The organism is Parabacteroides sp. PF5-9 (assembly GCF_029893105.1).
Taxonomy (GTDB): Bacteria; Bacteroidota; Bacteroidia; order Bacteroidales; family Tannerellaceae; genus JARXWG01.
On record NZ_JARXWG010000006.1, the window covers coordinates 1 to 57,671 of the forward strand.

Annotated in this window: 44 protein-coding genes and 1 pseudogene (1 of these 45 running past the window's edge); 37 read left to right on the plus strand and 8 right to left on the minus strand. The window is 42.0% G+C overall.

Annotated features, from left to right (window positions below; genetic code table 11):
* Positions 1-141 precede the first annotated feature (141 nt).
* Both M2135_RS04965 and M2135_RS04970 read right to left on the minus strand, forming a co-directional pair.
* The gene (locus M2135_RS04965) at positions 142-510 is read right to left on the minus strand and encodes an META domain-containing protein (protein WP_280747499.1); all 369 of its coding nucleotides are present in this window, start codon (positions 508-510) and stop codon (positions 142-144) included.
* A gap of 78 nt (positions 511-588) precedes the next feature.
* Positions 589-1,014: an META domain-containing protein gene (locus M2135_RS04970; protein ID WP_280747500.1), complete on the minus strand. Its 426-nt coding sequence runs from the start codon at positions 1,012-1,014 to the stop codon at positions 589-591.
* 357 nt (positions 1,015-1,371) lie between these two features.
* Here M2135_RS04970 and M2135_RS04975 point away from each other — a divergent pair, with 357 nt between their 5' ends.
* Both M2135_RS04975 and M2135_RS04980 read left to right on the plus strand, forming a co-directional pair.
* Positions 1,372-2,679, plus strand: a complete 1,308-nt coding sequence (locus M2135_RS04975; protein ID WP_280747501.1) for a M23 family metallopeptidase — start codon at positions 1,372-1,374, stop codon at positions 2,677-2,679.
* A 10-nt stretch (positions 2,680-2,689) separates the two neighbouring features.
* Positions 2,690-3,058 carry a YccF domain-containing protein gene (locus M2135_RS04980; RefSeq protein WP_280747502.1) on the plus strand — a complete coding sequence of 123 codons (369 nt, stop codon included), beginning with the start codon at positions 2,690-2,692 and terminating at the stop codon, positions 3,056-3,058.
* 7 nt (positions 3,059-3,065) lie between these two features.
* On the opposite strand, the gene M2135_RS04985 is transcribed toward M2135_RS04980, so the two are convergent.
* A complete protein-coding gene (locus tag M2135_RS04985) occupies positions 3,066-4,505 on the minus strand; it encodes an HD domain-containing protein (protein ID WP_280747503.1) in 1,440 nt (479 codons plus the stop codon).
* Between the two features lie 129 nt (positions 4,506-4,634).
* On the opposite strand from M2135_RS04985, the gene M2135_RS04990 reads away from it, so the two are divergent.
* The 4 genes from M2135_RS04990 (at position 4,635) to aroC (ending at position 8,507) form a co-directional block, all read left to right on the plus strand.
* Positions 4,635-5,465, plus strand: coding sequence for a hypothetical protein (locus M2135_RS04990; protein ID WP_280747504.1), 831 nt, complete (start codon positions 4,635-4,637; stop codon positions 5,463-5,465).
* A gap of 61 nt (positions 5,466-5,526) precedes the next feature.
* Positions 5,527-6,702 (plus strand): PatB family C-S lyase, encoded by a 1,176-nt coding sequence (locus M2135_RS04995; RefSeq protein ID WP_280747505.1) that lies wholly within the window; start codon positions 5,527-5,529, stop codon positions 6,700-6,702.
* A gap of 51 nt (positions 6,703-6,753) precedes the next feature.
* Positions 6,754-7,326 (plus strand): peptidylprolyl isomerase, encoded by a 573-nt coding sequence (locus M2135_RS05000; RefSeq protein ID WP_280747506.1) that lies wholly within the window; start codon positions 6,754-6,756, stop codon positions 7,324-7,326.
* Positions 7,327-7,436: 110 nt separating this feature from the next.
* Complete coding sequence (gene aroC / locus M2135_RS05005; RefSeq protein WP_280747507.1) at positions 7,437-8,507, plus strand: chorismate synthase; 1,071 nt, start codon at positions 7,437-7,439, stop codon at positions 8,505-8,507.
* A 5-nt stretch (positions 8,508-8,512) separates the two neighbouring features.
* On the opposite strand, the gene M2135_RS05010 is transcribed toward aroC, so the two are convergent.
* Complete coding sequence (locus M2135_RS05010) at positions 8,513-10,663, minus strand: HRDC domain-containing protein (RefSeq protein WP_280747508.1); 2,151 nt, start codon at positions 10,661-10,663, stop codon at positions 8,513-8,515.
* A gap of 1,096 nt (positions 10,664-11,759) precedes the next feature.
* Here M2135_RS05010 and M2135_RS05015 point away from each other — a divergent pair.
* From M2135_RS05015 to M2135_RS05045, 7 genes are all read left to right on the plus strand, one after another.
* Positions 11,760-12,269, plus strand: a complete 510-nt coding sequence (locus M2135_RS05015) for a DUF3575 domain-containing protein (RefSeq protein WP_280747509.1) — start codon at positions 11,760-11,762, stop codon at positions 12,267-12,269.
* A complete protein-coding gene (locus M2135_RS05020; RefSeq protein ID WP_280747510.1) occupies positions 12,266-13,324 on the plus strand; it encodes a DUF5119 domain-containing protein in 1,059 nt (352 codons plus the stop codon). The genes M2135_RS05015 and M2135_RS05020 overlap by 4 nt, the downstream gene beginning before the upstream one ends.
* Before the next feature lie 37 nt (positions 13,325-13,361).
* Positions 13,362-14,639, plus strand: coding sequence for a fimbrillin family protein (locus M2135_RS05025; protein ID WP_280747511.1), 1,278 nt, complete (start codon positions 13,362-13,364; stop codon positions 14,637-14,639).
* 78 nt (positions 14,640-14,717) lie between these two features.
* Positions 14,718-16,229: a fimbrillin family protein gene (locus M2135_RS05030; protein WP_280747512.1), complete on the plus strand. Its 1,512-nt coding sequence runs from the start codon at positions 14,718-14,720 to the stop codon at positions 16,227-16,229.
* 16 nt (positions 16,230-16,245) lie between these two features.
* A complete protein-coding gene (locus M2135_RS05035) occupies positions 16,246-17,391 on the plus strand; it encodes a fimbrillin family protein (RefSeq protein ID WP_280747513.1) in 1,146 nt (381 codons plus the stop codon).
* A 12-nt stretch (positions 17,392-17,403) separates the two neighbouring features.
* On the plus strand, positions 17,404-18,606 hold the full coding sequence (locus M2135_RS05040; RefSeq protein ID WP_280747514.1) for a fimbrillin family protein: 1,203 nt from the start codon (positions 17,404-17,406) through the stop codon (positions 18,604-18,606).
* Positions 18,607-18,623: 17 nt separating this feature from the next.
* Complete coding sequence (locus tag M2135_RS05045; RefSeq protein WP_280747515.1) at positions 18,624-21,812, plus strand: hypothetical protein; 3,189 nt, start codon at positions 18,624-18,626, stop codon at positions 21,810-21,812.
* 63 nt (positions 21,813-21,875) lie between these two features.
* Here the strand turns inward: M2135_RS05045 and M2135_RS05050 are convergent, their stop codons facing one another.
* The gene (locus M2135_RS05050) at positions 21,876-22,748 is read right to left on the minus strand and encodes a lysophospholipid acyltransferase family protein (RefSeq protein ID WP_280747516.1); all 873 of its coding nucleotides are present in this window, start codon (positions 22,746-22,748) and stop codon (positions 21,876-21,878) included.
* An 804-nt stretch (positions 22,749-23,552) separates the two neighbouring features.
* Between M2135_RS05050 and M2135_RS05055 the strand changes: the two genes are divergently transcribed.
* The 15 genes from M2135_RS05055 (at position 23,553) to M2135_RS05125 (ending at position 42,337) form a co-directional block, all read left to right on the plus strand.
* The gene (locus M2135_RS05055; protein ID WP_280747517.1) at positions 23,553-26,021 is read left to right on the plus strand and encodes a DNA translocase FtsK; all 2,469 of its coding nucleotides are present in this window, start codon (positions 23,553-23,555) and stop codon (positions 26,019-26,021) included.
* Between the two features lie 12 nt (positions 26,022-26,033).
* Positions 26,034-26,678, plus strand: a complete 645-nt coding sequence (locus tag M2135_RS05060) for a LolA-like putative outer membrane lipoprotein chaperone (RefSeq protein ID WP_280747518.1) — start codon at positions 26,034-26,036, stop codon at positions 26,676-26,678.
* A gap of 34 nt (positions 26,679-26,712) precedes the next feature.
* Entirely contained in the window at positions 26,713-27,666 is a 954-nt protein-coding gene (gene trxB, locus M2135_RS05065) for a thioredoxin-disulfide reductase (protein WP_280747519.1), read from the plus strand.
* Positions 27,663-29,192 (plus strand): family 10 glycosylhydrolase, encoded by a 1,530-nt coding sequence (locus M2135_RS05070; protein WP_280747520.1) that lies wholly within the window; start codon positions 27,663-27,665, stop codon positions 29,190-29,192. Before trxB ends, M2135_RS05070 begins: the two co-directional genes overlap by 4 nt.
* Positions 29,193-29,262: 70 nt before the next feature.
* On the plus strand, positions 29,263-29,703 hold the full coding sequence (locus M2135_RS05075; RefSeq protein WP_280747521.1) for a hypothetical protein: 441 nt from the start codon (positions 29,263-29,265) through the stop codon (positions 29,701-29,703).
* A 152-nt stretch (positions 29,704-29,855) separates the two neighbouring features.
* Positions 29,856-32,066 carry a TonB-dependent receptor gene (locus M2135_RS05080; RefSeq protein ID WP_280747522.1) on the plus strand — a complete coding sequence of 737 codons (2,211 nt, stop codon included), beginning with the start codon at positions 29,856-29,858 and terminating at the stop codon, positions 32,064-32,066.
* 24 nt (positions 32,067-32,090) lie between these two features.
* Positions 32,091-32,447: a heavy-metal-associated domain-containing protein gene (locus M2135_RS05085; protein WP_280747523.1), complete on the plus strand. Its 357-nt coding sequence runs from the start codon at positions 32,091-32,093 to the stop codon at positions 32,445-32,447.
* A gap of 171 nt (positions 32,448-32,618) precedes the next feature.
* Positions 32,619-33,146 (plus strand): sigma-70 family RNA polymerase sigma factor, encoded by a 528-nt coding sequence (locus M2135_RS05090; protein ID WP_280747524.1) that lies wholly within the window; start codon positions 32,619-32,621, stop codon positions 33,144-33,146.
* 11 nt (positions 33,147-33,157) lie between these two features.
* A complete protein-coding gene (locus M2135_RS05095; protein ID WP_280747525.1) occupies positions 33,158-34,438 on the plus strand; it encodes a porin family protein in 1,281 nt (426 codons plus the stop codon).
* 49 nt (positions 34,439-34,487) lie between these two features.
* Positions 34,488-35,291 (plus strand): hypothetical protein, encoded by an 804-nt coding sequence (locus M2135_RS05100; protein WP_280747526.1) that lies wholly within the window; start codon positions 34,488-34,490, stop codon positions 35,289-35,291.
* A gap of 296 nt (positions 35,292-35,587) precedes the next feature.
* Positions 35,588-36,421 (plus strand): hypothetical protein, encoded by an 834-nt coding sequence (locus tag M2135_RS05105; RefSeq protein ID WP_280747527.1) that lies wholly within the window; start codon positions 35,588-35,590, stop codon positions 36,419-36,421.
* 82 nt (positions 36,422-36,503) lie between these two features.
* Positions 36,504-37,070, plus strand: a complete 567-nt coding sequence (locus tag M2135_RS05110) for a YIP1 family protein (RefSeq protein WP_280747528.1) — start codon at positions 36,504-36,506, stop codon at positions 37,068-37,070.
* Positions 37,071-37,083: 13 nt separating this feature from the next.
* Complete coding sequence (gene smpB / locus M2135_RS05115) at positions 37,084-37,545, plus strand: SsrA-binding protein SmpB (RefSeq protein ID WP_280747529.1); 462 nt, start codon at positions 37,084-37,086, stop codon at positions 37,543-37,545.
* A 7-nt stretch (positions 37,546-37,552) separates the two neighbouring features.
* Entirely contained in the window at positions 37,553-41,245 is a 3,693-nt protein-coding gene (gene metH / locus M2135_RS05120; protein ID WP_280747530.1) for a methionine synthase, read from the plus strand.
* Positions 41,246-41,356: 111 nt separating this feature from the next.
* Complete coding sequence (locus M2135_RS05125) at positions 41,357-42,337, plus strand: DUF3810 domain-containing protein (RefSeq protein ID WP_280747531.1); 981 nt, start codon at positions 41,357-41,359, stop codon at positions 42,335-42,337.
* Positions 42,338-42,352: 15 nt separating this feature from the next.
* On the opposite strand, the gene M2135_RS05130 is transcribed toward M2135_RS05125, so the two are convergent.
* Positions 42,353-43,798 (minus strand): PKD domain-containing protein, encoded by a 1,446-nt coding sequence (locus M2135_RS05130; protein WP_280747532.1) that lies wholly within the window; start codon positions 43,796-43,798, stop codon positions 42,353-42,355.
* Positions 43,799-43,833: 35 nt separating this feature from the next.
* Complete coding sequence (locus M2135_RS05135; RefSeq protein ID WP_280747533.1) at positions 43,834-45,315, minus strand: PKD domain-containing protein; 1,482 nt, start codon at positions 45,313-45,315, stop codon at positions 43,834-43,836.
* Positions 45,316-46,231: 916 nt separating this feature from the next.
* Here M2135_RS05135 and M2135_RS05140 point away from each other — a divergent pair.
* From M2135_RS05140 to M2135_RS05165, 6 genes and pseudogenes are all read left to right on the plus strand, one after another.
* Positions 46,232-47,107 (plus strand): PepSY-like domain-containing protein, encoded by an 876-nt coding sequence (locus M2135_RS05140; protein ID WP_280747534.1) that lies wholly within the window; start codon positions 46,232-46,234, stop codon positions 47,105-47,107.
* Between the two features lie 94 nt (positions 47,108-47,201).
* A complete protein-coding gene (locus M2135_RS05145) occupies positions 47,202-48,074 on the plus strand; it encodes a PepSY-like domain-containing protein (RefSeq protein WP_280747535.1) in 873 nt (290 codons plus the stop codon).
* Between the two features lie 107 nt (positions 48,075-48,181).
* Positions 48,182-49,687 (plus strand): annotated as a pseudogene (lysS, locus tag M2135_RS05150) (lysine--tRNA ligase); the annotation flags it as partial.
* 48 nt (positions 49,688-49,735) lie between these two features.
* Positions 49,736-50,731, plus strand: coding sequence for an NAD(P)H-dependent glycerol-3-phosphate dehydrogenase (locus M2135_RS05155; protein WP_280747536.1), 996 nt, complete (start codon positions 49,736-49,738; stop codon positions 50,729-50,731).
* Between the two features lie 24 nt (positions 50,732-50,755).
* A complete protein-coding gene (locus M2135_RS05160) occupies positions 50,756-52,099 on the plus strand; it encodes a glucose-6-phosphate isomerase (protein ID WP_280747537.1) in 1,344 nt (447 codons plus the stop codon).
* A 96-nt stretch (positions 52,100-52,195) separates the two neighbouring features.
* Entirely contained in the window at positions 52,196-52,930 is a 735-nt protein-coding gene (locus M2135_RS05165; protein WP_280747538.1) for an HAD-IA family hydrolase, read from the plus strand.
* Positions 52,931-53,002: 72 nt separating this feature from the next.
* Here the strand turns inward: M2135_RS05165 and M2135_RS05170 are convergent, their stop codons facing one another.
* Positions 53,003-53,896 carry a sugar phosphate isomerase/epimerase gene (locus M2135_RS05170; protein WP_280747539.1) on the minus strand — a complete coding sequence of 298 codons (894 nt, stop codon included), beginning with the start codon at positions 53,894-53,896 and terminating at the stop codon, positions 53,003-53,005.
* A 797-nt stretch (positions 53,897-54,693) separates the two neighbouring features.
* On the opposite strand from M2135_RS05170, the gene M2135_RS05175 reads away from it, so the two are divergent.
* The 3 genes in view from M2135_RS05175 to M2135_RS05185 are tightly spaced (at most 57 nt apart) and all read left to right on the plus strand, a layout consistent with a single transcriptional unit that may run on beyond the window.
* Positions 54,694-55,374: a DUF3575 domain-containing protein gene (locus tag M2135_RS05175; protein ID WP_280747540.1), complete on the plus strand. Its 681-nt coding sequence runs from the start codon at positions 54,694-54,696 to the stop codon at positions 55,372-55,374.
* A 9-nt stretch (positions 55,375-55,383) separates the two neighbouring features.
* Positions 55,384-56,817: a DUF3868 domain-containing protein gene (locus M2135_RS05180; RefSeq protein WP_280747541.1), complete on the plus strand. Its 1,434-nt coding sequence runs from the start codon at positions 55,384-55,386 to the stop codon at positions 56,815-56,817.
* A gap of 57 nt (positions 56,818-56,874) precedes the next feature.
* Positions 56,875-57,671: the 5' portion of a FimB/Mfa2 family fimbrial subunit gene (locus M2135_RS05185; protein WP_280747542.1), read on the plus strand. The gene runs 217 nt beyond the window's last position; only the first 797 of its 1,014 coding nucleotides appear in the window; it begins with the start codon at positions 56,875-56,877; the stop codon falls past the right edge of the window.

Below are 57,671 nucleotides of genomic sequence, written 5' to 3' on the forward strand. Positions count from 1 at the left end.
GACAATTGTCAAACGATCGTTACACAATTGTCGAATGATCGTTTGATAATTATAAAAAAATCGTTTGACAACTATCAAACGATTTTTTGTTTATGGTATTTAAGCCCGTGTTATTGGAACAGTCTCTTTATAGTTGAATTGTTATTGCTTCTCTATCACCATCAGAGGCTTATTGTCTGTTCCGAAAAAGACGATGGAATGAATAGGCTTGGCTTCGTCGGTCTTTTGAAAGCGTACCACTTTGGCTAATGTTCCGAGAAATTCATTTTCACTTTTCATATTGGGGCAAGCCATACGTGTTGTAGCAACCTGCGAAAATTTAATAATGTTGGGCATCGCTTCATTGTATTCGATGCTTCCGGTCATTCGGTTACACCCGGCATTTCCGGAAAGATGGCGACGGAGAATGTCAAACTGCAAAACCTGTCGGCTTTGTTCCGGATCCAGTTTTTGCTCATTCAGTTCTGTCACTTTCCAATTCCCATCCAGATCAGCGATTGTTGCAATCATCTCCTTTTTAGATTTACAACCGGACAGAAGTCCAGCTATCAGAACGATTAAACAGATATACCCAAACGATCTCATGCTTTAATTTTTAGATAATACAATTAATGTGTTTCCGCCTTTATCAACCAGCAATATTTCGGAGTCCGTATTACCGGCTTTCACGCTAGCAATCTCTTCCAGTGTTTTCATAACCACACTTTCAAGTGTCATATCCGGACAAGCCATCATGGTTGATATTGGTGCCTGAAAACTTACTTTAGAAACATCTTTATTGTCTAATTTGATGGCCGAATTAAAGATATTACATCCGGCGTTTCCGTGCAATCTGTTTTCCGTCATATTGAACTCCATAAACGGTGTTTTTTCTTTGGCGGTTACCTTATTGCCTTTTACTTCTACGATATTCCACTTTCCGTCCAGTTGTTTAGCATCAATTTTGGCATTTGAACAAGAAATCATCCCGATTAGTGCAGGGATACATAATACATACATTAATACTTTTTTCATCATTTGTACTTTTTAATTAAGTGTTATTTTAATAGACGCATTTTAGCGTTCAATTGTTTTTGAAAGCGGTCTGTTTTAGTGAATATTAACAGAAGGTGCGATTAATCTTCGTTTTTTCCATTGCTGAGAGCACCAGCGAATAGCCAAGATAGTTCCGTGTTTAATCCATGTGGAGGAGTGAAAAACTTATAAAAATCCATCTTTTGCCTTTCTATTCATTCAAAACGAGGTGCAAAAATACAGTTTTAATTGGCAAAGGCAATTATCGGGTATCAATTAATTTTGTATGTTTGTATCCTGTTGAAATCAGGGATGTAATCTGTTTGACATATTCCCGTAAATAATGTGGATTTGATAATGACTAAGAGTGTACCACTTTCCATTCTATTGTTTTTTGTGTTTCTTACTTTTTCCTGTAAGTTTAATAAGCAGCATGCGGACGATGAAGATCTGTCTTCCCAATGGACAGATAATATTCAAAACCATTATCAATATGGAATACCGATCGATTCGTTGGAGGTCACGGAGTATTTGATTAAAAGTGGAGAAAATCTGTCGATCATCTTTTCGCGTCTGGGTTTCTCTCCGCAAATGGCAGACAGTATAAGCCGGATGGCAAAAGATGTGTTGGAACCTACTAAATTGCGTGCAGGCATGTCGTATACCACATTTACGACGATGGATAGTGTACAGGCAATTCGTTATATGGCTTTTGCCAAATCACGCACAGACTATGCAATTATCGATCTGGCTGGAGCGCATGTGACCGCTTATGAATTTAATAAAGAAATCACATTGAAAAGATTGTATACCGAAGGTACTATAAACTCCTCGTTATGGAATGTGATGAAAGCAGCGGGAGTTGATCCGATGTTAGCGCTAAAACTCTCCGATGTATATGCCTGGCAAATCGATTTTTTTGATGTGAAAGAAGGGGATGCTTTTCGTATAGCTTACGATGTGGCTTATATCGATGATACGGTGGCGTTGAATATTGCATCGATCGAAGGGGCGGTTTTTACGCATAAGAAAAAAGATTTTTATGCGTTTCCTTTTACGCAAGATAGCGTGTTCGAATATTTTGATGAAGAAGGAAATAGTTTACGGAAAGCTTTTCTGAAAGCGCCGTTGGATTTTTTTCGTATCACTTCCCGGTTTAGCAACTCTCGTTTTCATCCGGTGTTGAAACGGTATCGGGCGCATCATGGAGTTGATTATGCGGCTCCGACAGGTACCCCCGTGAAAAGTATCGGGGCTGGAACTGTGGTAGCAAAAGGGTTTCAGGCCGGTGGTGGCGGGAATTTTCTGAAAGTAAAACACAACTCTGTTTATACCACGACTTATATGCATTTGCATGGATTTGCCAAAGGAATTCAGGTCGGTAGCCATGTGCAACAAGGAGAGGTGATAGGTTATGTGGGCTCTACGGGATTATCTACCGGGCCGCACTTGGATTTCCGGGTGCATAAAAACGGTCAGCCGATCAACCCGTTGAATATGGAGGCTCCGCCGTCATTACCGGTTAAGCCGGAACTAAAAGATAGTTTTATGCTTGTCAAACAGCAAGTGCTGGCTGAGTTAGACAGTTTACATCTTATAATGGTCAAAGAAAAACAACTTTCTGCGGAGTTCAGTGAGACAGATTCGATACAAACACCTTCATAAATATAATACAATGAAATTATTAGGTAACATTCTTTGGTTGTTGTTAGGTGGGATTATTACCGCAATCGAGTACCTTATTTCCAGTTTAGTGATGATGATCACGATTATCGGAATTCCTTTTGGACTGCAAACGTTGAAAATGGCTCGGGTGGCTTTGTGGCCTTTCGGAACAAAAATAGCCGATCGTGGGAATTCGGGCGGTTGTTTAAATGTATTGATGAATATTGTCTGGATATTCGTCGGAGGAATATGGATTTGCCTGACACATCTGGTGTTTGGCCTTTTGTTGTGTATTACTATTATCGGTATACCTTTTGCACGTCAGCATTTTAAACTGGCCGCGTTGGCTTTGACTCCTTTTGGAAAGAGTATTGATTAAGAACTTCCTATTTATCCTGCTGGATTGCTTGGAGTCCCATCTTTTTGGCTTTTTCAAACATGAACTGACGCGCCGCTTCGTATTCATTCGGAATTTCACCGTCAAGAATCGCATTTTTGATGGCTTCTTTGAGTGTTCCTACCTGTTGAGATGGGGGCAGACCAAATATTTTCATAATCTCTTCGCCGGAGATAGGAGGTTGGAAATTACGAACACGGTCTTTTTCTTCAATCTCAACCAATTTTTTCCGAACCAGCCGGAAATTATTCAGAAAACGACGTACTTTTTCCGGATTTTTACTTGTAATATCTGCTTCACAAAGTAACATCAAGTCCTCAATGTCGTTTCCGGCATCAAATAATAAACGCCGAATCGCTGAATCTGTCACTTCATCATCAGCCAGTGCAATTGGCCGCATATGAAGACCAACCATCTTCTGTACATATTTCATCTTGTCATTCAGTGGAAGTTTCATGCGGCTGAATATTTTAGGAACCATTCGTTCGCCGATGAAATTATGGTTATGAAACGTCCACCCCAAACGATTGTCCCACCGTTTGGTGGCAGGTTTGGCTATATCATGCAACAACGCGCTCCAGCGAAGCCATAAATTGTCTGTATGTTTACTTAGCCGGTCGAGAACCATCAACGTATGTGCAAAATTATCTTTATGACCTATCCCTTCTTTGGTCTCCACGCCTTTCAAAGCTGATAGTTCGGGAAAGATTAACTCCAATAACCCCGAACGGTTCAATAACTCAAATCCAATAGATGGTTTGGGTGAACGTATTATCTTATTCAATTCATCGATAATCCGTTCTTTAGAGATAATCGCAATCCGTTCTTTATTCCGGATAATGGCATCAAAAGTATCCGGATCAATAAAAAAACCTAATTGTGTGGCAAAGCGAATCGCACGCATCATACGCAATGGATCATCGCTAAAGGTAATATCCGGATCAAGAGGAGTTCGGATGATCAAGTTCTCAAGATCATCCAATCCATCGAACGGATCTACCAATTCGCCATACCGTTCAGTATTGAGACTTAAGGCCAGGGCATTAATGGTGAAGTCACGTCGGTTCTGATCATCTTCCAATGTACCGTCTTCCACAATCGGTTTGCGGCTATCCCGTTGATATGATTCTTTTCGTGCGCCGACAAATTCAATTTCCAGATCACCACTTTTAACTTGTGCCGTGCCGAAATTTTTAAAAACAGACAGATGACTCTTTTTTCCTAAACGATTGGCTACAGCTTTTGCCAATGTGATACCACTTCCAACGACCACAATGTCTATATCTTTGGACGGACGGTTTAGGAAAATATCGCGTACATACCCGCCGATAACATATACTTCAAGTTGTAACTCGTCGGCTATTTCGGATACAATACGAAAAGGGCGAGATGATATTTTGTGTAAGATTTCTTCGTGATCGATATACATAATTTATACTTTTGCCAAGGTTTGTTTTCTAAAGAATTCATCTATACATCAGTTAGAATCAAGTCCTAAAGCACTGCAAAGATAATTAAATTCTTCCTATCTTTGCCTCAAACGATTAAGAGTAGGTTTATGAGACATTTAATTCTATATATAGTATTAGCAGCAACTCTGTTTACTGCCTGTGATCAAAATGAAAAAAAAGCGCAGACCCGGCTTGATAATGCTCGCCGGATGTATGAGCAGAATGAATTTATTGGTGCCAAGAATGAAATCGATAGTATTCGTGTATTATATCCCAAAGCATTTAAAGTGCTTAAAGAAGGATTAACCTTAATGCGACAGGTTGAAATAAAGGAGGCTGAACGTAATATCGCTTTTTGTGATAGTCTATTGCCGATCAAACAAGAGGAATTTCAAAAACTAAAAGAAGCGTTTACCCTTGAAAAGGATTCGATCTATGAGGAGATTGGGAATTATATCTGGAAACAACAGACCGTAGAAAGAAACGTCGAACGTTGTTATATCCGTTGCGGAGTAAATGAGAAAGGAGAGATGTATCTGGCAAGTGTCTATTTTGGTCCCAAAGCGATTAATCACACAGGTATTAAAGTGAGTATTCCTGACGGTGAATACGCCGAAACTGTTTCTATCCCGTATGACGGAGGGGTTAATTACCGGTTTGAGGATTTAGGTAATACGACAGAAGTTGTCACATACAAAGGCGAAAATGGCGTTGATGCGATCAAGTTTATTTATGCGCATACAAAAGAACGCATCAAAGTGGATTACACAGGAGGAAAACCTTATATCATCTATATTGCGGAAGGAGATAAAAAAGCCATAGCGGCAACATTCGAACTGGCCAGTGTGCTTAGTGATATTGAGAATATGACTGTTCAGAAAGATAAATCCGAACGAAGGATCATCTATTTACGGGAAAGGCTTCAAACTGAGCAATAAATATTATTTGTATCTTTGGCGCTTGTCATTAACAGTGTGATACTGTATAAACTCTACAGATATGAAACAATACAATTTCGACGAAATGATTGATCGGCATGGTACGAATGCCATAAAGGTCGATATGCTGAAAGAATTATTCGGAAAAGAAGACCTGATCCCATTATGGGTAGCAGATATGGATTTTCGTACACCGGATTTTATTATCAACGCCATTCAAGAGCGGTGTAAACACGAAATATTCGGATATACATCAGCGCCGGATAACTATTTTGAAAGTATCATTAATTGGGTCGATTACAAATATCATTGGAAGGTCGAACAAGAGTGGATCAACTATATTCCCGGTATTGTTAAAGGAATTGGTATGGCGCTCGATTGTTTTACGCAACCGGGAGATAAAGTCATAATCCAGCCACCGGTATATCACCCTTTCCGCCTTATTCCTGAAGGAATGAAAAGAGAGGTGGTCTATAATCCGCTCAGACTGACAGCGGAGGGGTATGAAATGGATTTTGAACAGTTGGAATCGATCATAGACAAAGAATGTAAAGTGTTCATTCTTTGTAATCCTCATAATCCAGGAGGAATAGTCTGGTCGAAAGAGACCTTGGTCCGGTTGGCAGAAATCTGTGCCAAAAACCATATACTTGTGATTTCGGACGAAATCCATTCAGAAATGGCTTATCCGCAACACAAGCATCATCCTTTTGCCACTGTATCTGAAACAGCATCGTCTTGTGCGCTTACTTTTATGGCACCCAGTAAAACATTCAATATTGCGGGGATCGTTACCTCTTATTCCATTATTCCGGATCGGGAGATACGCGAACAGTTTTATACTTATCTTGAAGCGCGGGGGATGGGTGAAGGAACTATTTTTGCCTACACGGCTACAACGGCAGCCTACACCTATGGTGCAGAATGGTTGCAGCAAATGCGGATGTATATTATGGAAAATGTACGATATGTCGAAAAGTTTATACAGACCAATATCCCCCAAATTAAAGTATATCTTCCACAAGCCTCTTTCCTGATCTGGCTGGATTGTCGCGAGTTACAACTCTCTCAGGAGGCACTCGTTCGTTTTTTTGTAGATAAAGCAGGATTGGCATTGAATGACGGGAGTATGTTCGGGTCGGGAGGAGAAGGATATATGCGTTTGAATATCGGTTGCCCTCGTGCTGTATTGGAGCAAGCGATGAACGCATTGCAAAAAGCAATGAAAAAGAAATAATTATCTTATCTTTGTTGTTCGTAGATTATTTACATCAAAACAATAATAAAAATGAAAATTTCAGCAAACAAGTATGTTGCAGTGACTTATGATCTCCATGTGGGTGAAGGGGAAGAACGCGAATTAATGGAAAGAGCTACTCCCGAAAACCCTTTAAAGTTTGTATTCGGTCTTGGGATGATGATCCCGGCTTTTGAAGAGGCCTTGAAAGGGATGGAAGAAGGAGGAGATTTCGACTTCACGATAGATCCAACCAATGCTTATGGCGAATATAATGAGGAGTATGTCACTGAACTGCCTAAAAATATATTTGAAGTCGACGGTAAGTTCGACAGCGAAATGATTCAGGAAGGGAATACTGTTCCGATGATGGATTCCGACGGCAACAGACTGAACGGTTCGATATTGGAGGTTAAAGAAGATGTTATTGTGATGGACTTCAACCATCCTTTGGCTGGAGAGACGCTTCATTTTAACGGTAAAGTCATCGATGTGCATGAGCCTACGGAAGAAGAGATTGCAGCACTAACTGCACCTGCCGGTTGTGGTTGTGGTGATTGCGAAGGCGATTGTGGTGATGGTCATGCGGAAAATGGAGGATGTGGTTGTTCGGGATGCCACTGATCAATTGACAATTGATAATGGATAATTGACAATTCAATAGAGTTAAAAAGGCTGGTGGATCCGGCCTTTTTTATTCGTTTATGTTTGTTCTTTTGTAATGCTATAAGGAGATGAATACTTTTGGACGAATTTTTAGGTTGACATCGTTTGGAGAATCACACGGGCCGGGTGTTGGCGGAGTGATAGATGGTTGTCCTCCGGGAATAACGTTGGATATGGATTTTATTCAGCAGGAACTTGATCGCCGGAAACCGGGACAATCCCAGATGACTACGCCCCGTAAAGAGGCTGATGAGGTGCAGTTTCTATCAGGAATCTATGAAGGAAAGACAACTGGCACTCCAATCGGTTTTGTGGTATGGAATAAAAACCAACATTCTTCCGATTATGAAGAGATGAAACGGGTATACCGCCCGTCTCATGCCGATTATACCTATCAACAGAAATATGGATTACGTGATCCGAATGGTGGTGGGCGTTCGTCCGCCCGTGAAACCATTGCACGATGTGTCGCTGGGGCAGTTGCAAAGATCTGTTTACGTGCTTACGGGATTCAAATCTATGCCTATACGTCACAGATTGGATCGATTAAACTGGAAGGAAACTATAAAGACTACGACTTGAGTTTGATCGAAACAAATCCTATCCGTACCCCTGATCCGCAGAAAGCCGAAGAGATGGCAGCGTTAATTGCTGAGGTCCGATCAAAAGGAGATACGATTGGAGGTGTTGTCTCCTGTGTAGCGATGGGAGTCCCAGTGGGCTTAGGTGAACCTGTTTTTGGAAAATTGCATGCAGCCCTTGGACATGCTATGTTGACGATCAATGCTGCTAAAGGGTTTGAATATGGTGACGGATTTGATGCCGGACTGTATCGCGGTTCAGAACATAACGACCGCTTTTTCAACGACAAGGGTACGATCAGTACACGTACCAATTATTCCGGAGGAATCCAGGGAGGTATTTCAAACGGGCAGGATATTTATTTCCGGGTGGCATTCAAATCAGTCGCAACCATTCTGATGGAACAGGAAACGGTCGATATGGATGGTAAAGAGACTGTATTTAAAGCACGCGGACGTCATGACTCCTGTGTATTGCCACGTGCGGTCCCTGTCGTGGAAGCGATGACGGCGATGACTCTATTGGATTATTTGCTATTTCAGAAGACAAGAAGCTGATTTGATTATTCAACAATCGACGCCTTGTATTTATCCACTAACTCCAATAATTCTTTGCCATAAACCTCCAAAACCTTTTTCCCAATTCCGTTAATCGCCAATAATTCCCGGCTGGAGGAGGGGAGTGTGTTGGTGATCCCGATCAACGCCTTTTGTTGCAGGATCGTATAGACCGGAACTCCTTTTCGGGAAGCCAGTTCATTGCGCCATTCACGGATGGATTGGTATAATTGCGGATGCAGGATATCTGCAGATACGATCGGAGTGGTTTCTTTTTCACTCTTTGCAGCGGAGGTTTTCCTACTTTTTTTCTTTGGAGCGGTCAACGATTGTTCAATCTGTGCTTCAGCCTTGGCTTTAAGATAGGTGGTGATATCAAATCCTGTTCGGCAAGCAAATAGTGTGGCTGTCTTGATTTCTAATAGTTCGAAAAAGCCATCCAACCCCTTTTTGATCTGCTTACGGGTCTCTTTATTATCGATCTCAATCTCTTTCGCTTGTTGTAGAGGAGGGCATAATATGGCCATTTTCTCCTGAAAATACAATACCCCTTTACTGATCCTTTCCTGTATAAGCGCATTGTTCAAAGGATCGGGACTGGTTGTTAACAGTCGATTCAACTGTTGCTGGAAGCGACTGCCCACCTCCGTTATCTCTGTCCGGAAATCATCGCGTGTTGTCGAAAAACGGTGACAAAGTTCCGGATAAAGTCTCTCCAGATGCGAATAGACCATATAGGCTGCATACTGTAAACGTTGCTGGAGCGGTTCGAAGTCGAATAACTCCATTGCCAATTTCCGGAAATAGTCTGATTGTGCTTGTTGCAACTGTCCTTCTGCCGGTTGACGTTGAGGTAATGATTGTGAGTAATTATCCACCCGGCTGTCGGAGATTAAGGCGTGATGACTGATCCGGCTACTCAATACCAATCCCTCCAACGTGCGACAGCGGCTAAGGGCGACGTAGACTTGTCCGTGCGAAAAGGCAGCGGCCGCATCTATAATGGCTCGGTCGAACGTCAGTCCCTGGCTTTTGTGGATCGTGATGGCCCAGGCTGTTTTCAACGGATAATGGCTGAATGATCCGGCAATCGTCTCAGAGATCTCTTTGGTTTCGGGATTGATCGCATATTTGACGTTATGCCATGTCTCTTTGCCGACGGTAATCGTATGTCCGAACTCATCCGAAACGATGATCTTCTCCTGATTGATAAAAACAATTTTACCGATCTTCCCATTGTAATATAACCGTTCAGCTGAAGAATCATTTTTTATAAACATCACCTGCGCACCATTTTTCAGTTCAAGCACCTCATCGGTCGGGTAGGCGTATACCGGGAAATCTTCCTGTATAGTTGCCTTAAAACGATAGGTTTGTCCGGGAAGCGCATTCAGTTTTTGTGTATTAATCTGTTGTGCCTGGTAATTATGGGTGGTCAGGGTGATACACCCCTCTTCCTCTTGGGGTTGAAAGTCGGGCATATACCGGGCGTTTAAGGCATCGAGTGTCGCGTTGTCCAATTGGTTGTCGCGGATGTTATTTAATAACCGTACAAACGTGCTGTCGTTCTGCCTGTACACATGCGTTAATTCGATGCACACATATTCGCTTTGCAACAGAGCTTTGCTATCGAAAAAATAGGTAGACGGATAGTGCGATTTCAACAGGTTCCACTCTTCCTCTTTCGCCACGGGAGCCAACTGTTGTAAATCGCCGATCAATAAGAGTTGTACGCCTCCGAAAGGCTTGTTCGGATCACGATACCGTTTGAGTACGTCGCTTACCGCATCCAGTAAATCGGCACGTACCATACTGATCTCATCAATTACCAACAGATCGATACTTTTGATGATATTGATCTTTTCGCGACTGAATTTATTGGTATAGGAAGTGCGGTCGGTTTGCTTTTGCCCTCCTTCGGAGGGAATATATGGCCCGAATGGCAGTTGAAAAAAGGAGTGAATCGTCACCCCTCCTGCATTAATGGCCGCAACGCCTGTAGGCGCAACCACAATCATCCGTTTGGGAGAGCGATCTTTTAAGTGTCTCAGAAAAGTCGTTTTGCCAGTTCCTGCTTTACCGGTCAGGAATATATGGGTGCCGGTATGTTGGATAAAATCTAAAGCAAGATCTGATTGTCTGTTTGCTCCTGTCACGGTATCTGTTTTTTTATTCAGACAAATATAAGCAATTATTTAGAGCAAAAGGCCTGTTCTTTTGCGAATATTCTGTTCCAACAGCAATGAGGTATATTGGTGATAATTACATTCTATTTGGGGAACAAGGATTCAAAATTATCAAAATTACAAATTGTCAATTTTGACGATTTGTCAATTAACCCCCTTCGAGAATCGTCTATTTGGAATACGCTACAAAACGGTTTGTGAAAAACGTATGTATTTAGAGTTTGTTTTCACAATAGGCGTTGATTATTATATTGTCTTGTCTGTTTTAACGGCCTTAAAAAAATGACCATTCTAGAGAAAAAATGCCGGTTTTAGGACTGTATTTTTACCCGTTTCAGACCCTTTGAAAAAATCATCAGCATTATTTTTTGAAGGCTTTAGATCTGTTCCCAGAATCATCAGCATCATTTTTCTTAATGTTCAGCAGAAAATGGTGGAAGATTCAGTATAAATAGTTAAAAACAGTCCGTCTTTTGCCTGAAATATTAAAATATGACGTCTGTTTTGTAGAAAACGAGTAAAGAGTGAGTTAGTCAAAAGTCTATTATGTTTAAATTATGTTATACATTATCTGTTTTTAGTATTAAATTGATCTCAATGGGTGTAGTTCTTTTTTTAATAAACGAAAAATGGAAGGATGGCCTGATAAATGTTTCGGAGATTCACAGAATATAGAATCATATTGGATGATTTTCATGCGTTTGCTGAACATTATTGCTGTTTTTTTTGTTTATTTTATGCATGTTTGTATATTTGTCGATTAAGTAAAACAAGTCAAGTAAAGCAAGTCAAGTAAAACAAGTTTTCAATAACTTTTTTATTAAGCGAATATTAACACCAGAGTTTTATAGGGAGAGAAGGTTTTTTACCTCCTTCTTTCTAAGAAAAACAAGATGAATTCAGTTTCGCGAATAAGTATTTATATCGTATTGTTATTGATGGCAGTAGAAAGCATTTTGGGGCAATCATCTGCAATGATTGAAAAGGAATGTAGCATACCTCAGGAAAGAAGTAATAGTCTATTTCCGCCCAACAAGTTAACCGTTGTACCACCTATTCACTCGCATTGCGAACAAACCTTCTGTTTGATCTGCTAGGTGGACCTAATCTGGCCATTGAGATACCCATAAGTCGACGCATATCCATCGCCGGAGGATTCGATTTGGCCTATACCCGTCTTAACAATCGATACGCTCTGCAAACCAAACAAGCTACACTGGAAGGACGTTATTGGATTAATCCACAAAGTAACCCGCTCACGGGCTGGAATATCGGTATCTACGGGACATACAACGACCGCTTCGACGTACAATGGAAAGATGGATGGCAGGGCGACGGATACTGGTCGGTTGGATTAAGTGGTGGATATTCTATGCCTTTAACCGATCGTTTTAATATTGATTTCTCAGTAATGGGTGGTTATTTTTATTCACCCGAAATGAGACACTATACGACTCCGAAAGACGGGCACCTGATGTGGCAGGAGACAAGATATAATGTAAGTAGGCTGATGCTGACGCAAGTACGTGTCAGTGTTGTCTGGCTGTTAAAACGAACAAAGGAGGTGGCGAAATGAAACGATTTTTCCTTATGATAGTCCTCTTCGCTCTGTTTGTTGGATGCGACAAGCAGAGAGACCTCTACGTGATGGTAAATCCGATGGTGTATTTGAAGGCGCACTGGGTACCGTCTCTCGGTATCAACGATATGTCGATGAATGCCACAGCCTTGGCGTATAATACAGAGAATTCCACTATTGTCAAAGAATACTTTCACAATTCCGACAATGCGACCATCCTTGTCGATAAGGGAATATATGATATAATGATATTCAACGGACTGATGTATTCGCCCGAAGATACTCATTTGGATAACATCACATTCCGGGGAGTAGACCAGCTCGCCACATTCGAAGCTGTGGTGAATGAAACACAACCTAACAGAAGACTTAACAAGTCGATCGATGAATATATTGCCAGTAACGAAATGGAGTTATTGACCTCGGCTGTAACGCAACAGGAAATAACTGCTTCAAGCGCTTATTCCCTCAAGTATAAAGACGGAGAGAATGGTTTCGACACGCCCTCCAACTATGTGGAGGTCGAAATGGAGATGACTCCCGTTGCCTTAAATTACGAATGTCAGGTGGTACTTCAGATCAATAACATCTCGAGTGCCTACTCAGCGAGTGCCGCTCTTTATGGTTTTGTGGGGTCGGCATGGATGGCTACCCGCCAGCCCACACATTTTTATGTAACCCATCAGTTTAATCTCAATAGTAAAAGAATGACAGACCCAGCCAAAGACAGGGGCACGATAGAATCGCCCGTCTTTGTAACGTTTGGCCCTCCGATAGATGCACCTGACAATACGTATGAACTATACATAAGAATAACACTTGTTGATAACACGATAGTTGAAAAGACCGTAGATATTACAGACCAAGTGCAGCCTGTGATCGAAACAATAAGAGATAATATGGGAGGTACAGAACCGGTACACTACCAGCTGACCATCCCGATACAGATTGACAATATTGATTTGCCACACGTTGATCCTGTACAAGGAGGTGTCGGGGTAGGCGACTGGGATGATGATGAAATTATAAGAGTTCCCATTAGCATTAAATAACATAGACAATATTTTAATCATTTTAAATTATTTCAGTATGAAGAAATATCTATTAGGATTGGCAGCAATTTCCTTATTCCTCGGAACAACAAGCTGCACAGATGAATTGGTAGAAACCGTGAATGATGGTAAAAACGCTATTGAATTTAGAACAGCGCTGGGTAAACAAGTGAAGTCGAGAGCGGCGGAGGTTGGAATTAGTAATTTACAAACAGATGGGTTGACTGTGTTTTCTTTTTATGCAGGATCTACGAGTAGGTTCAATACATTCTCTCTCACGTATTCAAATCCCAATTGGACCTATTCTCCGTCTGTCGACCAACCAGGTACAGGCTTGAGATACTACTCTGTATATCCTCTGGCTATCACTGATGCCGCCACTTCGACTTCTGCTACCACCCATTCTTTTGAATACGTTATTCCAGGTGTAGGAAGTCAGGTAGACTTGATTGCCGCCAGAGCAGCAACAGATGAGTCGGCTGTAACCTTGAACTTCCAACATATTCTCTCGCAGGTTAATTTCGCTGTTCAGGGAATGTCGGGTGTTAAAATTGATATTAGCAATATTTCAGTAAACGGAATAAAAGACAAGAGTACCTATACCTTTGAAACAGGCTGGGGAACACTCGCTCAAAATTCCGGAGCGCCTACCTATGTATATCCTCTTAATGCAACAGCTTTGAGTACTCTTGCAGCTGGTACATCTACCAATGTAGAATCACTAAAACAGACTAATGGCGGTCTGATGTTGATGCCGCAAACCTTTGGAGTTGCAGGCGATGGTACATTTGGCTTTACGTTCTCGCTGACGGTTGATACAGATGGTGATGGCGATTTCTCAGACGAAACAGCAAAGATAGCGAATAAGCAAATGACAGTTAATCTCTGCGATTTCGATACCAAGACATGGGCTCCCGGCAAACGTTACCTTTACGTGATAGATTTCACAAGCTTCCTTGTGGGAGGTCCGATTACGTTTACAGTTACAGTTGCTGATTGGGCAGATGATAACCATAACACAGTTGCTGAAACACTGCATGTAGCAGATGCAACTAAAGTTTCTATCGAAGATGCGATTGCCCGTCATAGTACGGCTAATGGTACAACATCGACTCTTACAACATTCCCGATAGCTGTTGCGAATGCTCTTGGAGCAGGAATAACTATTAGCACTATTGATGGTTTTGATTCTGGCGATGAGATCAGAATTGAGTTCTTGGACAATGCTTCGGCTATTAACTTTGGAAGCTCTGTTTCAGGTTGGACATTAACGCCTCCAAGTGGTGGCCGTGTAGTAACGCTTAAAAAAGATTAAGTAACACTTAGGTCTCTTTTTAACTATAGGCCGGGCGGGTTTGATCGCCTTCCCGGTCACAAATGAAATTTACTTTATATGAATCTACGGCTATTACTACTGTCACTTATCAGTTTTGTTGTTTTCTCGTGTGGGAGCGATTCACACACGGAGAAAAGTTCCTTTGTGCCGATCAGTTTTGCTACGCAATTCTCCACCCGGGGAAGTAGCCTTGTCGATGCATCCGGGTTAGCTGCTAAAGGAGGCTTTAAAGTATGGGCCTACAGCCACGATACCCAATGGAATACCGACCCTGCCAAAACTGCGCTGATGGACAATGTGACCGTAACCGGTACTGCCAATGGAACCGTATGGAACTACGGTGAACCGATGAACTGGCCTAATGATGATCATGTCTCTTTCTTTGCTTACGGCCCTACGGCAGCCGCCTCCTTGAATAGTACTCTCACAGCCACACAAGGGAAACCTGTGATCGATTACACGGTAGCAGCTGCCGTCGCCAACCAGACAGACCTACTGATCGCCAGCCCTGTATATGATCAATTAGGCGGGATGTATACATCGGGAAATTCCGTTGGCCTCTTTTTCAACCATGCGCTGTCGCGTATCGTTTTCTCTGGGGTACTCATGGACGAAACAGACAACCGAACGATAAAAGTAAAAGAAATACGTCTCAACGGACTCTATTATAAGGGGACAACCCCCTTGGTAAACCCCGTTGTATGGGATATAGACGATACTGTCACCGCTGATTATACGCTCAACATCTCAACAGGAACCCTAAGCAACACCACTCCCCTGACCACTACGGCGCAAAATATATCTACTTCTACCGGTATGCTTTTCCTTATGCCGCAGAACATCGCCAGGGAGGTAGGCAAAGATCCGGTGATGGACGTAACTCTTGAAATAGACGGGAGCGAATTTAAATACAGTTCATTGGTGTTTTCGCCAGGAGAGTGGCAACCCGACAAATCCTATAACTACCAGATCGCGGTAGACGGTAACGAGTTGCAAATTATTATGATCGACGCTGATCTGACACTGGCACAATGGGGATCCAATATCATGGTGCAGCCTATATCGCTTGATAATCCGAAGTTGAACGATCAAATGAGTAATGAAGAAAAGAACAACGAAATAACCAGAGTGAAAAATAAAGACGAAGCAAGAATACACTCCGCCCTGAATGCCTTCGTACTTTTAAATAAGAAAAATCTTGCTGATAATGTGCCGAATAATGTGAAATACTATGCAATCTACCTGCGGAACGATGTAAGTCACGATGTGGAGATTGATATGACCGCTTATAGCGGTGATGATGATTTCACTGAAGGGGAACAGATTATATTCGATATAGAAAAGCTCATCACAGGTTGGGGTGACAATGGTACCCGCTATTATGAATTCAAAGTAATATATGATGCGGCAAAATGGAAACCTGTAGATGCGCGTCAACCACCGGGCAATCCGATTCCTCTTATGAATGATAACGAAGTCGATGCCTATACGTCCGCTACTACTGTTGCCCCTGTTACTCCTGCAAGTGCTATAAACTACATAGGCTCAATCATATTAGAAAGACTATAATCACCAGAATAAAGTCATGAACCTAATAAGAACAACTCTACAAATAGTCCTTTACAGCTATCTGATAATATGGCTGACAGGCTGCGACCGGCAAGAGCCTGTTGCACCTACGGATAGGAAAGAAATAGGTTTCGATATTGCCTCCTTGGCATCAACGCGCAGTCCCCTCCCGAAGTCGCAACGAGGCAATACCCTTATCCATAAAGACTCTATCTTTTCAATGGGTATTTTTGGCTACTCTACAAGTTACGATGTGACCGCCCCTGTAGAAACAAGTCTGCTGAGCGTTACGCCTAACCTGATTTATAATCAGAAAGCGACTAGAGAATTGGAGCGAATAGAAAATCCACCGGAACCAGATAAATATATTTTGACCTCATGGGGATACAATCCTGTGGCTTATTGGCCTGTGGACTTATCGGTAAGAAATTCATTCTTTGCCTATTCACCCCATTCAAGTGATATCCCGAGTGCGATAATGTCGTTAAATACATCTGCCGGTACTCCTAAGCTTACTTACACCCTTCCCGAAGAACCCACAGACATGATAGATGTGCTCTATTCTGATCCTGTACTCAACAAAAACCGAAACTCGACAGAGAAGGTGAATGACGGGCGAGTCGTTTACGACATGAAACATGCACTGTGTTGGCTTTCGTTTGTGATCGCTCCCGTAGTCTATGGTAATGATGATCCGGAAGACCCCGATGCAGCCTACAGTGTAGACTGGCTTTCCTTCATGGCCGATAATCTGCCTACAACTGCCACGATAGACCTCGGTACAGGAAAATGGACTAATATGATTACGGATTTCAGGCAATACAACATTGAACTGACTGATGCTGCTCAAAGTATCAAACCTGGTGATGTCGCTTTAGTTATCGATGAAAACAGCCGTTTGACACTTTTGCCGTTCGAAATTAACGATGCGGCAGGTGCGACCATCGACATTACTTTTTGGTATAGAGGCACACAATATTATTATTTCGCACCATTCCCTACACAACGAATGACAGCAGGTAATATCGTGGTATTTGTTATCAACATTTCACCCGATGGGGCGACCCTTACCTTCCAAAGTGAAGATCGGATAGAGAATTGGCTGAAAGAATGGGAGGCAGATAGTGACTTCCCAGACGGACTGGGTTTAGATATCTATTAAATCAGGAGAGAGATGAGAAAAATATACATAAAACTTGCAACAACCGGCCTGATAACAATCTTGTTACTGACGGGATGTTCCAAAGAGGGGGTTGATTCTCCACCCCCCAAAGAGAAGGTTGCTGTAATGATGAGAGGAGGTTTGGCTGGACTTGCACGCAATACACGCGGCATTATCAATCCGCAGAATAGTCCAGGGGTAGAAGGACTCCCTCCCCAACAACTGGATATAAATATTATTACCGTAAACTATACAACCTCCGAACCGTCTAAAATCAGTGGACAGCCCGACCTGGAGGCTTGGAGCGGACAAACAGCCGACTTTACCCGGGGCTTCTTTGGCGAGAATACAGACTTTACAACAGGTAATAATGGCAATCCGATTATTCCTATAGCTGATAGAGAGGATCAAATCCCTAATAGTGGTCGTATAGAATATACGGATGAGTCCGGCACCTCCGTCCAAAAAGTATTCTACGACGAAAACGGCGAGTACTACTTTGTACGATTGTTCTATCCTTACGATGAAGAGGATACAGAATTCACCTCCTCTACCGCCGGGTTAGGCGCATCGATTATTTTCCGCAATGTAGACGGTAGCCAGGATATTCTATGCTCAAATCTCGGTTGGGGAAATACATTGAATCCTTTGATTACGACTGCTATTGACCTTGATGAGGATGGTGATACAGACGACGGTGAAGATCTTGAAGGTGAAATCGTATTTTCGCATATGCTCTCCCTTTTTCGGATATGGATTAAGCCGGATAATAAAGCCGTGGTAGGGGACGATGGTAGTACGACTGCTCAATATGGGAAAATTAAAAATGTGCAGGTCGCACGACAACCAAGTACCTTGATTGCAGATGCAATGCGTGGAGTGATACAGCCGTTGAACGACCCGTTTGAAACCAACTATAAAGCCAATGATTTTCCAGCCAATGGTCTTTACTTATCATGGGATATAAACGAAGAACCCGAAGGACAAGCTATTACAAACAGCGCAGGTTATGTCATCGTATATCCCGGATTGAATGAATACAGAATCGAAGTTGAAACCGAAAGACACATGTGGGTACATGGCGAATTGTCTTTTACCTCTCCGCCGAAGCCGGGAAAGATATACGACATCACGATAACAATGAAAGAAGCCTATGAGATAGAAGTCATTGAAACGAAAGTCGCAGACTGGTGGATGGATCATGTATTTAACTAACACATACCTGATAAGTTATGATAACTATTATATATAAAAGGATCTTGTTTGTCGGCATACTGGCCGCTTTATTGCTGGTAGGCTGTGTCGATTATGAAGAGACAGACAACTCGCGCAAGGGGTATGCGCCCGAAGGATATTTCAGTTTTGAACCCCGATTTGAAGCCAGCAAGGCACAGGTCGTCATTTCACGTACCGCCAATAATGATGAACTGCTGGATAAGATTGATAATGTGTTTATGTTTATATTCACAGCTACTAACGAGGAAGCCGGTATCCAGGACAGCGACCTGCTCAAATACCGTGAGTATTACCAATATGGCGTGATGCAGAATGTGTTCCTTGAAAAAAATCAAACCTATTATGTGTACGCAGTAGCCAACCTCGACGAAAGCAATATCCCCGAGGGTGAAGGTAATGTGCATACCTTCTTTGACAATGTCCAGACTTACGGCGACCTAAAGAATAAATTTGTACAGTTTCGCGTGCTTTCTCCTGCCGATCTTGGCAAGGTGATTATGACCTCTGACGATCCCCAAACGCCGAATAGTGGTATTGTAAAAATAGAATATGACGGAGTCAATGAGATATTCGCTCCCAAAGTAGAACTGTATAGGCTGCAAGCAAAATTTGTTGTTAATATCTACAATAAAGTCAATGCCGATAGAACCAATGCATCAGGCGTTACTCCCACCTCAATAAACGGTGCAAACTTCCCACGCAAATCCTATCTGGTTCGCCGTGCATATGATTACGCCGACGGAAATGGCGACGGAAATATTGAAGAAGCAGATTTCGGTGATTTTTATTCTTCGCCCCCATTGCTACTTCCTGCACCGACGGGAGATCTAGTGCAATATACCTATGATTCGAACGCCGGTAATACGACCAGCTATTACACGAAACAAACGATCGAATACTTCTGTTTCGAGAACCGGCGCGGTTCAAGGGATCTTACTGGTTATGAGCCTAAGAACAGTGAGGGAAACCCCATTACCGAATATGAAGATGGAACCCTTATTGGTCACGTACCGCTCGTATATGGTCGCAACGAACTAGCCCCAGACTGCTCCTCCCACCTTATGCTCCTTTCTATGACAGATAATGATGTGTTGCGCACATTCATTCATGCAGGACAGGGACGCAAGGAAGAGCGACTCGATCCATACGCAGAGGATGATATCACCAACTTCGACGTTGACCGTAACTGCGTTTATCACTTCAATGTCATTATCAATAGTACCAAAGATGTCATAATCGATAGTCGCAGGGAATTCCTTACCCAGCGGGTATTATTTTACTTACCCGAAGATGCCCGCGTAGATGCTCACTATGTAGATATGCCTTCATATATCAAGAGCCAAAAAGCCGGTATCGCGAAATTACAGGCCGGAACGGTTCCGGAATCATCCTGCATACGCGATGCGAATGGAGAAGTGGTTGATTTTGTCTATGAGAATGGGGTTCCAATAGGTTGGACTCCACTGCCGGATGGTGATACAGACGAAAACTGGTTACGCTTTTCATGGAAAAATCCTTATCTTCCAACACGAAGTTCGACAGGAGGAATAAACGAGCCCACCACATCAAAACTCTATATTACTACGAGAAGACCCGAAGATACCAATGTTGATGGAGTTTCGAGCGCTACGCCCATACTTCATTTTAACGAATTTGTAAAAAAAGAATATCCTAATGATCTGGAAAATCAGGCGGAAGGAGATGGTGTTGCTGCCTATCCGGGTACTCTTCCTGCCAAAAATCCTCCGAGCCGCACGGCGGCCATTCGCGTAGGGTTTGTTGAGGGTGAAGGTTTGACGGTCTCAGACTATGAAAATGCCACAGACGATTATCCATTCTTCCGACCTGTGACCCAATATGGGCTTAAAACCATTGGGCAGTTGGGTGGATGGAATGGCGAATTGTACACTTCAATGCTGGGAATCGAAAGTATTGAAGAGCATACGGTGAGGCATTATGCAATAGCAGACAAGAATCAAGACTATAACAATCTCGGTGGACCATGGTGGTATATTGGAAGTACAAACACTGGATTGAACCATCCGTATGATGGTAAACAGGTCACCCGGGAACGATATAATCAATATCGAAGTCCATATGGTGGAGGGAAACCACCCGTCAGAGGCGAAACAGTTTCTCCCATAAGCGGGGTTCAGAACGCGTCGAATATATATAACCCTTTTTCCCAAACCAATGCCATTGACTACTGTATGCGCAAGAACCGCGACGAGAATGGCGACGGCATTATCTCGGGCGATGAAGTGAAATGGTATCTGCCATCTCCGGCACAGGCAATGCAGATGTATGCCTGGCGAGATATGTTCAGGGGGGGGCAATATACCTTAAATGATGGCTTAGGAACTAATCAGGTTACCTATATTCCATTCGGCCCGTTAAATGCAGCTACAGGATCTGTGTCGTCTGACTATTACTGGACAACGAGCGAGGTTGACAATAGTAACGCGCTTGCTGTCGATTTCTCCAGCGACATTGTTACAAATGTCACAAATAGATCTAAAACCCAGCGAACAGCCGTGCGTTGTGTGCGTGATATAGCGGGTGTTGTCGGATCAATGTTTTATGGTTCCGAAATAGAAATAGACGGTGAGACCTATTCCTATGCAGTGATCGACCTGGAAAATCATTTCCCAGCCGGATTTCTGGATGATATGGATCATAAACGACCTACCACCGATAGGAAAGAATTACAAAAGAGCGAATATAACACCATTGCGCCTGTATTCCTTGTCTCCAGGTGGTATGTGTCTAATAATAATAATACCGGCCCCAGCCATGGCAACCCGGTCGCTGATGGTGCAGACACAGGCAATGAAGCTTGTAACGGTTATTCCGAGCCGGGACTTGAGTCGGGATGGGTTCGTCCTTCGCAACGCGAATTATCATTTATTTATGGCAATACCGGGATGATTGAAAATATGTTTGAGCAGCAATACGCTACGCCCAGCTCAACCACTTACCATCAATTTATCACAACAGTTATAGGTAATCAGCAACCGTATCATTGGGCAATGAGTGATATAGGTAATGGTAGTTCGTATTGGTGGATTAACTTTGCCAACGGCACAGCATCCCTTGCCGGACACAAAAATAATAAAGCTTACCGCCGGTGTATACGCTATTTGACCGATGAAGAACTGGCCAAGATGCGGGCAGGTGCAAAATAGTATGAAACCATAGGTAGGGATAATAAATCATCCATTTAGAATAAAAGGCCTGTTCTTTTTCGATTACCTTTTCCACCGTTTATGCGTCCATAACCAGTCACTCGGTTTTTCGCGGATATTCTGCTCCAACAGCGACGAGTAGTGTTGGATGATCTCCGTCTCCTGACTCATCTTCGATTCCAGGCAGATTGGTTTATAGGACACGTGATATTGTCCCCGTCCACTACGTGTGATATGCATATACATGACCGGAGCGTCTACCGAGCGAGCGAGTTTTTCGACACCCGTAAACATACTGGTTGTCTGGTTTAACATATGGACACGGTATTTTTCTTCGACCAGCTTGGGGCATTGATCGGCAATAAAGAAATAGACCGACGGATTGTTTTTATTCGATAGAATATGCCGAACGACCGACTTGGCCGGAACAAGCTGCATGCCAAAACGCGAACGCATGGTGAGGAACAGTTTATCCATCGCTTTATTTTTCAGCGGTTTGTATACGGCGTACATATTATTGGACGCATGTAGGGATAAAATACTAAGCAGTTCCCAGTTGCCGCAATGTCCCATACTGACAATCACATGTTTGTTGTTCAGTAGCTGTTCTTCGATCAGATCCATCCCGGTAATGGAGATCACCTTGTCCATTTGATTCTCCGATGAGATGGAGAGCGATTTGAGGATCTCTGCCGCATTATCAGCGAATGAGCGATAAAATTCACGCATGATACGATCGATCTCTTCGTAATTTTTCTCCGGGAAAGAGCGGGAAAGATTCTGTATGACAGTCCCTTTGCGATAAGAAAAAACATGAAGCATCATGAAAGAAGAAAAAGCAGAAATCCGGTATAAAACGATCATTGGAAGTAAACTTACCAGATAAATACCAGCATAAAAACAACTAAAATAAAAGGCAAAAAAAAGTCTATTCATCCTGTAGTGTGTTAGTTGGGCCTACCTATTAACGTCTTTTTTTTCTATATATTACAAAATCCCGACAATATTAGTCATATTTATGCGAAATCAAGTCTTAAACAGGATATTATTATCGGTTAGAGATGATTTATGCACTTTTCGAATCGGGGCAAATGCCTCGGAATTGATGAAATGACAAATTGTCAATTTTGACGATTTGTCAATGAATCCCCTTCGACAATCGTCTATTTGGGATACACTACAAAATGGTTTGTAAAAAACGCATGGATTTGGAGTTTATTTTTGCAATAGCGGTTGATTATTATGCCATCTTGCCTGTTTTAAGATCTTAAAAAAATGATCATTCTGGAGAAAAAAGACCGGTTTTGAGCCTGTTTTTTCACCCGTTTCAGACTCTCGAAAAAATCATCTGCATAGTTTGTTGCAACTATTTAGATGCTTCTCCAAGGTTATCTGCACCATTTTAAAAATCATCTAGATAAAATTGTCGGAAGATCCAGTTCAAATTATTAAAAACAGTCCATCTTTTGCCTGAAATGTTAAAATATGGCGTCTATTTTGTTGAAAATGGATAAAGTGTGAGTTAGCTAAAAGTATATTGTTTTTTAATTATGTTACATATAGTCCGCTTTTGGTGTTAAAATGATGTATTTGTATGTTGGGCGAATCAGTTGTTAAAATAGTTTGTCTGATAGAACGATAAGGTTTATTTCACTCCTCTCAGTCTTGCTGATCGATAATTTCTCATTAACTTTGCAAGTTGAAAAGGAAAAAACGTTTCAGAAAATCGACAACGCTCGAATGGCAAAGAAAAACAAGTCTCAAGCAAAACAGAGTGATACTGAAGGGGGTAAGGTGAATGCACTGAAGCTCTTTTTCACCAACGAACGTACTCTTTTTATTACCGGATTGATTATCGCAATTATTGCGATCTATCTGATTCTGGCGATGGTCTCATTCTTTTTTACGGGCGCGGCTGATCAAAGTAAGATCGAGAATATACCGTTGAGCGATCTGGTGGCCAACCGGGGTTCGGTGACCAACTGGACCGGTGTACGGGGGGCATACCTGTCTGATCTGATGATGAACCGTTGGTTTGGGATCTCTTCGTTCTTTTTATTGTATTTTCTGGGTTTGACCGGAATGAAACTGATGCGGTTACGGCGTGTTGCATGGATGCGCAGTTTTCTGTTCTGTGCTTCGATGACGGTCTGGGGATCGTTGTTTTTCGCTTTTTTCTTTTTAAAAGGGTATGAAGATACTTTTCTTTACCTCGGAGGGGAGCATGGTTATTTTCTCTCTGAAGTATTGACCAGTAATATCGGAATATCCGGAACCATTCTGCTTCTGATAGGTACTTTTTTGATTATAGCGATCTTTACTCATAAAGGGACGATACCGTTTTTACAGCGGGTACTCTCTTTCGGATGGCTGAAACGTCCTAAAAAAGCGAAAACCGAAAGTCCGGAACAAACGGATGATACGTCTACGGATGAAACAACAGAGCCCCCTTTTATTGTTACAGCTGATGAATCGGGAGAAGAGAGTCCTGTTGAGGGAATAATAACCAGGCCGGAAGAAAACTATACAACCTCCGGCGATGAGATGTTTGAAATTACCGTTGCCGGAGAAGAAGAGATGTACGCGGGACCGTTGCCTACGAGCAGCGATACTCCTTCCGTGGAAAAAACAGATACCACCGAATACAGTATAGAAGTGCCGGTAGGTGATGATGAGGAGGCCGATGAGAATGAACTGGGAGAGTACGATCCCAAGGCCGATCTGTCGTCTTACCGTAATCCGACGGTCGACCTGCTTAAAAAATATGAGACAGGGGATCATCAGGTGGACATGGAGGAACAGACCGAAAACCAGCGTAAAATCAAACAGACGTTGGAGAATTTCGGTATCAGTATCGCTTCGATTAAAGCGACTGTCGGTCCGACAATCACCTTGTATGAAGTGGTGCCTGAAGCAGGTGTGCGTATCTCTAAGATCCGTAATCTGGAAGATGATATCGCTTTAAGTCTGTCGGCTTTAGGTATTCGTATCATAGCGCCGATGCCCGGAAAAGGGACGATCGGTATCGAAGTACCGAATAAAGATCCGCAGATTGTATCGATGCAATCGATCATCGCCTCCCGGAAATTCCAGGAGTGCCAGTATGATCTCCCTGTAGCATTGGGAAAGACAATCACCAATGAGATCTTTATGTTTGACCTGTGTAAGATGCCTCACCTATTGGTGGCAGGGGCTACCGGGCAAGGGAAGTCGGTCGGGTTGAATGCGATTATTACTTCGATGTTGTATAAAAAACATCCCTCGGAACTGAAGTTTGTACTGGTCGATCCGAAAATGGTTGAATTCAGTATCTATTCCGAGATTGAAAAACATTATCTGGCTAAACTGCCGGATATGGATAAGGCTATTATCACGGATTTTACCAAGGTGATCCATACCTTGAATTCACTGTGTAAAGAGATGGACGACCGGTATGACCTGTTGATGAAAGCACATACCCGGAACATCAAAGAGTATAATGCGAAATTCATCAACCGACGCTTGAACCCGATGAAAGGACACCGGTTTATGCCGTATATCGTGGTTATTATTGATGAGTTTGGCGACTTGATTATGACGGCCGGAAAAGAGATCGAACTGCCGATTGCCCGTATTGCCCAGAAAGCGCGTGCGGTAGGGATTCATATGGTGATTGCGACCCAGCGTCCGACCACGAATATCATCACAGGAACGATCAAGGCGAACTTCCCGGCGCGTATCGCGTTCCGTGTATCTTCGATGATCGACTCGCGTACAATTCTGGATGCTCCCGGAGCCAACCAGTTGATCGGCCGTGGGGATTTACTGTTCTCACAAGGCAGCGATATGGTACGTGTGCAATGTGCGTTTGTCGATACGCCGGAAGTCGAGCAGATCTCTTCGTATATCGGAAAACAGGTCGGATACCCGACAGCGATGTTATTGCCGGAATATACCGGAGATAGCGACGGAGAAAAAGAACCCGGGGCGGTGGATTTGTCGGATCGTGATCCGTTGTTTGACGAGGCGGCACGTCTGATCGTGATTCAACAGCAAGGTTCGACCTCTTTGATTCAGCGTAAGTTTGCCATCGGTTATAACCGGGCGGGACGGTTGATGGATCAACTGGAAGCAGCCGGGGTTGTCGGACCCTTTGAAGGTAGTAAGGCACGACAAGTGATGATTCAGGATGAATATAGTTTGGAACGAATTATAAGTTCGTTGAAATAAAAAAGAATAGGTATGAGTCGTAGGATTAGACAATTATTGACAGTGGCATTGCTTTTTCTGCCATTAGGTGCGGTTGCACAGCGTGCAACGGATATACTGGATAAGGCGGCTACGGTTTATGAGCAGTCTGGCGGGATCTCTGTTCGGTTTGCACTGCATACCCGTTCGGAAATGCAACAGTTTGCCGAAAGTTTTGAAGGCATTATGCAAATGCGAGGTGATAAGTTTACGTTGGAAACTCCGGACGCCTCTATCTGGTACGATGGCAAGACGCAGTGGGTCTATATGGAGCGTAATGAAGAGGTCAATGTAAGCGAGCCGACCGGAGAGGAACTTGAAACCACGAATCCGGCTATTCTGCTGAACGCATATAAGAAAGGATATAATGCCTCTTTGAAAGGAGAAAGTACGGCAGTAAGCGGAAAAGCGGCTTATGATATAGAGTTGACCCCCAAAAAGAAAGGGGATATATTGAAAGTCACTTTGCAGATAGAGAAAACAACTCATCTGCCGGCTCGTATAACGATGGAATCTAAAAATAAACTGTTTACGACAATACAGATTAATGAACTGAAAACCGGGATCAATCAGCCTGATGCTGCTTTCAGTTTCGATCAGACGAAATATCCTGATGCGGAGGTAATCGATTTGCGATAAACGGAATAAATGAATAATTATAAAAATAGTAGCTATGAATCATATAACACATGAAGATGTACGTTGCCTGATTATCGGATCAGGACCGGCAGGGTATACCGCCGCGATCTATGCGGCAAGAGCCAATTTAAATCCTGTTTTGTATGAAGGGATTCAACCGGGTGGGCAGTTGACGACAACCACTGAGGTGGAAAACTTTCCCGGATATCCGGAAGGAGTAACGGGGGTTGAACTGATGGAAGACTTAAAAAAACAGGCACTTCGTTTTGGTGCGGATATACGCATGGGTATTGCCACGGCATCCGACTTTTCGGCCTCTCCTTATAAAGTGACTATTGATGGGGAGAAAGTGATATCAGCTGAAACCGTCATCATCTGTACGGGTGCTACGGCGAAGTATCTGGGATTACCCGACGAACATAAATATGCTGGAATGGGTGTGTCGGCCTGTGCGACTTGTGACGGTTTTTTCTATCGTAAGAAAAGAGTCGCAGTAGTCGGCGGTGGAGATACAGCTTGTGAGGAAGCGTTGTATTTGGCCTCATTGGCAACGCAGGTTTATCTGATTGTTCGTAAATCTTTTTTGAGGGCATCCAAGGTCATGCAGGAACGTGTGTTTGCTACGCCGAATATCACCGTACTGTTTGAACATAATACATTGGGACTTTTCGGAGAACATGGCGTCGAAGGCGCTCGTTTGGTAAAACGTAAAGGTGAGCCGGATGAAGAAGAGGTGGAAATCGCTATTGACGGTTTCTTTTTAGCGATCGGTCATACGCCTAATTCGGATATTTTTAAAGAGTGGCTTGAAACGGATGAGGTTGGGTATATTCAAACGATACCGGGATCGCCACGTACAAATATACCGGGGGTATTTGCTGCCGGAGATGTGGCTGATCCGGTTTATCGACAGGCTATAACAGCTGCTGCAACAGGTTGTCAGGCAGCAATAGAAGTAGATCGGTATTTACTGGAACATGGAAAATGACAGGAAAACAAAAAAATCGTAAGTATATTCTTTATTGGGGAGTTGTACTCTGTTGTTGCTTTTTTATCAACACTCCGCTCTATTCGGAAGATTCTCTGCCTGTAGCGGTTTCTCCTAAACAGGAGATACGGGCGGTGTGGCTGACTACAATCTATGGATTGGACTGGCCGCATAAACCGGCAGCGACCGAAGCAGAGGCAGAAAAACAACAAAATGAACTGATCGCTATATTGGATCGTTTGCGTGAAGCCAATTTTAATATGGTCTTTTTGCAGGTACGTCAGCGGGGAGATGTGATTTATAATTCAAAAATTGAACCGATATCCCGGGTGATTTCCGGAAAATATGGGGTGGAATCGTCTTATGACCCGTTGGCTTTTGCTGTAGAGGAGTGTCATAAACGGGGAATGGAATGTCATGCCTGGTTTGTGACTTTTCCTGTCGGCACTCCGGCTCGTGTACGTGCGCAAGGAAGTAAATCGGTCGTAAAGCGTCATCCCGAACTTTGTAAACTCCATAAAGAGGAGTGGTATCTGGATCCGGGTGTCTCGGGAACGGGAGATTATATCCTCTCTTTGGTTCAGGAGGTGGTCGACGGTTACGATATCGACGGGGTTCATTTTGATTATATCCGTTATCCGGAAGGGGCTGAGACTTTTCCGGATAAAAAGGAGTATGAAGCATCCGGGAAAAATATGAAACTGGCCGACTGGCGAAGAGAGAATATCAATAAAATCGTCGCTCGGGTATACGATTGGGTCAAAGAGGTTAAACCGTGGGTACAGGTGAGCAGTTCTCCTTTAGGGAAATATAGCCGGATCGAAAAAGTGCCGAATGCCGGATGGACAGCTTTTGAAACTGTTTTTCAGGATCCGATCAGCTGGATCGGAGAGGGGAAGCAGGATATGATTGTGCCAATGATGTATTATAAAAACAATAATTTTTTCCCGTTTGTAGAACATTGGGCAGAGAATACAAAAGATCGTTTGTTTGTTCCCGGATTGGGAGTATACCGGATGGAGGCAAAAGATTCCAACTGGGCTGTAGATGATATTATAGAACAATTGGATTATGTCAGAAATTTCGGATCATCGGGCTGCGCTTTTTTCCGTTGTTCAAATGTGTTTGATAATACCAAAGGGTTATATGACCGGTTGAAGGATACCTATTTTAAGTATCCGGCACAATTACCACCATTGACCTGGTTGAGTGACTCGATACCTTCGGCTCCGCAGGAAATTGTCGTTGAACGTTTGGATGATAAATTAAAACTGACCTGGCAGGAACCTGATTCGCTGAGTGAATCGTTGACCTATACAATTTATTATACCCAATCGGATTCGATCGATTTAGGTTCTTCACAAGCCATGATTGCAACAGGGGTAAGAGATACTGTGGCTTTTATTCCGATTGACCCGGAGACGGAAAAATTATATACATTTTGTGTGACGGCCTCTAACCGTTATCGACTGGAAAGTGTGCCTTCACGGGAGACTTTTTACTATTTATCGGAGTTTGTGAAATAGTAAACACTCTCTTTGTTAAATAAATATAAAAACAGTTAGCGCATTTTTTATAATTGTACCTTTGTAAGGCATGAAACGCGCATTAACATCCATATTTGCTATTGTATTGACGTTGCTCGTCTTTTACGGAGGGGCAGGGGTGAATGTCGTTTCGTTTTGTTGTGGTGAATGTCGTGCTGCCGGTTTCGAGGTTTTAGTAGGCGATAAATGCTGTGATATCCATGGGCATAGTCATGACGAATATCCGATGCTTGAATCGGCCGAAGGAAATATCAGCCATTCCCATGAGATGTGTTGCAGTATGGAGCGTCTTCATTTTGACTGGGATAATGAAACTGTTTCCACACAATCGTTAGAACCTTTTGTTATTGATCTATTGGCATTGGGGACACCTGGTGCATCTATCATACCTCTTCCTTCTGTCAGTGAGATAACTTCTATTATGCCGACGGGTCCACCATTGACTCCGCCTCGTGCCTATCTCTCTCGACTAACTGTTCTTTTGATTTAAATACAGGTTTGGTTAATGATCGGTGAGAAGTGAATGATTTTCGCTTTTTACTATACGTCTATAATTACGATTGATCATTAACCCAATACGTTTTAAAAGGGGAATACCCCGTTAAGACGTTTTTCTGTATGTATAATCAAAAGAATAAATCGATGTTGAAACAAATTATAGTATTACTAATCGCTTTGGCTCCATTTTCGCTTTGGGCGGAAAATGTGGTAAAAGGACATGTATATGATGAAAATAGCCAACCTGTCATTGGTGCAAATGTCTACTGGGAAGGAACTCAGGACGGCACGACTTCGGATGTGGATGGTTATTTTGAATTGAAGCAGAAAGCTGGAGAAAAAAATCTGGTAGTCAGTTATATCGGATATACTTCAACTGTTATTGCAGTAAAACAGGCAGATGAACTGTTGCGTGTGGTCTTGAAAGGAGAAGTAGCCCTGGATGAAGTAGTCGTCAGTGAACGGCGTATGGGAACAATTGCTTCCCGCACCAGTGTATTACAGACTCAGAGAATTACGTATGACGAGATTTGTCGTGCCGCCTGCTGTAACCTGGCAGAGAGTTTTGAGACAAATCCTTCGGTCGATGTTTCATATGCGGATGCGGCTACCGGTGCGCGACAAATCAAATTATTGGGTTTGTCGGGAACATATGTACAGATGTTGACGGAAAATTATCCCAACTTTCGGGGGGCTGCATCGCTTTACGGATTGGATTATGTGCCGGGTGCATGGATGGAAAGTATTCAGGTCTCTAAAGGAACATCTTCTGTAAAGAATGGATATGAAGCATTGGCGGGGCAGATCAATGTGGAATTTAAAAAACCTCCGACAGCGGATATCGTTTCGGCAAACTTGTTTGCCAGCGATGCCGGACGCTACGAGGGGAATGCGGATGCTTCATGGCATATCAACGAGGATCTCTCTACCGGATTACTGATCCATTATTCAAATGATAAAACACAGCACGACGGCAATGATGACGGTTTTCTGGATATGCCGCTGAAAGAGCAGGTGAATGTGATGAACCGTTGGTATCATAAAACAGATAAGTATGTGGCGCAATATGGAGTACGTTACCTGCATGAAAACCGTATCGGCGGGCAGGTTACCAAACATCATAATTTTGCAGATCCTTATAAAGTGGATCTGAATACCAATCGCGTTGAAGGTTTTACCAAGCAGGCGTATATCATTGATATGGAAAAGGTGGAAAGTGTGGCATTGATCCTGTCGGGATCTTATCATGAGCAGAAATCCAAATATGATCATACACCATATAATATCTATCAAAATAATGTATATGCCAGCTTGTTGTATGAAAAAGAATTCACGCCAGCTCATAGTTTGAGTACTGGATTAAGTCTGAATTATGACGGTTTTAATGAAAACCTGGGGCAGGGTGGTGAACGACAGACCTTTGATCGCAACGAGGTCACGCCGGGAGCCTATGTGCAGTATACGTATAACCTGAACGATAAGTTTATCCTCTTGGCCGGTATTCGTGGTGATTACAGTTCGATTTATGACTTTTTTGTAACACCACGTGTGCATTTGAAGTATAATCCGTTCGATTGGTTTCATCTGCGGGCTTCTGCCGGAAAAGGATTCCGCACGGCCAATATATTGGCTGAGAATAATTTCTTGCTTTCCAGTAGCCGTAAGATGGTTATAGCAGACAATCTTGATCAGGAAGAGGCTTGGAATACAGGGGTGAATCTGTCGTTTTATGTACCCCTGTTTGGAAAAGAGTTGACATTAAATGGGGAGTGGTATTATACCAATTTTGAAAAACAAGTTGTTGTAGATATGGATAGTGATCCGCATGCAGTACGTTTTTATAACCTGGATGGCAAATCATATTCGAATAGTTACCAGATAGAGGCTTCCTATCCGTTTTTCCGTGGATTCACACTGACAGCAGCTTACCGGTATACAGATGCTAAAACAGATTACCGAAATGCAGAGGGGATCACCCGTCGGCTGAAAAAACCGTTGGTGAGTGATTATAAAGGGTTGATAACCGCTTCTTACCAGACACCTCTGAAGAAATGGCAATTCGACCTGACAGGGCAATTCAATGGAGGCGGACGTATGCCTGAGGCAGATAAGGAGAACCCATTGTGGGAACCAAATTTCAAATCGTATACGGTTTGGAATGCGCAAATAACAAAATATTTCCGTCAGTGGTCGGTTTACATCGGGTCGGAGAATCTCTTCGATTTTACGCAGGATCATCCGATCATCGATGCCTCAAACCCACGTGGCGAGAACTTCGACGGATCGATGGTGTGGGGGCCTGTTCATGGACGAAAAATTTATGCCGGAATCCGGTTTAATATAAGTAGAGATTAGTAGTAACCTTATAAATTTGATAGTATGAAACGAATTGTATTATTAGCAGTATGTGCCTTGTTTACAATAACATCAGTATCGGCACAAGATGCCAAAAAGAAAAAAGGCAAAGAAACGGTCACTTTCTTCATTGAAGCAATGGATTGTGATCATTGTGTGAAAAAAATCGAAAAGAATATCTCTTTTGAAAAAGGAGTGACCGATTTAAAATGTGACCTCTCTACCCGTACCGCGATGGTCACTTACCGTTCGGATAAAACTACGGAAGAAAATCTGACCGGGGCATTCAAGAAAATAGGGATGGAAGCAATTTCAGTAGAAGAAGGTGCAGAAATAGCTGTTCCCAAGGCAGAGAAAAGTGGACATCAGCATCAACATTAACATTTAATCCATTGGAACATCTTATCTTTGTAGGAATGTTCCGTAAAAGCGGACTAAACGGTCCGCTTTTTTTGTCTGCATAATTTTTGTTACTCTATGCAGCGTTTGAAACAGGAATAACATCATAATAATGTAACCTCTCGCAAACGAGAAAGTGCATGCGAAAACCGAATGAGTGAGCAACAACTGATAGAAGGTTGTAGGAAGGGAAACAGGAATGCTCAGAAAGAGCTCTACGATACATATTCCCGCAAGATGATGGGTGTTTGCCTGCGTTATGTGAATGACAGGGAGACTGCCCGTGATTTGCTCCAAGACGGTTTTGTAAAAGTGTTCACAAGTATTCATTCCTATTCGGGGAATGGCTCGTTTGAAGGGTGGATGCGAAAGATCTTTGTTAATTGTGCGTTGGAATATTTGCGGAAGTCAGATGTGTTGCGCGATGCGACCGATCTGGAGTATTCGACGGAATTAGTACAACCGGCAAGTTCTGCGATCTCCGATATATCGGCTAAAGAGTTATTGAAATTAGTACAGGAGTTGCCCGATGGTTTCCGGATGGTATTCAACCTGTTTGCAATCGAAGGCTATTCGCATAAAGAGATCGGAGAGATGTTACATATCACAGAGAGTACTTCCCGTTCGCAATTTACCCGGGCGAAACAGTTGTTACAACGTAAGATTAACGCATTGTATTGAGAAAGTGATAAATGAAAAGAAAAGAGAGAGATATACTGGATGAATTGTTCCGTTCTAAATTGTATGATTTGGAAGCGGAGACTGGGGCGGACGACTGGGAAGCGATTGCCGGTCGATTGCCGAAACAGACGGTTGTTCCCCTCAGAAGAAAGATCATCTACTGGTCGGCAGCGGCTGTTATTGCCTTGTTGATGATAACAGGCGGACTTTATTTCTCTGAGAAGGAGACTGTCACGCCTCCTATTGCCCAACAATTAGAAAAAGAGAAAGAGGAACTGAAATCCCGTATTATAGAAGAAGAGAATACAACACCTGTGATTATCAATTCAGCACCTTCTGAACATCTTCAGCAACCTGTAGCGAGAATAATACCGGCAAAAACAGCTAAACAGAAGCTTGCTAAGCGTAATGAGAACACTTTGCCGGATCATGTTGTAATCGCTGAGACAGAGAAGGAAAACGTTATCGAACAAGCATATACAGAAGATGAAGTATCCCCAAAGAGTGATGCCCCGGTAAAGACGGAACAAGAAGCGGTATTCGTCCAATCGACACCCTATATCGCAGAAGTAACGCCTATAAAAAAAGAGAAAAAATCCCGTAAATGGGGCTTCGGAATGGGAGCCGGGGGATTGTCTATGGGAGCGAATAATATCGTACCTCAGTATGTGACAAATACCTCTTATCTACGGGCTGAGGATTTATCGATGTTAAATTCGGTCGATTTTGGTGTGACCGAATTGAAATTAATGGAACTGCCAAAAACGGATATAAAACATAAAACACCGGTTTCTTTCGGCTTTTCCGTAAGCAGATATCTGAATGATCGTTTCTCTTTACAGACCGGATTAACCTACACCTTTCTTTCGTCCGAATGGCGTACAAATGGTTCTTATAATATGAAAACGAACCAGTATCTACATTTCCTGGGAATACCTTTATCGGTAACCTATAAGGTGGCAGAGTGGAATCGCTTCAATGTCTATATCTCATCAGGAGTAATGACGGAAGTGAATGTCGCCGGGAAGCTGAAAAACAAATTGATGAATGAGAACCAGTCGGGTGCCGAGCAAAAAGAGATCAGCCGTTATACAGAAAACACCCGAATGAAAGAGTGGATGTGGTCGGTCAATGCACGTGCCGGTGTGAGTTATCCGATTATCCGTTTTGTCAATGCTTTTGCCGAAGTAGGAGCAGCCTATTATTTTGATAACGGGAGTACTATAGAGACTGTCCGTTCGGAGAAACCATTCAATGTAAGTTTTCAGCTGGGCGTTCGCTTAGGCTTTTAAATCGAATAAATACAAAATTATATAACAATTTATCAAAAGAAAAGAATGTATGAAAACAATCAAACTTTGTAGTCTCGCGCTTATTACTGTTATTTTGGTGTCGTTGACCTCCTGTCTGGGGGATAGTGAAAACACACAGGATGTTCAGTTTGTCTCAGGCATTGTAGTCTCGGAAAAAGGGAAAAAACTTATTCAGACGCAGGTGTTAGGTAATATCTATGATCCACGCATTTCAACGATGTACTTTGGCACGGGTGACGAGTATGTTGTTTGTAGTTTTCAGGTTGAAACAACAAGTGCGGAAAATGCAAATGCCGAAGAGAACGGATATTGGCATGTGACTTTGTATGATGATCCTGCGACTGTGAACGAAGGAGGTGTAGATTATTATAATAAACCAGATACCACCGTTTTATTGGCAAACGAAATCGAACTGTCGGAAGGTGTTATTGCGACTTATCCCTATTCAAATATTATAGCGTATATCAATGGTATGTTTTTCCTTCCGACCGGTAATACCGGATTAACAGGACAGGAGGCTCAGTTCGTTATGTATATCGATCCGGCACAGGAACCGATAAAAAATGGTTCAATCAATGAATATACAGCTATTTTAAGAGCAGTGGAAACCGCAGCGGGCAAAACGCCTCAGTTGAATCATTTACGGGCAAATGCGTATAACCTGAAATACCCGATTGAAACAATCCAACAAAAAGAGAAACAGTTAGGAAACGAACGATTTAATTTACGTTTTACTTTTTTAAGCAAGATCGAAGAGAAAGAAGGCGAAGAGGTTGAATTAACATGGACAAAGGATGCCACAGCTATTCCTTTTGGTGTGCCTAAAGATTGATAGACTTAAGTTCTAAGCAGTAAATATAATGACCCCGAGAGGGGTAAAATATGCGTAACTCCGGGTTTCACTCGGGGTTATGCATATTAAAGCCCTTTGGGCTTTTTTTGTAAGTACTATTCCACGTGACTTTAAGGGCTGATGGTATTCCTAATTATTTTTTTTGAAGAAGAGAAATTCGTTTGACAATTGTCAAACGATCGTTCTATAATTATCAAATGATCATTCCACAATTGTGAAACGATCATTCGACATTTGTCAAACGAATCTCGGTTCAACAAAAAAGTGCAAAGTGTATGGCATCTGTATCTGAATCGTCTTCATTGAAAGAGCGCATATTTCAGGTTAATTTACTACTTTTGCAACATCTCAACCAGATCAACATGAAAAAGAAAAAACAACTGGGAGCATTCATCGTTCTTGTTTTGATACTCTCTTCCTGTATCGGCGATATAGGAAATACAATTGTGTATAGCCGTATCGGAGTTGTACGGGGAGAGCCGGAGAAACATCTGTTAACCAGTGACGGTTATTCGGTGGTCTGGCCGGAACTGGGACAGGATGCCCTGTTGGAGACCGGAACCTCTCTTCGTGTAAATTTCAAAACGAATTTTTTTGAAAAAGGAGAAGGCAGGTATGAGGCGGAGTTGATCGACTATGAGATCCTACCTCATTCAACTCTTCAGGTAGCCCAAACGGATACCACCACTATTCTAACTAAAGATGAACGACGGATAAGTGCTGTTGCCAAGATAAATAATCTGTTTATCGACGGGTATTATTTTTTTAAGACGGATGTAGCGTATCCCCGATTGGGAGAGAAGGTTGATTTTCAGCTTTTTTATGATCCGCATCAGGCAGACAGTATGACCATCGATGGTCGGCATCGCATCTATGAACTTTTTCTGCGGGTGTCGAAATCTGAAGGGACAGATACCCTAAAGGCGCAAGAGACATATACCTGTTCGTATCATATTCAGGAACTGATAGAGGATGTAAAACAAACGATTCTTGATGAAGGAAAAGATTCGTTGATCTTTCGTGTGAATTACGGTTCCCGGTTCAATGCAGATACGACCGCTTTTGTCTGGACAGCCAGTGACACGATGGCCGTCAGATTGGCCAGATAAGGCAGTCGGCATATAATAAGTTGTAATCTTCCTGCAATCCTTTATTTTTTTGTACTTTTGCCTTTCAAAAGGAAGCACAGCGATGTTTAAAGAGATATTTAAGTGGGTTATCATGTTGATTTCTCAACCCGCAAAAGCATGGAATGAATTAGCTCAGAAAGAAGAAAAAGGAGATGAGTTCCTCTCTCATTTTATCTATCCATTGATCGGAATAATTACTGTTGCCGCTTTTTTAGGCATACTGTTTACCCGAAAAGAGTTTGATGTCGAATTGGCGCTCAAATCATCTATTCGCACGTTAGTTGCGGCATTTGGTGGTTTTTATCTTGCTGCATATATCTTGAATGAGATGTGGCAGGGCATTTTCAAGCGAGAGAAAAATATGATAGTGTGGCAACGATTCGTTGGGTATTCGTCTTCATTGATGATTACACTGAATGCTATATTAATGTTGCTTCCCGAATTTTTCTTCCTGCGTATATTTGTGTTGTATACCTTTTATATTGTGTGGGAAGGTGCAGGACCTTATATGCAGATAGCGGAGAATGAGCGCTTGAAATTTGTAGGAATTGCTACGACAGTTATTTTAGTCCTGCCGGTATTGATAGAAACGGTTCTGTTTATGTTGATGCCGGGATTACGTGTTTGATACGACTGAACCGATGAAAGAAAAAATCAATAATAATATACAAATTAAGAATAAGCGGGCAACCTTTGATTATGAATTGCTCGAGACGTTCACATGCGGCATAGTATTGACCGGTACGGAGATCAAATCGATCCGGTTGGGAAAGGCCAGTCTGGTGGATACCTATTGTGTTATAGAGAGTAAAGGGGTATGGGTGAAGAATATGTATATTGCCGAATACTTTTACGGTACCTATAATAATCATATCGCACGTCGCGACAGAAAATTATTATTGAATAAAAAGGAGATCAAAAAGCTGGAAAATGCGGCTCGAAATAATGGGTTTACGATTATTCCTACCCGCCTTTTTATCACAGATAAAGGATTGGCGAAAGTTGTGATTGCCATTGCCAAAGGGAAAAAAGAATACGACAAACGCAACTCGTTAAAAGAAAAGGACGACCGTCGGGAGATGGATCGTGCTTTTAAACGATAAAAAAAGAATGAATAAGGAACAACTGACACAGCTCCTCAAAGAGCGTATCTTGATATTGGACGGTGGATTGGGAACAATGATTCAAGGGTATAAATTGACGGAGTCTGACTACCGGGGTAGTCGGTTCGGTCATGTTCCCGGAGAACAGAAAGGGAATAATGATCTGTTGAATATCACTCGTCCGGATATTATTCAATCCATTCACCGGCAGTATCTCGAAGCGGGAGTGGATATTTTTACGACCAATACCTTTAATGCCAATGCGATATCGATGGAAGATTATGGTATGCAGACGTATGTCGGTGAGATGAATCTTGCTGCCGGGAAGTTGGCGCGTGAGGTGGCGGATAGGTTTATGCGTGACTATCCGGAGCGTAAAGTTTATGTTGCCGGCTCTATCGGACCGACCAACAAGACTGCCTCCATGAGTCCGGAGGTGAACGACCCGGCTTACCGTGCAGTCTCTTACCTGGATCTTTATAAGGCCTACAAAGAACAAATAGAGGCTTTGATCGAGGGTGGGGTCGATCTGTTTATCTTTGAAACGACTTTCGATACATTAAATGTAAAAGCCGGCTTGGAAGCGGTTGATTCGGTGTTGACCGACAGCGGAATTGATCTTCCGGTGATGCTTTCGCTGACCTTGTCGGCACAAGGGGGACGTACTTTCTCGGGTCAAACATTAGGCGCATTTTTAGCCTCTATCGAACATACGCGGATTGTGAGTGTCGGGTTGAATTGCTCTTTCGGAGCTTCCGATATGAAACCTTATCTGCAGGAACTGGCACAAAGTGCACCTTATTTTATCAGTGCTTATCCCAATGCCGGACTGCCGAATAGCTTTGGTACGTATGATGAGACACCTGAACTGATGGCTTCTCATGTGAAATCGTTTGTAGAGGAAGGTCTGGTGAATATCTTGGGCGGATGTTGTGGGACGACTCCGGCTCATATTGCGTTGTATCCGGAGATCGTTCGTGATGCCCAGCCACATGTTCCTGTTGTTCCGACAAAGAATCTTTGGTTATCCGGACTTGAACTGCTCGAAATTAAACCTGAAAATAATTTTGTCAATATAGGTGAACGGTGCAATGTCGCAGGTTCACGTAAATTCCTTCGTCTGATCAAAGAAGGTCAGTATGAAGAGGCGTTAACCATTGCTCGCAAACAGGTGGAAGATGGTGCCCAGATTATCGATATGAATATGGACGATGGTCTGCTTGATGGTGTAAAGGAAATGACGACATTCCTCAATCTGATTGCCTCCGAACCGGATATCGCCCGTGTGCCGGTGATGATCGATTCTTCTAAATGGGAAGTGATTGAACAGGGATTGATGTGTGTGCAAGGGAAAAGTATTGTGAACTCGATCTCTCTAAAAGAGGGAGAGGGTGAATTCCTGCGTCGTGCACGACGTATTCGACAGCTTGGTGCTGCTACGGTGGTGATGGCTTTTGATGAAAAAGGACAAGCCGATACGTTTGAACGTAAAATAGCGATCTGTGAACGAGCCTATCGGTTATTAACTGAACAGGTCGGGTTCCCTCCACAGGATATTATTTTTGATCCGAATGTTCTGGCAATAGCGACCGGGATGGATGAGCACAATAGTTACGGATTGGCTTTTATCCGTTCGGTAGAATGGATCAAACAACATCTGCCCGGTGCAAAAGTGAGCGGAGGAATCAGCAATCTCTCTTTTTCTTTCCGTGGGAACAACTATTTACGTGAGGCGATGCATTCCGTTTTCCTTTATCATGCAATCGGCAAAGGGATGGATATGGGAATCGTCAATCCGTCTACTGCGGTATTCTATGAAGATATAGAACCGACTCTTCGTCTCTTACTCGAAGATGTCATCCTTTACCGTCGGCCGGAGGCCGCAGAAGAGTTAATCAGTTATGCGCAACAAATGCAGATTCAAACATCGGAAATATCTGATGTTAAGCAGGCACTTTGGCGTGATTACTCTTTGCAGGAACGTTTGGAGTATGCCTTAATTAAAGGGGTAGGGGATTATCTGGAAACCGACTTACAGGAGGCCCTGAAGATATATGACCGGGCAGTAGAAATCATTGACGGACCGTTGATGAGCGGAATGAATAAGGTCGGCCAGCTTTTCGGAGAAGGGAAAATGTTTTTACCGCAGGTGGTCAAAACCGCCCGTACAATGAAAAAAGCGGTCTCGATCCTGCAACCGACAATCGAATCGGAAAAGAATGTAGCCGGATCGACGAAGGCCGGAAAAGTCCTGTTTGCCACCGTCAAAGGGGATGTGCATGATATCGGAAAGAATATTGTTTCGATTGTTCTCTCATGCAATAATTATGAAGTCATCGACTTAGGGGTGATGGTTCCGGCCGATGTTATTGTCAAGAAAGCGATCGAAGAACAACCCGATTTGCTCTGTCTTTCAGGATTGATCACCCCTTCGTTGGAAGAGATGGTTCATGTGGCTGATGAGATGCAGAAAGCCGGATTAAAGATTCCAATTATGGTCGGTGGGGCAACAACATCCAAATTGCATACTGCGATAAAAATTGCTCCTCATTACGATTATCCGGTTATACATGTCCTGGATGCATCACAAAATCCGATTATCGCATCTCGCTTATTGAATCCTCAGACGCGTGATCTTTTTATTCGCGAACTGGATGCCGAATACGATCAGTTAAGAGAGACTATGGGGCAGAAAAAGGTAGATCTTGTGACCCTGGAAGAGGCTCGTGTTCATCAGGTGTCGATCGATTGGACGAATTATACACCGGTCAGACCTGCCAATGAGGGAGTATATGTCTTGTCGTATATCCCTTTGGAAGAGATCACTCCATATATCAACTGGACTTACTTTTTTAATGCCTGGAAATTGAATGGTCGTTTTGCAGAAATTGCTCATTTGCATGGCTGTGATAGTTGCCGCGCTTCCTGGTTGGCCGATATGCCTGAGGTGGATCGCATGAAAGCTACTGAGGCGATGCAACTGTTTAAAGATGCGACCCGTATGATTGATCACCTTATTGAACTTAAGGCAGAATATTGCAAAGCTATTTATGGACTGTTCCCGGCAAATAGCAAAGGAGATACCTTGTATATCGGAGAGACGGAAATCCCTTTTTTACGACAACAAGTACGTAAAGAAGAAGAGGTCTATAAATCATTGGCTGATTACGTTATGCCTTTCAGTGAAGGACGAACCGATTATGTAGGCGCATTTGTCGTTACCGGAGGCTCCGGAGCCGATTATCTGAAACAAAAGTATGACTCGGAAGGTGATACGTATAACAGTATGTTATTGCAAACGTTGACCGATCGTTTTGCTGAGGCAACGGCGGAATATTTACATGAGGAAGTACGAAAAACATATTGGGGATATGCTGCCGATGAAACGCTGCCGATGGAGGATCTTTTTAAAGTAAAATACGATGGGATACGTCCGGCTATCGGTTATCCATCTATTCCGGATCAGTTACTCAACCGGACGATCGATCATTTACTGGATCTGTCGGCCATAGATGTTGAGTTGACAGAAAATGGTGCGATGATTCCTACGGCCTCTGTCAGTGGATTGTATATCGCCCATCCGGAAGCGCAATATTTTATGATCGGACAAATTGATGGAGAGCAATTGACAGATTATGCCCGGAGAAGAAAACTCACAGAAGCGGAAGCTAAAGCTATACTGAATAAGAATATCTCTTGATTGATTTTTGTGTCAATGAAGTTTGCCGACAAGATAATGACCCTTTATCATCAATACTTTCGCAGACGTTGGTGGTTGTTGCTCGTGTGGTTGATTTTTATATGGATAATCATGGCCTCGCCAACGCATGGCGAATGGTATTCCCGTCGTATATATCCTTTCTTGTCCGGAGTATTATCCCGGTTTTCATCTGTTTTCCCGTTTTCGATAGGTGATTGTTTTATTTATGGGAGTATCTTTGGACTTCTTTTTTATCTGGGTGCATCGTTGATCAGACGTTATCGTGTCAAACGTACTTTACGACATATAGTTGAATATCTTTTATGGGTCTATGTCTGGTTTTATATGGCCTGGGGACTGAACTATTTTCGGCAAGATTTTTTTGTGCGTGCTCAGATTCATCCCGTGACCTATTCTGCAGAAGAGTTCCAAACCTTCCTTTCTGCTTATACTGATTCATTAAATAGTGCTTACTTACCGATACACCGGGTTGATACTCCGCAGGTGAAGACAGAGGTGTTAAAGGGGTTTAGTTCCATTCATGAACGTTTCGGAATTACCAGACCTGCCGGGTATATGAAGGCCAAACCGATATTGATTTCGCCCTTGATGAGTAGTGGTGGGATAAAAGGATATATGGGGCCTTTTTTTACGGAATACAATCTTAACCGTGAACTGCAACCGGTCGAATATGCCTCCACGTATGCACATGAACTGGCTCATGCCTTGAGCATTACCGGAGAAGCGGAAGCCAACTTCTATAGCTTTTTAGTTTGTTCGCAATCGAAGGTGGCTGAAATCCGTTTTTCCGGATATTTCTCATTATTACCTTATGTATTGGGAAACACCTATCGTTTGCTTTCTGAAGATGAATTCAAAATGTGGCGAGAGTCTCTACGTCCTGAAGTACGTACCCTTTACAATGAAAAGGTCGCTTACTGGCAGACACGATACAATCCGCTGATTGGCGAGATGCAGAACCGTCTGTATAATTTTTACCTGAAGGGAAATAAGATCCCTTCAGGAACAGCTAACTATTCGGAAGTGATCGCGCTGTTGATAGCGTATAATCACGACTTTTCCGGGTTTTAATTCAGATTTAAGTCTTTACTTAAACAAGTGCACATTCGGATTCACCGGCAATACACAAGGATTGACCTTGACTGTAATCGTTTCCGAAGCCACCTCTTTCCCATCAGCCAGATACGAACGTACAGTAATATTATACATTCCCGGCTTCTCATAGGTGTATGAATGTGTCTGTGTGCCTGAACTCACATTGGTGTCTTTTAAGAATGATCCTCCTTCTCCAAAATCCCATTCGGTGTAAGTTATTTGTTGTGAACCGGATTGGTTTATTGTAACTGTAAAATCTTGTGAAGTATTCACACAAAATGATTCATCAGCATCAATAGAAACAGAAAACCAGTTAGCAGCAAAAGTAGGAAGTCCCCAAATTGCTCCGGAGCCATTTAAAAAATTCTCAAATATATGTACCTTAATGTCTTCAATCGGATCATCAGGATTAGGAATAACTCCAAATCTCTTTGTCGCACTACCAGAACTTCTTATGCCATATAATCTTCCGTCAGATCCAGTCTGTACTGTTCCGATTTCTGTTGTAACTAGTGTAGGAGTGCCTAATTCGATATCCTCTACTGGGATAACATATAAAGATTTATTTAATTCAGATAAGAAAAGATTCTTCCCTAACGGAGAAAATTCCAAACTATAAAATGCGATGGTATCAAACTTCCAATATCTCAATATAATATTACTGATCTTTCCTGTTTTATTATCAAAATCTGCAAAAAACACTTCCCCTTCTGGTGCATCCAGATTCGCATGACATATTTTTTTTCCATCGGGTGACATTTTCATATACCCTTCACTCAATCCGCTTATTTGAGACTTACTATCTGGTATGTCCGTTACAATAGGTGTTGTCGAAATACCATCTTTTGTTATTAGCCAAGTAAAAAAATACGGTCCCGCCCTATGTAATAACCAATAATCCTTTCCATTAGCATGAATCTGAGAGGTTACATTTTCATATAGTTGAGAACTCCCTACTGTTGTTTGCTGAACAGGCGTATTAATATTAGTGACCTCTCCTAAGCCACCATTTGCATTTGCATCAAATATACTGTAATGAAGTGCACGACAATTATTTGATATAATAATATATTTTCCCGGATTTTCAGGAAATGGGATAAGTATTCCGGATTGTGCACTTGAGGTATTCCCATACAATCCAGTAGCAATCACGTCTTTATTTTTGTTGTAAACCCTCATCCCATCGGATGCAACAATTAAGTTTCCATCCGAATCCGAGAGGGAAAAACATCCTTCATTAGTACTAATCGGGCCAGTTTCCAAAGTAGGCATACCATCTACCGGAACGCCATTTTTGTCATTTACCGTTTGTGTATCGATGAAATTAAGTCCGACATTATGACCAAAATACCAATGCCCGGCTTCTTTCTGTGCTTGAACAGAAAAAACAGTCATAGCCGACAAGCAGATAAAACATAGAGTTTTCATTGATTTCATATCAGTATCGTTTGCTTATTTATTGTTTTTTATTTTTACTGAAACAGGTGTACATTCGGATTGACAGGGATCACGCAAGGGTTTACTTTGACTGTAATGGTTTCCGAAGCGACTTCTTTGCCATCAACCAGATAGGATCGTACTGTGATATTATACATTCCCGGCTTTTCATAGGTATATGAATGTGTCTGCGTACCCGAACTCACATTGGTGTCTTTTAAGAATGATCCTCCTTCTCCAAAATCCCATTCGGTATAGGCTATTTCATCCGAACCGGATTGGTTGAGGATGACCGTAAAATCTTGCGAAGTATTCACACAAAACGATTGATCAGCCTCAATAGAGACCGAGAACCAGTTGGCTGCGAAAGAAGGGAGTCCCAAGGTCGATGTTCCTGATAAAAAGGCGGCGGGCAACTTATAGATCCTAAGGTTGTCATACTCTTCGGGATTATCAATCACATTTAAAAAATTAGCCTGTGTAGTCATATAGATACGTCCATCAAGCGCTAACTGAATAGCACAATTATACGTGTCTATCATATCTATTTCTTGATAACTGACCACACTTGGGTCTGAGGCTGCTAATAACTCATGAAAATTATACACATATAGCTGTCTGCGCCCTTCTAGCATGATATATACATATTTTCCACTGGCTGAAAATTCAACGCCATAATAATGCTTACTCGAGACAGAAGGATCTACATCTCTCACATTGCTGAAACCCCCTGTTGCCGCATCAAAATCGCCATACATAATACGATTACCCCATCCAGCCCAAGCAAAGTGTTTGCCATCGGGTGTAAATTTCATGTATCCTCCTACACCACTCTGTGTATTTGTTACCGACAGAAGGGTCGAAACCGGAGTCTCTTCTACTCCGTCTTGGGTCAATAACCATGCATTCATATACGTTGGATTCCCTCTACCAGGTGCCACAATCCAATAATCTTTACCATTGGCATGTTTAATTGAAGTGACCGTTTCATTAATATATGAGCCGGAATGATTCAATAAACGGATGTTTTTTGGGGTTTCAACATCTCCCAATCCCCCATCCAACGTCATGTCAATGACGGAATAAGAGAGTGTGTTTTGAGTTACCCCTATTGTAACCGCTATATATTTATCCCGATTTCCCGGATAAGGGATAATGATACCTGATTGGGAAGACGAACCATTTCCGGTCATGCTGGTACCATTAGGCATAGTGGCATGATTTTTATTCCAAATACTTATACCATCCGAATAAAATAAAAGATTACCTTTCGCATCAGAAAGAGAGAAGCAACCCTCGGTTGTACTAATCGAAGAACCGGTCACGTCTGTCGGTAATCCTGTTAATAAAGTATCCGGCGTTCCGTTCAACCCTGTGACAGCAAGGTCACGTGTCGTATTCCAGGTTAAACCGGCTCTATTTCCAAAAAACCAGTTAGTGGCTTCTTTCTGCGCTTGGACAGAAAAAACAGTTGTGGCCATCAGGCCAACAATACATAAAACTCTCATTGATTTCATCTTCATAGCGAATTTACAACTATAAGGACAGACTGTCGGTTTTGTCTGTAACTTATTGTTTTACTTATTCTTTAATATTCTTTTTGTTTAATTCTTACACACACGTTAGTCTATTTCCTATGATGAATAGACTATATACCACGACTAAATTCGACAAAAATAGTAAAAATAGTTATAATTATATACATAATTTCCTTTTTTATATGTGGTATATTGATTATCCTCCAATATTGTTGTTTTCTAAAAGACAAAAAACAGATGTTTAAAAAGTGCAACCTGTCATATGCTGTCCAAGTGATGACCGGTTTTGATCTGTTTGTATTTTGTCATTTTGTTGCTAATAACAGGCGGTTTGTGACATAAATAAGTAAAAGATTGATTTTGTATAACTCGTGTATCGTGTTTTTTTGATAAGAAAAAGGGTGTTTTTAACCGTTTTATGCCCCAAAACGGCTGTTTTAAATTCTTTATTCTGGATCTTCCGCCACTTTCTGCTGAACATTAAGAAAAATGATGCTGATGATTCAGGAAACAGATCTAAACCCTTCAAAAAAATCATGCAGATGATTTTTTCAAAGAGCCTGAAACGGGCAAAAAAACCAGTCTCAAAACCGGTGGTTTTTCTCCAGAATGGTGATTTTTCAAAATTATAAAAATAGGCAAGACGACTTAATAATCAATGCATATTGCAAAAACAAACTCCAAATCCTTGCGTTTTTTTCGAACAGTTTCGTTGTATGCTCCAGATACGCAATTCTCGCGGGGGATAAAATATCAAATTGACAAAATTGACAAATTGTAATTAAAATACATTATTTAACTGAGGGGTAGTTCGGGGTTGTGCATGCTACTAAAAACTATTCCGCTGATCTAACTGTTCTATTAATAGATAATTAACTATGAAAAATGTGTTGCGATGATGAAAAAAAGAACGTTTTTTATGGCCATTTTTATGGCGGGTATATTGTTTTTCAGTTGTGATAAGGGTGTGGATAACGAAATGCCTCCAGGTGAAAATCCGTCTGTGATAACCCCGACGAACGAAGTGCTGCGAAATTTTGAAATCATATTTCCTGATATCGAAGATGTGTTATGGAGCATAAATACAACGTATTATGTGGCTGATTTTGTGAAAAACAAAAAATCCATAAGTGCTTGGTTTAAGATAAGAGGCGACTGGGTTTTGACCAAATCCGACCTGAATAAAGAAGAGTTGAACCAATTTATCCGTAATACATTCTCCAATAGTAAATATTCCCGTTGGCAGGTCAATAAGGTTAGCCTGTTGGAGCGTGAGGGTTTTTCAGACCTGTTTATTATCAATACCAATAAAAATAATAGATATGCCAGTATCTATTATGCGACAAATGGTACTCAGGTTCGGATCAATAATGGGGCAAATTATACGGATACACCGATAGAGGTTCCGTCGGACGTGATGCGTGCTATTAATCATTATTTTCAAGATCCTGATATTCTTGATTTGTGGGGGGATATTACCCAGACAATCAAGGTGGCCGTATTGGAGAATGATCAATTTAAATTATTGATACTTGATGAGGAATTTGACTTTCTGTATATGATCACGAGTATTGAAGCGGAAGATGTTCCGGAGGTAATCATGAAAAAATTTAAGGCTTCCAGATACGGGAAGTACGTTGTGAACGATATCAGAGAGATGAAAAATGACATTGGCGTATCTTACTTGTTTTATTTCGATGATGAAGAAGAGAATAATAATGTTGCTACAGTAAGTGAATCAACAGATTATATTGTCTTGTTGAAATATTAATGCGAATCAGTCAATAAATGAAATACCTCATGTAAAATGCTTAAAAACAAAAAGATTACATGATCTGTTATGTAAAGACAAATACATAATTATCATGAGAGTAAGATTAATCCCTTTTGTATTGTTCTTGGCAAGTAGTGTATTGTTGTCAGGTTGTGTGGATGGAGAAGAGATGGATACGACTCCGCCCGATCCTGTTGTGATCACCCCTAATGCAGAGGTGCAAAGCACTTTTGAGTTGAAATTTCCGGATGCAGTAGAGGTCGAATGGATGGTAAACAATACGTATTATGTTGCCGATTTTATATTGGACGGGCGAATAATAAATGCCTGGTTTAAACAGGCTGGTGATTGGAAGTTGACTAAATCTGAAGTCAGCAGGTTTGTATTGAATGAGTCAATCAAAGCGACTTTTTCCAATAGTCTTTATTCGGATTGGGATATCCATGGCGTTAGCTTGTTAGAGCGTGAAGGTCTCTCTGATCTGGTGATCCTTTATGCCGGTAAGGATGAAGAACGAGTAGGTCTGTACTATTCGCCAAACGGTGTTGTTGTTCGCGTAAACCGGGATGATATTTATGTGGATAAACCGATAGATATTCCGGGAAAAGTGATCGATCAGGTCAATAGCTGTTTTCTGCAACCGGTTATTCTTGATCTACGCGAAGACCTGGGTGAATCGATAGTTGTGGGTGTCTTGGAAGATGATCTGTTTAAGATAGTTGTATTTGATGAAAATCATGACTTCCTTTATCTTATTGAAAGTATAGACGAACAACATGTACCTCTTGTAGTCATGGAAAAATTCAAAGCATCCAGTTTTGGGAAGTATACCGTGAATGAGATTAAAGATATGAAAAATGAGACCGAGATTCATTATTTATTTTACTTTGACGATGAAAACCGAAAACATAATGTGGCTACAGTCAGTGAATGGGATGATTATATTGCCGTTGTGACCTATTAAGCTTCTTGTTCACAAATCTCCGAACTTCTATTCTTAATTCGCTGTCTGTTACATAAAAATGGGAAAAGTTTTGTACTTTTGCGCCATATTTGAAAAATTCGAACATAATGAACCTACAGGAACTGAGTGAACAGGAAGTTATCAGGCGGGGAAGTCTGGAACAGATGCGCCAGTTGGGAATTGATCCTTATCCAGCTGCAGAGTACACAACCAATGCATATGCTACCGAGATAAAAGAAACGTTTAAAGACGATGATCCTCCGCGTCCTGTCCAGATCGCCGGACGTATTATGAGTCGCCGTATCATGGGGAAAGCTTCTTTTATGGAGTTGCAAGACAGTGAAGGACGTATTCAGGTCTATATTTCACGGGATGAGATCTGCCCGGATGAGAATAAGGATCTGTATAACGTCGTTTTCAAGAAACTATTGGATATTGGTGACTATGTGGGTATCAATGGGTTTGTTTTTCGTACACAGATGGGTGAAATATCTGTGCATGCGGAAGGATTGACCGTATTGGCCAAATCTCTTCGCGTACTACCTATCGTTAAGAAGAAAGACGGAGTTGTTTATGACGGATTTACTGATCCGGAACAACGTTATCGTCAACGTTATGTCGATTTAATTGTGAATGAAGGTGTTAAAGATGTTTTTGTCAAGCGTACAAAGGTCTTTAATTCGATGCGTGAGTTTCTGAACAATCACGGCTATATAGAGGTCGATACCCCTGTATTACAGAGTATCCCGGGAGGAGCAACTGCCCGTCCGTTTATTACACATCATAATGCGTTGGATATCCCTTTGTATCTGCGTATTGCCAATGAATTATACTTAAAACGATTGATCGTCGGTGGTTTTGAAGGAGTGTATGAGTTTAGTCGCAACTTCCGTAATGAAGGGATGGATCGTACACACAATCCGGAGTTCACTGTGATGGAGTTTTATGTGGCGTATAAGGACTATAACTGGATGATGAACTTTACCGAACAGATGTTGGAAAAAATCTGTATGGATGTGCATGGTACGACTAAAGTGATGATGGGAGATAAAGAGATTGACTATAAAGCTCCGTATCCACGTGTCACGATGATCGATTCGATCAAACACTTTACCGGAGTCGATATCAGTGGAATGAATGAAGACCAATTGCGTGATGTTTGCCGCCAACTGGGTGTTGAACAGGATGCAACAATGGGAAAAGGAAAACTGATCGATGCGATATTCGGAGATAAGTGTGAAGGAAATTATATTCAACCGACATTTATTATTGATTATCCGATAGAGATGTCGCCATTAACCAAAAAACACCGGAATAATCCGGAACTGACCGAACGTTTCGAATTGATGGTTAACGGAAAAGAGTTGGCCAATGCTTATTCGGAATTAAACGATCCGATCGATCAGCGTATGCGTTTTGAAGATCAGCTACGGCTATCAGAAAAAGGAGATGATGAGGCGATGTTTATCGATCAGGACTTCTTGCGTGCCCTCGAATATGGGATGCCTCCGACAAGTGGAATCGGTATCGGGATGGATCGTCTGGTGATGTTTATGACCGGGCAGGAAAGTATCCAGGAGGTGCTGTTTTTTCCTCAGATGCGTCCGGAGAAGAAGCAGAAGAAAGAGGAAGAAGAAAACGGCGAAGCCTAATCTATTGCTATGAATTTACCGGGAAAAATCGCCATTATGGGAGGGGGAAGCTGGGCGACGGCTTTAGCGAAAATTGTACTCTCCACGCAGGATCATATCAACTGGTATATGCGCAGACCTGATCGTATTGCGGACTTCAAACAGGTCGGGCATAATCCGGTCTATTTATCGTCGGTCAAGTTTGATACGGATAAAATTACTTTTTATGCGGATATCAATCAGGTGATAAATGATTCGGATACATTAATTTTTGCGACTCCGTCACCTTTTCTTAAACAACATCTGGAAAAGATAAAAACACGGTTAAGTGATAAATGTATCATTTCGGCCATCAAAGGTATTGTGCCGGATGAGAATATACTGATCACCGATTATTTTGCGGAATATTATCAGGTACCACATGAAAATATTGCGATCATTGGAGGGCCATGTCATGCGGAAGAGATCGCATTGGAGCGTCTGTCGTATGTCACCTTGGCCTGTTCGGATATTCAGAAATTAGATGTACTGGCCAGCGTTTTCAGTAATCATTATCTGAAAAACTCCCTCTCGGAAGATGTGGCCGGAATCGAATATGCTGCTGTTTTAAAGAATGTCTATTCCATTGTAGCAGGCATCTGCCATGGCATGAAATACGGAGATAATTTTCAGGCTGTATTCCTTTCCAATGCGATCAAAGAAATGCGACGGTTTGTGGATGCTGTTCATCCGATCGAACGAGATATTACCGATTCGGTTTATCTGGGCGATTTATTGGTTACGGCCTATTCGCGTTTTAGCCGGAATCGTACATTCGGCACGATGATCGGGAAAGGCTATTCGGTAAAAACCGCTCAATTGGAGATGGAGATGATTGCAGAAGGGTATTATGGCACCAAATGTATTTACGAGATCAATGAGAAATACAACGTCGATATGCCTATCCTGAATGCACTCTATGAAATATTATACGACAAACGATCACCTATTACGGTCATTCGTGAATTAACGGAAACATTTATATAAAGCAATAAAATAATAGATACGAAAATGAAAAATATCAGTTTAAACATTGACAAAGCATTAGGTCTTATCACGAAAGAACAAGTGTATGCACAGGAAGGGAAAGTAAAAGAGTGTAATCAGCTGTTGGAGACCGGGAAAGGTGCCGGTAACGACTTTTTAGGTTGGATGCATTTACCTTCTTCGATCACAGAAGCAGAACTGGCTGATATTGAAAATACGGCTAACGTATTGCGTTCGAAATGCGATATCGTTGTAGCGATCGGAATCGGAGGAAGTTATCTGGGGACTAAAGCTGTAGTAGAAGCCCTGAATAACAGCTTTGATATGTTATTGAGTGATCGTAAGAATCCAATTCTTTTGTATGCCGGACAGAATATCGGAGAAGATTATTTATATGAACTGACTGAAGTATTGAAAGGCAAACAATTTGGTTTGATCAATATTTCTAAATCGGGTACAACAACAGAACCGGCTTTGGCTTTCCGTATGTTGAAAAAACAGTTGGAAGACGCTGTCGGAAAAGAGGAAGCCAAGCACCGTATTGTCGCCATTACAGATGCTAAAAGAGGCGCTTTGCGTACATTAGCCGATCAGGAAGGATATAAGACGTTTGTTATTCCGGATAATGTAGGCGGACGTTTCTCTGTGTTGACTCCGGTAGGTTTATTGCCGATTGCTGTTGCAGGTATTAATATCCGTGATTTGGTGGCAGGTGCTGTTTCTATGGAGAAAGTAACCGGTTCAGATGTTCCTTTGACAGAAAATATTGCCGGGTTGTATGCCGCAGCAAGAAATGAACTATATAAAGGAGGAAAGAAAATTGAGATTTTGGCAAACTTTCATCCGAAATTACATTATATCGCTGAGTGGTGGAAACAGTTGTATGGCGAAAGTGAAGGTAAGGATGGAAAAGGTATTTTCCCCGCTTCAGTAGATTTAACAACCGACTTACATTCTATGGGGCAATGGATACAGGATGGTGAACGCACGATCTTTGAAACGGTCATCTCTGTGGAGAAACCGGATCATAAAGTGGTTGTTCCTACTGACGAAGCAAATCTGGATGGATTGAACTTCCTGGCCGGAAAACGTGTGGATGAAGTCAATAAAATGGCGGAACTGGGTACGCAATTAGCCCATGTGGACGGAGGTGTTCCTAACCTGAAGATCACGATGCCGGAAGTCAATGCCTATTATATCGGACAGTTATTCTATTTCTTTGAAAGAGGTTGCGGTATCAGTGGATATATGCTGGGTGTGAATCCGTTTGATCAACCGGGAGTGGAAGACTACAAACGCAATATGTTTGCTTTGTTGAACAAACCGGGATATGAAAAAGAAACAGAAGCGATAAAAGCCAGATTATAATAAAACCAGAATAGAGACGAAAGGGTGGGGTGCATATCTCACCCTTTTTTATAGATTTAGAGCAACTTTGTGGCTCTCAAAAATAAGTGAATAGTTATGATCCGAACAGCAATAGAACATTATTTACAAAAACAGCAACAAGAACGTATCTCTCCTAAAGCGGTTCTTTTTGATATGGATGGAGTGCTCTTTGACTCTATGGTGTTTCATGCCCGTGCCTGGCAGGAGATCGCTGAAAAACATCATTTGCGGTCTGTTCCGGAGGATTTTTTCCTGTTTGAAGGCATGACTGGTGGAAATACAATCAATGAATTGTTTCTGCGCACCCGGCAGCGGGAGGCTACTGCGGAGGAGAAAGAATCCATCTATAATGAAAAGGCTGCCTTGTTTAATCAATACAATGACGGAGAACCAATGCCCGGAGCCCTGGAGGTATTGGAAAAGGTAAAAGCTTTTGAGTTGAAACGGGTGCTTGTTACAGGCTCAGGACAACGTAGTCTGCTTGAAAAATTGGAGCATACTTATCCGGGTTTCTTTGAAAAAGAGCGGATGGTGACAAGTTATGATGTCAGATTTGGTAAACCGCATCCGGAACCGTATCTGATCGGATTGGAAAAGGGTGGAGTCCAACCGCATGAAGCCATTGTTGTAGAGAATGCACCGATGGGGGTGCAGTCGGCTGTTGCTGCACATATCTTTACGATAGCAGTCAATACAGGCCCATTAGCTGATCAGGTCTTGTTGGATGCCGGAGCCAATCTGCTTTATCCCGATATGAATGCCTTAGCCAAAGATTGGGAAGCGATCATGACTGCTTTCTCTGAGATTTGAAGAGAAGGAAGAGGATAGAAACAAAAAAAGCCGGTTCGCAACCGGCTTTTTTTGTTTTATGAGCATGTTTAATTAATAAACATAAGCTGCTTTATCCAGGAAGTCGAAACTTTGTTTCACACTTTCCTGAGGATTGTTGTTGGTGTATTGTTCAACTTCCACATACCAGTCTTTTACATTGTTGGCTTTCATCTGTTCGAAGATCGGTTGGAAATCCATGAAGCCACTTGCTCCGATTTCTTTTTCATCTTTAATGTGGATATTCTTGAACTGAGCAGGACGTTCTTTCAAGTATCTAACAGGATCTTGTCCACCCATTTTTACCCAATATACGTCCATCTGGAAGAATACGTGATTTTTACTTACTGTATCCAACATGATGTCATAAACCATTTTACCATCGATGACTGTTTCGAATTCGAAGGCGTGATTATGATAACCGAAAGCGATACTTGCAGCAGCAGTTTTCAAACCGATAGCTGTCAGGTAATCACAATAGTTTTTCATATCGTCCATGGTGGTATTATTGTTGATCGTAAGCATTGGCATGACCATGTATTTACAGCCCAACTCATTGTGAGCTTCAACACATTTGTCCCACCACATCATTACTTCAGCTTCGTTTTCTTTAGAATACGACTGGTTTACGTGCGCACTGGTACATTTCAATCCATTGTCATTCACCAATTTCTTGAATTCTGACGGCTGCATACCGTAAATCTTACCATTATCATAACTGGCTGTTTCTACATGAGTATATCCCATTTTAGCGACAGCTTCAATTACTTTCTGAATTCCGTCGTCTTTTACCATTTCACGAAGTGAATAAAGTTGAAGACCAATGTGTTTGCCACTTCCTGCTGCTGCAGCACTTCCACCGCCACAAGAAGATAATAACTGAGGGGCAACCATACCACCGGCAAGCAAGAGAGATGCCTGCTTTAAAAAGTCACGTCTGTTTTGCATAGCACTAATTTTATTGAGTTTATTTGAGAATTTTCACAAAAGTATAACTATATTTTTACGTTGGTAAGTTTAAATTGTTAAAATCTTTAAAAATGACAATGCCTTTGACTTTTGGCGATCCACAACCATTGAGACAAACGTATAAAGTTTTTTTCAACCTCCAGCATGTTATACGGCAAAACCTCCCGGCTTACTATCCGGAATGGAAACCAATTTAGACCACTTCTCCGTTTTATTTAAACGGGTTTCCAGTTCTATGCAGACTGTTTTCCTGTAGCATACGGATCACTTTTCTGTTAGAGGTACCTCTAAAATGTTTTACACGTACCTCTAAAAGAATTTAGACGTACCTCTAAATTTGTTTAGACGTACCTCTAACAGAAAATGGATGTAGGTGTAACAGAAAACAGGTTGGGATGTCCCTGATTTTTCATCTGCAGAATCGAAAAAAAGCATCTGCATTTTCTGATAAATACTTAGATCTTCTGAAAAAAAGTATTAGCTTTGCCAATTTTTGTTCATGAAATGTCTGATGATGACATTTTTCACAACAAAACAAAAAAATATTTTTCACAACAAAACAAAGAGAAAAGTTGTTATTTAGTTAAGCATATAAAGAACTATTTTGAATGGTACATTTTAGATTAAACAAATAACAAAGCAAACCGTTCTATTAGTGCGACTAGCGATATCGCAGTTTATTGCTTGATATCAATATCTGTTTTTTATGAATGGGACATGGTTTGATACAAAAGAAGATGAATTATACTGTTTTAATCCACTTATTTAGAGGAAAAATGAAAACTGAAAAAAGACCAGTGCGTTTTCGCGTTGGGATGATAAGTTTGGCTTTACTTATGACTACCGGCATCTTGAAAGCCCAGGAGAGATATACCGTACAATCTACACAAAATAGTCATTTGTTGATAGAGCATCGTACAACACAAACACCTCATATTATTTATCCGCCTTCATCAATAGCCTTGAAAACGAATTTACTTTACCTGGCGACATTGACTCCCAATCTTGCCCTTGAAATCGGTATTGGAAAGAAGATGACATTGGAGATAGGAGGGGGGTATAATTTTTATGATCCCGATAATCAGAAGCACTGGAAGCATTGGCTTGTTCAACCGGAGTTCCGGTATTGGTTCTGTGAACGTTTTAATGGCAGTTTTCTGGGAGTGCACGCTTTAGGTGGAGAGTATAATTTTTCACGGATTAATTTACCGCTATCCGTTTTTGATGATCTGGATGCGTATCGGTATGAGGGTCATTATTATGGAGGAGGCCTCTCTTTCGGTTATCAATGGATACTTAGTAAACGATGGAATCTCGAATTGTCTGTAGGCGCCGGCTATGTGCGGGTTCACTATGATAAGTACAACTGTGCTTCTTGCGGCGGCAATATCGAACAAGGTACTAAGAATTATTGGGGGCCTACGCGAGCTGCCGTTTCATTTTTATTCTTCTTATAAATTCTTGTCATGAAAAAAATATATCTGATACTCATATCGCTTATCGCTCTATTGCCTGTTGCGGCGGGAAATATTGTCTATCCTGAAAATGTGAAATATGCATTTCGGGCAGAGAAAGAAGGCAATACCCTTCATCTGAATTTAGATATTGTTTTGGATGAGATGCATCTTCCGACTCAGGGAATGGTGGTATTTACTCCGGTTATAATCGCTCAAGACCAAAAAATATATCATCTTGCGCCGGCGGTAGTTACCGGCTCAAATCGATATAAAGTCCTTCAGCGGCTTTTGGCTTATGATAATCCGGTATTCGAACAAAGCCCACAAGTTTTGGTCAAGAGAAAAAACAGCTCTTCACAGACGATCTCTCTTTCATATATAATCCCTAATGAGGAGTGGATGCAGGGTGCCGATTTGTATGTCTATGGAGAGGCCAGTGGTTGTGTGAACTGTGGAAATGTGCAGGATCAACAACTGGTGAAAAACGATATCGTTCCTTTGCAGCCGGTTTATGTGCCGGTATATACGGTCTCTTATATCGTTCCAGAAGTAGAGGTAAAAGAACGTAGTGAAACATTTGTCGCTCGTATAAATTATGAAGTCGGTCGGTACGAACTATTACCGAATTATAAAAATAATGCAGCCGTATTGGCGGATGTCGATGCACTGGTCAAATCGCTACAGAATGATCGGGATCTGACGATTACTCATCGTACAGTCACCGGATATGCTTCTCCGGATGGGAACTTCGACAGTAATCTGCTCCTTTCTCAGAATCGGGCAAAGTCGTTTATGGACTATCTACAGCAGAAATATCGTTGGGATGCCAACATCACTTATGAAGGACGTGGAGAAGACTGGGTTGGCTTGAGAGAAGCTGTCGAGAATGCTTCAAACCTATCTCAGAAGCATGCAATTATTGCAGCAATAGACAATCGATCGGATATTGCTCGTCGTAAACAGTCGCTCAAGGCTCTGGAAAAGGGGAGTGTATATAAGACGTTACTTAATGAATATTTCCCATCGCTTCGTCGTAATGAGTTTAAGGTCTCTTATATCGCCCGTGCATTTAATGTAGAGGAAGCCCGGGAGGTCATTCGTACACGTCCTCAATTACTCAGTCTGAACGAAATGTTTCTGGTAGCAAACAGTTACCCGAAAGAGAGCAAAGAGTTTAAGGAAGTATTTGATATTGCCGTTCGTATGTTCCCGGATAGTCAGATAAGCAAAATCAATGCTGCTGCTATGGAGATTGAGACCGGTTCGGCTGAGCGCGCTATCGAACGCCTTATCGGAGTTGAAACTCCCGAGGCCTGGAACAACCTGGGAGTTGCTTATGCACAATGCCAAGAAGTCGATCTGGCTCGCCAATACTTCCAACGCGCTATTCAAGCCGGAAATACCCAGGCACTTCATAATCTTGAACAGTTGAACAAAAAATAAATAAATACCAATAAGGTTGTCTTAAACGAGCCGATTGGATAAACGATAAATACAATAATGATGCTAAAAATAACACGAATATTCTTATTTCCGATACTTACCGGGATTCTGTTATTCGGATCTTCATGTGTAAAAGACGGGGGTGAACCTTGCCCTAACTACCTAAAGATCGTATATGATTATAATATAGAATATGTCGATCAGTTTCACCGTCAGGTTACCTTCCTGAGTATTTTTATGTTCGATGCCGAGACTGGGGTGTTGATACGTGAGGTGAAGCAGACTCAGCAATCGTTCCCCGAGAATTATACGATACAAGTGCCCGAAGAATGGCTTGGGCAGAGTTATGATATTATGGTATGGGCCGGTCTTGATCCTGATTCCTATACGTTTCCTGATTTAATTCCCGGTAGTTCCACTTTGGAAGAATTTCAACTCAAGGTGCGTGATTATGAGAAGCAACTTGTAGAGCGTCGTTCGGAATTAGAACCTCTTTGGCACGGTCAGCTGTCTGATGTGACCTTTGCCGATACGGAAGAAAAGAGTTATACGGTATCGTTGATGAAAGATACGAAGCGATTCCGGGTTGTTCTACAGAGTATGAGTGATACCATATCTATTGATGTCAATGATTTTGATATCCGTCTATTGTCTGCAGATGGTTGGTACGATCATCAGAACAGGGTACTTGATCCGACCGATCGCGAAATCACTTATCTTCCTTATTATACAGCCAACGATGCCGAGTCGGGCGCTATTGCCGAAATGAACTCACTGCGGTTGATGAATGACGGACGGGTGAATACGCTTCGTATCTCCAGTAAATCGTCTGGCAAGGTGATATTGGATATCCC

Excerpts from the sequence above, each read along its gene's own strand:
- M2135_RS04965 (WP_280747499.1), bottom strand. The coding sequence starts at position 510 with ATGATTGCAACAATCGCTGATCTGGATGGGAATTGGAAAGTGACAGAA.
- M2135_RS04970 (WP_280747500.1), bottom strand. The coding sequence starts at position 1,014 with ATGAAAAAAGTATTAATGTATGTATTATGTATCCCTGCACTAATCGGG.
- M2135_RS04975 (WP_280747501.1), top strand. The coding sequence starts at position 1,372 with ATGACTAAGAGTGTACCACTTTCCATTCTATTGTTTTTTGTGTTTCTT.
- M2135_RS04980 (WP_280747502.1), top strand. The coding sequence starts at position 2,690 with ATGAAATTATTAGGTAACATTCTTTGGTTGTTGTTAGGTGGGATTATT.
- M2135_RS04985 (WP_280747503.1), bottom strand. The coding sequence starts at position 4,505 with ATGTATATCGATCACGAAGAAATCTTACACAAAATATCATCTCGCCCT.
- M2135_RS04990 (WP_280747504.1), top strand. The coding sequence starts at position 4,635 with ATGAGACATTTAATTCTATATATAGTATTAGCAGCAACTCTGTTTACT.
- M2135_RS04995 (WP_280747505.1), top strand. The coding sequence starts at position 5,527 with ATGAAACAATACAATTTCGACGAAATGATTGATCGGCATGGTACGAAT.
- M2135_RS05000 (WP_280747506.1), top strand. The coding sequence starts at position 6,754 with ATGAAAATTTCAGCAAACAAGTATGTTGCAGTGACTTATGATCTCCAT.
- aroC (WP_280747507.1), top strand. The coding sequence starts at position 7,437 with ATGAATACTTTTGGACGAATTTTTAGGTTGACATCGTTTGGAGAATCA.
- M2135_RS05020 (WP_280747510.1), top strand. The coding sequence starts at position 12,266 with ATGAAACGATTTTTCCTTATGATAGTCCTCTTCGCTCTGTTTGTTGGA.
- M2135_RS05025 (WP_280747511.1), top strand. The coding sequence starts at position 13,362 with ATGAAGAAATATCTATTAGGATTGGCAGCAATTTCCTTATTCCTCGGA.
- M2135_RS05030 (WP_280747512.1), top strand. The coding sequence starts at position 14,718 with ATGAATCTACGGCTATTACTACTGTCACTTATCAGTTTTGTTGTTTTC.
- M2135_RS05035 (WP_280747513.1), top strand. The coding sequence starts at position 16,246 with ATGAACCTAATAAGAACAACTCTACAAATAGTCCTTTACAGCTATCTG.
- M2135_RS05040 (WP_280747514.1), top strand. The coding sequence starts at position 17,404 with ATGAGAAAAATATACATAAAACTTGCAACAACCGGCCTGATAACAATC.
- M2135_RS05045 (WP_280747515.1), top strand. The coding sequence starts at position 18,624 with ATGATAACTATTATATATAAAAGGATCTTGTTTGTCGGCATACTGGCC.
- M2135_RS05050 (WP_280747516.1), bottom strand. The coding sequence starts at position 22,748 with ATGAATAGACTTTTTTTTGCCTTTTATTTTAGTTGTTTTTATGCTGGT.
- M2135_RS05055 (WP_280747517.1), top strand. The coding sequence starts at position 23,553 with ATGGCAAAGAAAAACAAGTCTCAAGCAAAACAGAGTGATACTGAAGGG.
- M2135_RS05060 (WP_280747518.1), top strand. The coding sequence starts at position 26,034 with ATGAGTCGTAGGATTAGACAATTATTGACAGTGGCATTGCTTTTTCTG.
- trxB (WP_280747519.1), top strand. The coding sequence starts at position 26,713 with ATGAATCATATAACACATGAAGATGTACGTTGCCTGATTATCGGATCA.
- M2135_RS05070 (WP_280747520.1), top strand. The coding sequence starts at position 27,663 with ATGACAGGAAAACAAAAAAATCGTAAGTATATTCTTTATTGGGGAGTT.
- M2135_RS05075 (WP_280747521.1), top strand. The coding sequence starts at position 29,263 with ATGAAACGCGCATTAACATCCATATTTGCTATTGTATTGACGTTGCTC.
- M2135_RS05080 (WP_280747522.1), top strand. The coding sequence starts at position 29,856 with ATGTTGAAACAAATTATAGTATTACTAATCGCTTTGGCTCCATTTTCG.
- M2135_RS05085 (WP_280747523.1), top strand. The coding sequence starts at position 32,091 with ATGAAACGAATTGTATTATTAGCAGTATGTGCCTTGTTTACAATAACA.
- M2135_RS05090 (WP_280747524.1), top strand. The coding sequence starts at position 32,619 with ATGAGTGAGCAACAACTGATAGAAGGTTGTAGGAAGGGAAACAGGAAT.
- M2135_RS05095 (WP_280747525.1), top strand. The coding sequence starts at position 33,158 with ATGAAAAGAAAAGAGAGAGATATACTGGATGAATTGTTCCGTTCTAAA.
- M2135_RS05100 (WP_280747526.1), top strand. The coding sequence starts at position 34,488 with ATGAAAACAATCAAACTTTGTAGTCTCGCGCTTATTACTGTTATTTTG.
- M2135_RS05105 (WP_280747527.1), top strand. The coding sequence starts at position 35,588 with ATGGCATCTGTATCTGAATCGTCTTCATTGAAAGAGCGCATATTTCAG.
- M2135_RS05110 (WP_280747528.1), top strand. The coding sequence starts at position 36,504 with ATGTTTAAAGAGATATTTAAGTGGGTTATCATGTTGATTTCTCAACCC.
- smpB (WP_280747529.1), top strand. The coding sequence starts at position 37,084 with ATGAAAGAAAAAATCAATAATAATATACAAATTAAGAATAAGCGGGCA.
- metH (WP_280747530.1), top strand. The coding sequence starts at position 37,553 with ATGAATAAGGAACAACTGACACAGCTCCTCAAAGAGCGTATCTTGATA.
- M2135_RS05125 (WP_280747531.1), top strand. The coding sequence starts at position 41,357 with ATGGCCTCGCCAACGCATGGCGAATGGTATTCCCGTCGTATATATCCT.
- M2135_RS05130 (WP_280747532.1), bottom strand. The coding sequence starts at position 43,798 with ATGAAATCAATGAAAACTCTATGTTTTATCTGCTTGTCGGCTATGACT.
- M2135_RS05135 (WP_280747533.1), bottom strand. The coding sequence starts at position 45,315 with ATGAAATCAATGAGAGTTTTATGTATTGTTGGCCTGATGGCCACAACT.
- M2135_RS05140 (WP_280747534.1), top strand. The coding sequence starts at position 46,232 with ATGATGAAAAAAAGAACGTTTTTTATGGCCATTTTTATGGCGGGTATA.
- M2135_RS05145 (WP_280747535.1), top strand. The coding sequence starts at position 47,202 with ATGAGAGTAAGATTAATCCCTTTTGTATTGTTCTTGGCAAGTAGTGTA.
- M2135_RS05155 (WP_280747536.1), top strand. The coding sequence starts at position 49,736 with ATGAATTTACCGGGAAAAATCGCCATTATGGGAGGGGGAAGCTGGGCG.
- M2135_RS05160 (WP_280747537.1), top strand. The coding sequence starts at position 50,756 with ATGAAAAATATCAGTTTAAACATTGACAAAGCATTAGGTCTTATCACG.
- M2135_RS05165 (WP_280747538.1), top strand. The coding sequence starts at position 52,196 with ATGATCCGAACAGCAATAGAACATTATTTACAAAAACAGCAACAAGAA.
- M2135_RS05170 (WP_280747539.1), bottom strand. The coding sequence starts at position 53,896 with ATGCAAAACAGACGTGACTTTTTAAAGCAGGCATCTCTCTTGCTTGCC.
- M2135_RS05175 (WP_280747540.1), top strand. The coding sequence starts at position 54,694 with ATGAAAACTGAAAAAAGACCAGTGCGTTTTCGCGTTGGGATGATAAGT.
- M2135_RS05180 (WP_280747541.1), top strand. The coding sequence starts at position 55,384 with ATGAAAAAAATATATCTGATACTCATATCGCTTATCGCTCTATTGCCT.